This is a genomic window from Pontibacter litorisediminis, from assembly GCF_029360645.1.
Classification (GTDB): Bacteria; Bacteroidota; Bacteroidia; order Cytophagales; family Hymenobacteraceae; genus Pontibacter; species Pontibacter litorisediminis.
Genome location: NZ_JARDUA010000003.1, coordinates 399,197 through 456,867 on the forward strand (window position 1 = coordinate 399,197; position 57,671 = coordinate 456,867).

Consider the following 57,671-nt stretch of genomic DNA (forward strand, 5'->3'; position numbering starts at 1 on the left):
CTACGTGCAGCGCTCCCCCGGCGACCATAAGGGCTACGAATACTCCCGCACCCACAACCCCACCCGCACGCAGCTGCAGAACGCGCTGGCGGCCCTGGAGAACGGGAAGCACGGCCTGGCCTTCTCTTCTGGTATGGCGGCTGTGGATGCCATCATCAAAATGCTGAAGCCTGGCGATGAGGTGATCTCCACCAACGACCTGTACGGCGGCAGCTACCGCATCTTCACCAGGATCTTTCAGAACTACGGCCTCAAGTTCCACTTCACTAACATGCAGCACGTGGAGAACGTGGAGAGGCTCATCAACGAAAACACGAAGATGATTTGGGTGGAGACGCCGACCAACCCGCTGCTCAACATCATCGACATCAAAGCCTATGGCGCGCTGTGCAAAAAGCACAACCTGCTGCTGGTGGCCGATAACACCTTCGCCACGCCCTACCTGCAAACGCCGCTGGACATGGGCGCCGACATCGTGATGCACTCGCTGACCAAGTACATGGGCGGCCACTCGGATGTGGTGATGGGCGCGGTTGTGGTAAACGATGAGGAGCTGCGCGAGCGCCTGGCCTTTATCCAGAACGCTTGCGGCGCCACACCGGGGCCACAAGACTGTTTCCTGGTGCTGCGCGGCCTGAAGACCCTGCACCTGCGCATGGAGCGCCACTGCCAGAACGGCCGCCAGGTGGCCGAGTACCTGAAAGGCCATCCGAAGGTAAGCAAAGTATACTGGCCGGGCTTTGAGGATCACCCGAACCACAAGGTGGCCCAGCAGCAGATGCGCGATTTTGGCGGCATGGTGTCGTTTGAGCTGAAGGGTGATAACGTGGACGACGCTACCCGCGTGCTGGAGAACCTAAGGCTGTTCGCCCTGGCCGAATCGCTGGGCGGCGTGGAGTCGCTGTGCGGCCACCCGGCTACCATGACACACGCCAGCATTCCGCGCGAAGACCGTATGAAGGCAGGCTTGAACGACACGCTGATTCGCCTGAGCGTGGGCGTGGAAGACGCCGAAGACCTGATTGCTGACCTGGAGCAGGCGATTGGGTAGCTTTACTGACAAAAGACGTTAAGACAAAGGACAAAAGATTGTCTTGAAAATAGGCAGCTCGCGAAGCCAGCAAGTGGCCTTTTTTGAGGCATCAGCTTGTCTTGGTGCTACGCGTATATACATCACACATAGAAGCCCATTGTCTTTTGTCCAAAGATTCTTAGTCTAAAAATGGCAGAAGAGCAGATCATACTTTACAGGGAGCGGCAGCGGTTCAGGCAGTTCTGGCTGTGGGTGGTGGTGCTGGGGGTGGCGGCTATCTTCTGGGTAGGTTTTGTGTACCAGGTGCTGCTGGGCGGGCAGTACGGCAACAGGCCGGTGTCGGATGTGCAGCTAAGTATACTTTTCGTGCTGGTGGGGCTGGGGCTGCCATACTTCTTTTACCGCATGTCGCTGACCACAGAAGTAAAGCCAGGAGTGGTGCAGGTGCGCTTCTGGCCGTTCCACGTAAAGCCCCGGAAAATTCCGCTGCACCTGGTACGCGACTATGAGCGGGTAACCTACAACCCCATCGGCGACTACGGCGGCTGGGGCATCCGGTGGGGCTTTAAGGGCAAAGCCTACAACATGTCGGGTAACGAGGGCGTGAAACTGTACTTCTACAACCGGGATCCGCTGCTCATCGGCTCGCAGCGTGCAGCAGAGCTTTTCCAGGCCATCACGGAGGCGAAAAGAGGCAAGGTTTAGCCAGCGGTTACGAGCTGCTGGCTAGGCAAATCATACTGTCTGGGGATTGAACGGCTTATTGAAGCACTTACCCTTGTTTGGGCAGCATAAACTGAACCCGGTGTCCGAGTCATACTTCAGCGGCATAAAGAAAAGCGCCGGTAACCACAGTGGCTACCGGCGCTTTTTATATCAGCTTATGAGGCCTGCAACTAGGCTTTGATGCCCAGGATTTTGTAGATCTCAGAGAAGTCTGGTGTTAGGATGATCTCTGTACGACGGTTCTTCGCTTTCGCCTCAGCAGTACGGCCTGCGTCTACTGGCATGTAGTAAGAACGTCCGGCAGGAGTCACTCTGTCAGGAGACAGACCTTTCTCAGTCATCAGACGCGTGATCTCAGTGGCACGCAGCACACTCAGGTCCCAGTTGTCAGTCAGGTACTTCATGCCGCTCATTACAGAAACGTCATCCGTGTGGCCCTCTACCATCACGCCAACTTCCTGGTTCTTCTTCAGCACGTCCACCAGTTGGTCGATAGCTTTCTTGCCACCAGCGTTCACTTTCGTGCTACCAGTTGCAAACAACAGCTTGTCAGACATAGAAACATACACTTTGCCATCTTTAACAGATACGCTCAGGTCGCTTTCGTTAAAGCCTTTCAGGGCAGTGTTCACCTCGTTTCTCAGGTTGTCGAGGATCTTGTTCTGCTCGTTCATGGCACGCTCCATGTCGGCTAGTTTTTGCTCACGCTCTCTCAGAGAGTTAGAGAGCTCATCAACTTTAGCTTTAGATGCTGCCAGCTCACGCTCCTGGGCTTCTTTGCTTGCCTGCAGGTCTTCGTACTTCTTAGAAGATACACAAGATGCCATCATGGTAGAGCACATCACCAGGGCAAGAGACGCTTTAAAGAAATTGGATTTCATGGGTGATAGTTGTTATTTGTTTGGATAATGTTTGAGAATACTTTGCAAATATGGTAAAAGATAAGTCCGCAAGCTAAGAAAACTCTATTAAACCCAACAGTTTATCCTTTGTTTCTGCTCCAAAACGCGATATTCTTTATAATATTGTATAAGAGCTATATTTTTTCCAACATATTTTCTATCAGCTTATGCCTCTGCTAGATACAGCCGGTGCAGGCGGGGCTGCAAAAACCAGATGCCCAGCGGCAAGAGCAGAAAAAGAAAGAACGTGCCCAGGTACTCGCCCAGCTGCACCTCCCGTCGCTGCTCCACGCTCACCAGCGACCGGGCCGCAAAGTATACTACATACAGGTAACAGAACGTGGCAAACAAATGCATGGGCACCAGCAGCGCCAGCATGCCGAACGGCAGTGTGCCTGCGGCCATGCTATCGCGCACCATAGCCAGCGTGTACACAAACAGCAGTGCGTAGAGCAGGATGTAGAGGTTGCCCAGATGAAAGTACAGCGGCGTGATCTTTATACTTTGCGGCATTCGCCTGAAGAGCCAGGAACCGACCCCCCACAGCCATAGCACATACACTGTGGCCGGCAGCGCGTCGAGCAGCATGGTGCCGAAGCGGCCTTCGCGCACCTGCAGGGCATCCAGCAGCCAAAGCAGGCCGTGCTGCAGCAGAAGCGGAAGCACAAAGAGCAGCAGGAAAGCCTGCCAGTGCCGTAGCCGGAGTAAAAACATAAGTATAACCAGATGTAGGTAAGGCTGCAAGATGAGAAATTTGCGCCGGATACACTAAAAAGCGCTATATTTAACTCTGCTTAACCTAAACCTTCACCTTAACCTAACCATGAAAAAGAGTTTATACTTTCTGTGCCTGTTCCTGCTGGCTGGCTTTGTCAGCCTGGCGCAGAGCAAGCCCGACTACAGCAAAATTACCTTGGTGATACACGGTGGCGCCGGCACCATCACCCGCCAGAACATGACACCGGAGAAAGAGAAAGCCTACCGCGAGAAGCTGAACGAGGCCCTGCAGGTGGGCTACGAGGTGCTTAAAAAGGGCGGCACTAGTATGGACGCTGTGGAGGCCACTATCCACGTAATGGAAAACTCGCCGCTGTTTAACGCCGGCAAGGGCGCTGTGTTCACCAACGAGGGCAAGAACGAGCTGGATGCCGCTGTAATGGACGGCAAAACGCTGATGGCAGGCTCCGTGGCCAGTGTCACGACCATCAAAAACCCAATCTCCGCCGCCCGTGCCGTGATGGAGAAATCCGAGCACGTGATGATGATTGGCAGCGGAGCGGAGCAGTTCGCCAAGCTGCAGGGTATCGAGCTGGTGGATCCGTCCTATTTCCACACCGAGACGCGCTACAACCAGCTGCAGAAGATAAAGGACAAGGAGAAGACACAGCTCGACCACGATGGCGGCACCAGCAGCAACGAGAATATTTTTACAGAAGGCAACAAGTTTGGTACGGTAGGCGCTGTGGCGCTGGATGCCTATGGCAACCTGGCGGCAGGCACCTCCACCGGCGGCATGACGAACAAGCGCTACGGCCGCGTGGGCGATGCGCCGATCATCGGAGCCGGCACGTATGCTGATAACAACACCTGTGCGGTGTCGGCCACCGGGCACGGCGAGTACTTTATCCGCTCAGTAGTAGCCCACGACATTGCTGCCCTGATGGAATATAAAGGCTACTCTGTAAAGAAAGCGGCCGATGAGGTAGTGATGAAGAAGCTGGTGGAGCGCGGCGGCGAAGGCGGCGTGATCGCTTTGGACAGAAAAGGCAACATCGCCATGCCGTTCAACTCTGCAGGCATGTACCGCGGCTATATCAAGAACGGCAAGGCCGAAGTGGCGATCTATAAGGACTAAGCAAAGTATAAGGACTAAGTATAAAGCTTAGCAGCAAAGGCCAACGGGAAACCTCGCTGGCCTTTGCTGTTTTTAGCGGTTTGGGCTCTGTAGCCGGGCCCAACCACCCCTGCCCCTCCTTGGCTTTTTCGAGGGCTCCTACCGCCAGGAGGGGAGCTCTGTAGCTGCTTTGGCTAAAGTATAAGTTTCATGTCAACTGGGGTACATCAGCTTTCATGTCAACTGGGGTACATCAGCAAAAGTATAAACCCACCCCAACCCCTCCCAGGAGGGGAATTTCACCTCACCCCAACCATCTCCTAAGAACAGGAGAGGGAGCTCGGTTCATGTTGCATTGCAAGCAGCTATCGAAATGATCCCAGTCCTTGGGTTGAGCGCCTTGTGAGATCCGGTGCCCGAAGGGCAGCGCCTTGGCGCAGGAGGGAACACAGCGCGATGCCCTTATCGAGGGCCCCTACCCCCAGGACGAGGCCTCCCGGCCTGGAGGGAGCCAAAGCCAGAAGTGAAACGATAGGCTTGTGGGGCTGGAGGATCAGCAGTAGCTAACAAGGATAGCTTGTATCAAGCAAAGGGAAGCAGTGGCTAGTAGCGGCACAAGCGGACGCTTGCGCCAGAGAAAGCTTAAAAATATAGGAAGACACGGGTTGCAAACCCGCGGCAGCGGTGAAGTATAACAGATCATAAGTGTAACAGCAGCCATTCAAAGAATCGGCACAGTGATAACCTGCAAGGTGATGCTGGCTGCTAAAAACACAAAAGGCCGGTAAGTAAACTTGCCGGCCTTTTGCTATGTCATACTTTCTGCCTCACGCATGAATCCACTCCCAAGCCAACTGCCGCTGGGTAAAGTCGAAGTACTTTACATCGGCAGAGGTAAAAGGCTTCGCCATGATCGTGAGCCAATCGATCCATTTCTTGTCGCCCACTAAAGCCACCTTGCTAAAATCAGAGGCATGCTTCAGGTCAAACTTTATATCCTCCCAGAGGGCACGCAGCGACATGTCCTCCACCTCCTGCACCTCGGCGTAAACGCGTATCTTACCGTGCTGCTTGATGCGCTCCTGCAGCAGGGGCAGCATGACGTCGTAGTCGCTGCGGTCCACATCGCCCGAGATCCGGAAAGCAACCAAGTCGTCTTTAGATTGTTCGAGTAGCTGTAGCATAGGGATGGGGTTATGTATTCTGCCTTACGGTTTGCAGTATGTTTGAGTTTTGCAAGTGCTACTGCTCCAGTTGGTTAAGTTCTGTCGTGAGCACCTCGTTGGTGGTTTTGGTAGTGCCGTCGGCAAACCGGATCAGGTAGTCCTTGCCCGAGAGGCCGGAGCGGGAGGCAAGCTCCTCCACAAAGCCTTGGGCCGTTTTTATACTTTCCCGATGTTTTTCCCATTTCGACTCCAGGTGTTCGGCAGCTTCGCGGCAGGTGTGCTCGCTTCCGTTCCGGATAAAGGTGGCACCATCCATTTTAGCGATAAACTGTATCAGGCGCTCTACTTTTTTATCTTCGCTAAGCTTTGGGGCGCTGATTTCAGTGGCAGCCGCTGTGGCCGACTGCGCATAGGCGGTATCTGCGGTGGCTAATCCGGTGCAAATGGTAAAACCCAGCAGCACGGAAGCCTTCGTCTTCGATTTCATATTAATTTTATGATTATAGCGTTATTATTAGCATCTTTAATGCACTTAAGTTCAATCTTTAACGTTTAGTGGTCTCAGTCGGGCTGATGCAGCAGCAGGTGCAGCCTTAAGACAGCAACGTAGTTTATGAGAAAAATAATTTCAGCCCTAATTATTTTACTGGTAAGCCAGCAGGCAACATTCGCGCAACGCAACATAGAAACCCGCCTGGGCTATAGTTACAACGACGAATATCAGTTCTCGGATGAATGGCAGTATCTCTCCACCGATATTTACCTGTTTAACGGCAACAAGTTTACCCGTGTGCTGAACGAGCTGGAGACTGGCTCCCGCAAACCAAAGAAAAAGTACGGCAATGTGCTGGAGTACCTCATGATCACGGCGCAGCTGAAGAACATGAAGGTGTTCGGCAATGATGAGATTGTGTACCCGCTCTATAACTTTGCCATAGACCAGGACAAAAACGACTACAAAACCCAGGTAAGCGATCACCAGGAGGTGGTGCGCATCATCGATAAGATGCCCCTGGGCTCAGCCACTAACAACATCGATGCGGCTATCAACGCCAAGGCTATTACCAATGGCCAGAGCGATCAGGTGTTTAACCTGGTTGCCAACCAGCTGATGGCCATCTCCAAGCTTACCACGCCAACCGGTGCGGTGCTGTCGCTGGTGGGGGAGTTTGGTAACCTGCTCAACTCCAGGGCCAGCCGCAAAGAGTATAAGTTCAGCTCCACCATCCGCCTGTACGAGGGCCAGGATTTTGACACCCGCCTGCACTCGGTGCGCATCTACGTGTTTGTGCCGAGCGATGTGAAGAAGGTGGACATCAAGACCGTGAAGCTGACCGACTACCTGCAGAAGAACCCGAACAAGCTGGACCGCCGCCAGCTGGAGGAGATGACCGGCTACAAGGACTACCCCTTTATGGTGGTGGCCAACTATAAATCGCTGTACAAGATGGATGTGCTGACCGGCGACGAGGTGACGCTGGACCTGATTGAGAAGCGCAAGCTGAAGATACAGACTGCCTACGACCAGCAGCTGATCAACGACGAGACTTTCAGGCAGGAGAAGCTGTTCGTGGAGTTCCTGCGCTCTTTCGCCGACATGAAGCAGAACCTGAACACCTACCGCCTGAACTACCGCAACAACAGCGCCGACATTAACGCCAAGAACCTGTTTGGCATCGTGCAGGAGTATAAGCGCCTAAGGGGTATTTTTGATGCCCGCGAGAAGGAGTTTGCCAGGAACAGCACGTACCAGAACATCTTCCGCTCCGAGTACGAGTCTATCCTGACCAATGCGGACCTGTACCTGGAGGCCGACCATAACCTGAAGAACGGCAAGCTGCTGGTGAACACGCTGCGCGAGCTGGAGAACGACCCGAAATCGTGGAACACCCCGGAGAAGCGTGAGGCGGCGCTGGCCAGGCTGTATGCCATAGAGCTACCGAAGAAGGAGGTGCTGTCTGCCTCGGTGGAGGGGGAGGCCATTGTGCGCCTGACGCAGAAGCTGGAGGAGCAGCAGTACAGCGAGGTGTTTCAGAAGGATGTGCAGCGCCTGGGCGCCACCGAGGCCAACGACGAAACCATGGCGCAGCGCAACACCCTGCTGGAGAAGGCCAGCGCCAGCAAGTGCCAGACCTGCCGCGAAAAGGTGCGCGAGGCCATCACCGACTACAACAAACGCTACGACAGCTTTAAGCTGAGGCAGGCCCTGAAAAAAAAGGAGGAGCTGAACCAGAGTGCCGAGGCCACGGTGTTTAAGTTCCTGAAGCGCCAGCTCTGCATTGCGAATAACCTGCAGCTGGCCTCCGCCTCCACCAACGATAGCCTGGACCAGTACATCAGCCGCATGCACGAGAAGAACAACGAGCTGGGCAAGTCGATCAAAATGCTGGACTCCCTGAACAAGCGGGAGCTAACGGAGGAGCGCCTGGACAAGGTGCAGGAGTATAACGCGCGCCTGCAGCACCAGATACAGGAAGTGGAGAAGGATTTTGAGGTGATCTATACCTTGGACAAGAGCCTGTGTAACTGCGAAGACGCCAGCTAACGGCAAATAGCCTGCTATAACTCTCTGCTGGGGCCTTGCGTTCTGTAGGAGTATGGGAGAGTTTTTCGATCTGATCTTCGGGCTGCAGGAAGAAACGTTAACCTGGTGGCAAATGTCGGCAAGGGCGGTGGGGGTTTTCTTTGCTGCCCTGCTTATTATCCGCATCGGAAACCACCGCATCTTTGGCAAAAACTCTGCCTTCGATATTGTGCTGGGCATCATCTACGGCTCCATCCTGAGCCGTGCCATCACCGGCAATGCCCCTTTCTGGCCTACCTTAGCTGCCGCCTTTGTCCTCGTGATGCTGCATAAGCTGCTGGGGTCCTTCGCTTTCCATTCCCATTTCCGCATGAGTACCTTCCTAAAAGGCTCTGCCAAGATGCTTGTAAAGGACGGCGAGATGCTGTGTGAGGCCATGGAAGAAAGCAGCGTAACTAAAAATGACCTGATGGAGGCCGTCCGGAGCGCTGGTAGCCATGCTGGGGTGGACCGCATAAGGTATGCCTATTTGGAGCGGAGCGGAGAGATCAGCATCATACTTAAAAATGAGGATGAGGAGTAAACAGTAGCTTGCCAGAAGTTGTTGTAGAAAGTAGCGAATGTGGTAAAAGCTGCTTTTATTTGCATTAACCAAAACGGGATGAACTGCATGAGACCTGGCACAATCTGGCTGATAGGGATACTGCTGCTGTTAAGTATGGGCAGCCATGGCCAGGATGTGAAGTTGAAGGAGGTGGTGGTTCGGCCGAACCTGCGCAAGGAGGTGCTGGGCACCAGGCAGAAGAAAGCCGATTACGGCCATGGCGGCAGCAAAGAGTACCCGCACTACCAAACGGCCTTCCACATACCCGCTAACGGGCGGCAGGGCTTTATTGACAGGGTGGGCGTGTACATCTACCACAAGCGCACCTTCCCCGACCTGTTCAGCGGGCCAAACAGCCTGCAGCTATACTTGTACGCGGTTGATTCTACCGGTGCGCCGGGTAAGCCGCTGTTGCCGTACCCCATCACCATACGGCCCAAAAACAATACCTACTGGCACTGGATCGATATATCAGAGTATAACTTGGCGCTGCCGCAAGAAGGCGTTTTTGCTGCCGTGGGCTGGCCGCAAGCCAGCCGCTACGACAGCGGCCCCTATGTAGGCATGACAAACGAGTGCGACACTTGCTGGTTTTATGTGTACCGGTTTATGACAGATGAGCCTATCTGGATCAAGGTTGACCAGACAAAGGATACAGGGGATAGGAAAGAGGAGGCATTTAAGCAGAACCTGATGGTGCGGCTGGAGGTGTCGGTGAAATAGAGCAGCAAAATAAAAAGCCCCTCCTGTGCAGGAGGGGCTTTTCTATACTTTATAAGATTACGTTTGCTTACGCCATCTGGGCATCCAGCTTCTGAGAAAGCACGTTTTTAGGCACTGCGCCTACTTGCTTGTCTACCACCTCGCCGTTTTTGAACACCAGCAGGGTAGGGATGCTGCGGATACCGAACTTGGCAGAAGTTTGTGGGTTTGCGTCCACGTCTACCTTGCCGATCACGGCTTTGCCTTCGTACTCACCAGCCAGTTCCTCTACGATCGGGCCTACCATGCGGCACGGTCCGCACCACTCTGCCCAAAAGTCTACCAGCACTGGTTTATCTGAATTGATGATCTCATCAAAATTCGCGTCTGTGATTTCTATCGCCTTGTTAGCCATAATTTTATCGTTTTGTTGTGTTTATTTCAATGGTTAAATATAGTAACAATAACAGGTTTGGCAAATTCAGCACCAAACTTCCGCCGCCTGACAAGCTGTCGGGTTTAACAGTAGCAAGAACAGTAAGCGCCCGCTTTTGTTTTACTTACGACAGACAGCACCATTGGATACTGTTACGTTTGTATAAACAAATGTTGTAAATAAAAGTTTCAGATGCAAGTTTGGGTACTTGGAAGTGTGGGAAAGGCGATTTTTAAGGCTGAGTTGCTAAAAATATTAGCTTTATATATATGTTTTGCTAATTTTGTTCGTAAAGCAACTATATGGAAGCTACAACTACACTTAAAATACACTACACACCTGATCTGTACGACCTCGCCTACGATACAGAAGGGATGCTGCTACTTTTCGGCACTGCCGTACGGGCCGGGTTCCCAAGCCCTGCCGCCGACTACTCAGCCGACCCCATAGACCTGAACAAGTATATCTCGGAGAACCCGACGGCCACGTTTCTGGTGCGGGTGGAGGGTGACTCCATGATAGGCGCTCACATAGAACCGGGTGATTTGGCCGTGATCGACCGCTCCGTGAAGGCCGTTACTGGCAAGATTGTGTTGGCCTTTGTGGACGGGGAATTCACGATCAAGCGGCTCATTCAGAAGAAGGACGGCGCATACCTGCAGCCCGAGAACCCCAACTATAAAGCCATGAAAGTAGACAGGCCGGAGGGCGGACAGATATGGGGCGTAGTGGTGGGGGTAGTTAAAAAGTTTAAGTAAGCCATGACCTCCCTGTTTGCCCTAGTAGATTGCAATAACTTTTATGCGAGCTGTGAGCGCGTGTTTAACCCTGCCCTGGATGGAAAGCCAGTGGTGGTGCTCTCCAACAACGACGGGTGCATCATCGCCCTTAGCAACGAGGCTAAGGCGCTGGGCATAAAAATGGGCACGCCCTACTTTCAGGCACGGCCCCAACTGGAGCAGTGCGGTGTAGCAGTGTTCAGCTCCAACTATGAACTGTACGGCGACATGTCGCGGAGGGTGGTGGAGACGCTGCAGCAGTTTACGCCTAACCTGGAGGTATACTCCATCGACGAAAGCTTCCTGGACTTAGGCGACTTCTACAAAACCGACATCCAAAGCTACGCCCGAAGTATAAAAAACACCGTGGGGCAGTGGACGGGCATTCCCGTAGCCGTGGGGGTTGCGGCCACCAAAACGCTGGCCAAGGTGGCGAACCGCATCTCCAAAAAATCGGAAAAGGCACAAGGGGTGCTGGTGCTAACAGACGAGCGCCACATAGAGGCCGCGTTGAAGCGGACAGAAGTAGGCGATGTGTGGGGCATTGGCCGGCGCTACGCCACTAAACTGGCTAGCCTGGGGGTGTACACCGCCTGGGACCTGCGCAACGTAACCGATGCCTTTGCCAAAAAGCACCTGACCGTAGTGGGCTTGCGCACGGTAAAAGAGCTGCGTGGCGAGCCCTGTATGGAGTTGGAGCACATGCCGCCGCCTAAGCAGAACATCTGCACCTCACGCAGCTTCGGGGAAACCCTGACCGAACTGGCAGACCTGGAGGAGGCCCTGTCCACACACACGGTCCGGTGCGCCACCAAGCTGCGCAGGCAAAAGTCATGCGCCGGCGTGATGACGGTTTTCCTGATGACGAACCGCTTTACGGAGCAGCACTACTACTATAGCCGGACCATCAAGCTCGACAGCCCCACCAACAGCGAGCTCGAGTTGCTCCGCAACGCCGTAAAAGCCCTGCAGCAGCTTTACCGCCCGGGCCTGCAGTATAAAAAAGCGGGCGTTATACTTTCTGATATCGTGCCGGCCAGCCAGGTACAGCTCTCGTTGCTCGGCAGCCACAACGTGGAGCGTGACACCAGGCTGATGCACGTGCTCGACAACCTGCGCGAAAAGTATGGCACCAAGCTGGTAAAGTACGCCGTGCAGGGCAGCGGCAAAAAGTGGCAGCTAAAAGAGGAGCATATTTCGGCATGCTATACCACGGATATAGGCAAGTTGCTTAAGGTCGGGTAAAAGTAAATTGGGGAGGAAAGGCCAAAATTAGTCTAGCAGCGCTACCTGTAGCAGGCCATTATCTCAGCATAGTTACCGGCGGAGCTATACCTGTAGTGTTCCGGTTCGTTCACCCACTCCGCCCGCACCGGATTCTGGTGCAGGTAATTTAGCTTTTGATCGATAAAAGCATTGGATGTTAGTTCCTTCGCCTCATTGCCATCCTGCCATACTTTGTAGTGGCGTACTTTAGGATTTAGTTTGGCGTTAAACTCAAAGCGGTGCAGCAGCCATTGCCTGCGGCTCTCGGGCTCTTCCTGTATGGTAGTCACTATTTTACGACTAGTGAACTGCTTAAAATCACGGAGAATGTCTGAGAGGTTTTTATCTTCGGCTGTGGAGGCAATGAGGTGGAGGTGGTTGCTCATTAATACCCCTGCATGAAGTCGCAGGCCTTTTTTCTCCTGACAGAATTTTAAGGCATCCACAATGATGTGTTTGTAAACAGGGCGGGTAAAAACATCCACCCAGTCCACCACCGTCATCGTCAGAAAGTATAAACCGCCGGGTATGATTCTGTTTTTCAGCCCCATGCCGGTTTTATACTTTGTTTAAGTGTTTGCTGTTTCGGATTAAGAAATCCGAAACTATACCTGAAGCGGATTTCCTAGTCCGCATTACTCGGTATGGGGATGAGGAAACCCCCAGCAGAAGGCTTTCGGACTAGGAAGTCCGAAAGAGCAAAGAGAGCAATGAGTAAAAACAAAAAGAGGCATACTATCATAGCATGCCTCTTTTATACTTTATGGAAACGGGAAGATTCATCTCCAAATCTTCTCATCTCCCAATCTTCAAATCTATCAGATCAACTTACACTCTCCCAGCCCCATGTCCTTGATTGAAGTTAGGAACAGCTTTGGGTCAATTCTATACTTGCGGGAGTAAGTTGGCAAGGCCAGTTTCTCCTCCGGCACATGTAGCGTGATTTCCAGGCGTTTCTGGCCGGTGCTAGCCATAATGGCGCTCTCCAGCGCCTCAGCCAGGTTTGGCGTAAAATGCTGCAGGTTGATGTTAAGCTGCACGCCCTGCGCCATCTTGTCCATCACGTCGCCCAGCAGCTGGATGTTCTGCGGCTTCAGCTCCCACTGGTCCTCGGATTTGTAACGCAGCTGCACCTTACCCCGGATGAACAAGTATAAGCCCATCTTCAGGTAAGGCGAGAACTTCACGTAATCCTCCCCGAACAGCGCCATCTGCATCGACGTGTCATAATCCTCAATGGTGAACAGGGCAAACGGGTTACCGTTCTTGGCCGTGCGGATCACCACATCCGTTACCATGCCAGCCACGTTTACATCACGGTTTTTATACTCTTCTATTCTATTTAGCGGACAAGTACAGTAAGAGTCGATCTCCAGCTTAAACTGATCGAGCGGGTGGCCCGACATATAGAAGCCCACCACTTCTTTCTCACGGCGAAGCATCTCAGCTTGTGTCCACACGGGCACCTCAGGTATCTTTGGGAGTGGGGCAGCCACAGCCGCACTACCGCCAAACAACGACTGCTGCGCCGCCTGCTGCTCTGCCTGGTAACTGTTGCCATAGCGCACCGCTTTCTCCAGCACACTCATACTTTCGCCTTCCGGTATCTCGATCAGCTGGGCGCGGTGGTATAGTTCCCAGGAGTCGAAGCAGCCGGCTAGGGCCATACTTTCAAACGTCTTCTTGTTCACGGCGCGCAGGTTAATGCGCTTGGCAAAGTCGAAGATGTCCTGGTACAGGCCATTTTCACGCTCTGAAATGATCGCTTCCACGGCAGCTTCACCGGTACCTTTTATCGCACCTAAGCCGAAACGGATCTGGCCCTGCTCGTTCACGTTGAACTTCAGCAACGATTCGTTCACGTCCGGCCCCAGTACGTCAACACCTTGTTTGCGGGCTTCCTCAATAAAGAACGTCACCTTCTTGATGTCGTTCATGTTGTTGGTTAGCACGGCGGCCATGTACTCGGCAGGGTAGTGGGCCTTCAGGTAACCTGTCTGATAAGCTACTACAGAGTAGGCGGCGGAGTGGGAGCGGTTGAAGCCGTACTGGGCGAACTTCTCCATCACGTCGAACACCTCGGAGGCCTTCTTGGCCGGGATTTTGTGGATCTCGGCGGCTCCGGCAATGAATTTCTCACGCTCCTCGGCCATCTTCTTCATGTCCTTCTTACCCATGGCGCGGCGCAGCAAGTCGGCGCCACCCAGCGAGTAGCCGGCCAGGATCTGGGCTGTCTGCATGATCTGCTCCTGGTACACCATGATGCCGTAGGAGTAGTTCAGGATCGGCTCCAGCAGTTCGTGTGGATATTCCACCTCCTCTTTACCATGCTTGCGGTTAATGAAGTTCGGGATGAACTGCATCGGGCCCGGGCGGTAAAGGGCGTTCATGGCGATCAGGTCTTCAATGTTGGTGGGCTGCAGGTCCTTGAGGTACATGCGCATGCCCTCCGACTCGAACTGGAACGTGCCAATGGTGTCGCCGCGCTGATAAAGCTGGTACGTCTTCTCGTCATCAATGGGAATCTCGTCTATATCGATTTCAACGCCATGGTTCTTCTTGATGAGTTCCAGGGCGTCTTTGATGATGGTCAGGGTTTTCAGGCCCAGGAAGTCCATCTTCAGCATGCCCGCGCTCTCAATCACCTTCCCGTCGAACTGCGTCACGAGCAGGTCGGCGTCTTTGGAGGTAGAAACCGGGATGTAGTTGGTGATGTCGTCGGGGGCGATAATCACACCCGCGGCGTGGATACCGGTGTTACGCACCGAGCCTTCCAACTTTTCAGCCAGCTTCAGTACAGCGGCACGATGGTCGTCCCCTTCGCGTATAGCGGCCAGGTCCAGGTTCTCCATAAAGGCCTTGGCCAGCGTGGTGCCCGGGGTGTCCGGCACCATCTTCGCCAGTTCATTGGCCTCGGCAAGCGGCAGAGAAGTAGAGCGCGCCACGTCTTTAATGGACGATTTGGCCGCCATGGTGCCGAAGGTGATGATCTGGGCCACCTGCGTCTTGCCATACTTGTCCACCACGTAGTCGATCACGCGCTGGCGGTTCACGTCGTCAAAGTCAATATCAATATCGGGCATGGATACACGCTCCGGATTCAGGAATCGCTCAAACAGCAGGTTATACTTGATCGGATCGATGTTGGTGATACCGATGCAGTAAGCCACCGCCGAACCAGCCGCAGATCCACGGCCCGGACCAACGAAAACGCCCATGTCGCGGCCACGGTTGATGAAATCCTGCACAATGAGGAAGTAACCGGCAAAACCCATGGTCTCAATGATCCGAAGTTCGTAGTCCAGTCGCTCTTCTACTTCAGGCGTGATCTCGGTATAGCGCTTTTTGGCGCCCTCGTAAGTGAGGTGGCGCAGGAAAGCATCCGGACCGGCGTGCTCCGCCGGAATCGGGAAGTTGGGCAGCAGGATATCGCGCTTCAGTTTCGGCGGCGTGATCTTGTCTACAATCTCGTTGGTGTTGTCCACGGCCTCCGGCACATCCCTGAACAGCTCGTTCATCTCGGCCTGCGACTTGAAGTAGAACTGGTCGTTGGGGAAGCCGAAGCGTGTTTTGGGGCCCGCCTCGTCGATGCGTTGCAGCATCTGGCGCACGCTGGCGTTGTTGCTATACTTCTGGCGCACGTTCTCCACGGTATCGTAAATCACCTTCTGGTCGTCCGTCAGGAAGCGGTAATATTTTGTGGTGAAGTCACCCACCGGCGTGCTCTGGTCCTCGCCGGTGTTCACGCAGAGCAGGATGTCGTGTGCGTTCCAGTCCTCCTGGTCCACATAATGCGAGTCGTTGGTGCAGATCACCTTCACGTTATACTTTGCAGCAAACTTGAGCAGCACCTGGTTTACGTCCTCCTGGCTCTTGCCGGTGCCGTCGATGTTCATCAGGCCATGGCGCTGCAGCTCCACGTAATAATCCTCCCCAAACACGTCCAGCCACCATTTAAAGATTTCCTCGGCCTCTTCCTCGGTTTTCCAAAGGATGGCCTGCGGCACCTCGGCACCAATGCAGCAGCTGGTGGCAATCAGGCCTTTGCTATACTTGAGCAGCAGCTCCTTGTCGATGCGTGGCCATTTGCTGTACATGCCCTCAATGTAGGACATGGAGCAGAGCTTGGCCAGGTTCTGGTAGCCTTCCTGGTCTTTGGCCAGCAGCAACTGGTGGTGGCGCACATCCTTTACCTCCTTGCTGAAGGTTTTCTGATGGCGGTCCGTTACCAGGTAAAACTCGCAGCCCACGATCGGCTTCACGTTATACTTGTTAGCCTCGTTCACGAAGTTGAAGGCGGCGAACATGTTGCCGTGGTCGGTCATGGCCACGGCGGGCATGCCATCGGCCTGCGCCTTTTTCATGAGCGCGCCAATGCTGGCCTGGCCGTCAAGCAGCGAGTACTGCGTGTGCGTGTGTAAATGCGAAAAAACAGGCATTTAGGAGGAATTATGAATTACGAATGAAGAATTAACAATGACTTTTCTGATAGAGCGCATCTATACTTTTTAGCCATTTTCGGGATGTTAAAATTACGGAAAAACGGGCCATCTCCCAAACCCAAAGCGGCCTTTGCTGTAACAATTATAAGCCAAGATTAGTCCCGCACCTGTAAACAGAATTTCAGGTGAAATCAGGTAAAACAAAGTATAACTCTTAAACTTGAACTTCTCGTACGTATAGGCTTGTGCTGGAGAAAGTGCAGCAGAACATAAACTATGGCAGCAGCAGTAGGAAAATTGAGTGGCATGTTTCGGGCGCTGAAGTCGCGGAACTACAGGTTGTTCTTTGTGGGGCAGGGAATCTCGCTGATCGGTACCTGGATGCAGCAGATTGCCCTGAGCTGGCTGGTGTACCGCCTTACCGACTCAGTGTTCCTGCTGGGCGCCGTTACCTTCTCCAGCCAGATCCCCTCGTTTGTGCTTGGGCCCTTTGCCGGGGTGCTGGCCGATAAGTTTGACCGCCACAAGGTGCTGCTCGTTACGCAGACGCTCTCCATGGTACAGGCCTCCACACTGGCGGCGCTCGTGCTCACTAACACGATAGAAATATGGCATGTGCTGGCGCTAAGTGCGTTTCTGGGGGTTATCAACGGCTTCGACATAGCCACGCGGCAGGCCTTTGTGGTGGAGATGGTGGAGCGGCGCGAGGACCTGAGCAATGCCATTGCCTTAAACTCCTCGCTCTTTAACATGGCGCGCCTGGTGGGGCCTACCATTGCCGGCCTGCTGATCGCGGCGGTGGGAGAGGGCACCTGTATCCTGATCAATGCGGTGAGTTACATCGCCGTGATCGGGTCGCTGCTGTTGATGCGGCTGAGGCCGTTTGAGCGGGTGCGGCAGGAACGCAAGGTGTGGCAATCGCTGAAGGATGGCTTCGAATACGCGTTTGGCTTTCCGCCTATCCGGGCCCTGATCATGATCGTGGCGCTGCTGAGCCTGTTCGGGATGCCGTTTACGGTGCTGCTGCCGGTTTTCGCCCGCGATATTCTGCATGGCGGGGCCAACACACTGGGTTATCTGATGGGGGCTTCTGGCTTTGGTGCCCTGGGCGGGGCGCTGTTCCTGGCGCAGCGGAAATCGGTGGTAGGGCTTGGCAAGGTAATCATCTGCACCATGTCGCTCTTCGGGCTGGCGCTCATAGCCTTTTCCTTTTCTAAAATGCTGCTGCTCTCGCTGGTGCTCATGCTCTTCAGTGGCTTTGGCATGATCGTGACGATGGCCTCGTGCAACACCCTTTTGCAAACGCTGGTGGACGATGACAAGCGTGGCCGCGTGATGAGCCTGTACTCGACGGCCTTCATGGGCATGGCCCCGATCGGCAGCATGCTGGCCGGCTCGGTGGCGGAGCATGTGGGGGTGGGCTATACTTTGGCTGGGTGCGGTTTGCTGTGCACCTTCAGTATTATCCCATTTGCCGTAAACCGGCCAAAGCTCCGCCGCATGGTGCAGCCTATTTACGAGCGCCTCGGCATCGTGCCGGAGATTGCCACCGGGCTGCAGGCCGCCTCCAGCTTAACCTCTGCGCAGGAGGAGCAGTAGGCTGGTTGATAGTTGTTTGTTGCTCGTTATTCGGTTTTGGTGAAGGAAAAAAGAAAAGCTGACCGTAAAGTCAGCTTTTATACTTCTATGCACTTTTATACTTGAATGTAACTGTAATTCCTCAGTGAATAGTCGGCGCTCTCCTCACACTATACTTCTAACAACCAACAACGAATAACCAAAACTACTTCTTCCGTATCTCCAGCTTTTCGCCGGCACTTACCGAGAAATCCGGTTTGTTGTTCCACTCCATGATGTCTTTGATGGTCACATCATATTTGCGCGAGATCTGGTACATGCTTTCGCCGGCAGCTACGGTGTGGTAAACTACGCCTGTGGTTTTGCTGCTGCTTGTGGCAGTGGTAGCTGGCGCAGCAGCGGCCGGTGCGGCAGGAGCCTTCACGCGTAGTTCCTGGCCTAAGCTAAGGGCGCTGCCCTGCAAGCTGTTCCACTGGCGCAACTGGTCTACCGTCACGTTATACTTCCTGGAAATCTGGTAAAGCGTTTCGCCCGCTGCCACAGTATGGTAAGCGTTGCTGGTGCTCAGCAGGGTGGCCGGGGTTTCTGCGGCCTCTTCTGTGAACGGAGAGGCAACCGGCTGCTGCAGCGGCTCCGCGATTAGCAGCTCCTGCCCCAGCTTCAGCGGAGCGTCGCTCAGGCTGTTCCAGGCTACCAGGTCATCTATGCTTACGGCATATGTCCTGGAGATGCCCCAAAGGGTTTCACCCTGTTTCACGATGTGTGTGGTAGCGTTTGCCGTTGGTTGCTGCACCGGAGCAGGGGCCTTGGCTGGCGCTGTCGTTTTAACTGGTGCCGCAGCAGTAGCAGCCGGGGTTTCATTTTCCGCCTTGGCTACTTCAGCCTCCCCGGTTACAAACGGGTCCACTTCTACTTCCGGGGCTGGCTCTAGTTCCGGCTCCTCTTCCGCAAACACTTCTTCTGCCTCTACTGGCTTAGCTTTCTCCGTTTTGGCTGCTCCAGGGTATAGGCTTGGTTTCTCAGTGGCCGGAGCCTGTGTAGATGGAGCCTTAGCTGCGGAAGCCTTCTCTACCACTACTGCTTCCTCCACTGCTTCTTCCTCCGGCACGGTTTCTTCGCGAACAGGAGCTGTGGTTACAGCCGCATCCCTCTCCGGCTGCGATTCTCCCTTCAGTTTACTGATGAGGCGGGTGAAGAAGTTTTCCCGTTGAGGAGCAGGCTCAGATGTGCTGGCTACCGGCTCATACTTTTCTTTTGAGGTGGTGGCCACCTTGGCTTTGTTCAGGTCGCGCACCTCTACCGGGGTGTTGGCAGGGCGGCGTTTCTGAAGCCACAGCACGCGGCCTGGCACCGGCACCTCGTTGCGCTTCATACGGTTTTTAAACAGCAGGTAGCTCAGGCGCATGCCGTAGTGCTGCGAAATCAGCTGCATGGTCTCGCCGGCCTGCACCACGTGGAACTCCGCATCGGCCGTGGTGCGCTTCGGCTCGATGTAGTAAGCAGTGCCTTCCTCAATCTCATCGAAGCTGTGCATGTCGTTATACTTCAGGAACTGGCGGGTGGAGATGCCTGCCTGAAGCGCCAGCTTGTCTTTGGTGTCGCCATCTCGTGCCACCAGTGCGTTCAGGTTGTTACGCTTTACCATGGCGGCAGAGGCTTTGCCGGCGTTGGTCTGGCGCGGTAGGGCAGGGGTGGTCTCTCTGGCAGATGCCACCAGGCTTACATCGCTGCCGTTACGCACCGGCACCATCACGTAGTAGTCCTTATCCGATGGAATGGCGTTGCCCAGCAGCCACTTGTTATACTTCTCCAGCTCGCTGTAATCGGTTTTGGTGGCCAGGGCGATTTCTGAGAGGCTTTGGCCCGGAGTGGCCCGCAGCTCGCGCAGCGATACCGCCGGCGGATTGGCCTTGCCCACAAAGGCGTCGTAGGCCACCTTGTGCGCCAGGAAGGTCAGGATATATTCGTTCGTGTGCTCGGTGATGTGCATCTGCTTGGCACCGTTGTCAGAAGGCTTGGTGTAGGCCTTGGCACCGCTGTAGCCCAGGTAGTACGACAGCAGCGAGTTAAGCCAGTTGTTGTAGTGGTTGTTGCTGCGCAGGAAGTATTTGGCAGCGCCCCGGCTGGCCTCCACAATGTGGCGGCGCTCATCCACGTGGCGGTCTATGCGCAGGTTAAAATCCTGGGCGGCCTCACGCTTAAACTGCCAGTAGCCCACGGCGTTGGAGGTAGACACGGCATCGCCGATCAGGCCGCTTTCCTGCAGGGCCAGGTATTTGTAGTCGTCCGGAACGCCTTCTTCCTTAAACACACGCTCAATAATCGGAAAGTAAGCATCTGCCAGGTCCACCTTCATCTGGAAGTATAGCTGGCTGCGCTGCAAGGCATCTACCTTTTTCTGTATCTCGGCCTGCGCCCTATTGTTGAGCTTCAGGTGGATATCGGCAAAATAGATGTTGTGGGGTACGGTTACCCCTTGCGCCAGTGCCAGCAGGGGCAAGAGCAGGAGTGCAAGAAACGTGGCAAAGGATTTCCTCATGACGAGAGACGCTTAAGTTTGATTAACTGTGATACCGGAGGCTCTACTTTCTGTTGAGTTAACTATAGTTAAATGACTATATGTTAATGTGTTTAAGATAGAATATAGCTAATGCAAAATTAACGGAAAAAGCTTCGTATTCTAAAACGACTTGCCAAGTTCCTGCATTATTTTTTTGAGGAGGAAAAGTGTAGATTTTTCATGCAGCCAGGGGAGGGGGAGGCTAAGCTGCAGAAGTATAGTGCCTTAGGGCAGGGGCGAGAAAAAAGGAGAGGCTTTTGGGTGCCTCTCCTGATAAGATTATTTTTTGCGGGCGATCATCAGGCCGTCGCGCACCGGCAGCAGCAGGTTCTCCACCCGCTCGTCCTGGTGCACGTGCAGGTTAAAATCCATTACGGCCTTGGTGTCCTCGTCCAGCTTTTTACGGTACTTTTCCAGCACCTTGCCGCTCCAGAGCACGTTGTCGGCAATAATGTAGCCGCCTGGGCGCACTTTGTCTATTACCATGTCGTAGTAGCGGGCATAGTTAATTTTGTCGGCATCGATGAACACCAGGTCGAACTCGGCTTCTATCGTCGGCACGATCTCCAGCGCATTGCCAATGTAGAGCTTAATGCTATCGCCGTAGCCCGATTCCTGGAAATAGCCGCGCACGCGCTCCTCCAGTTCCTCGTTTATGTCCACAGTGTGCAGGGTGCCGCCCGGTTGCAGGCCCTCGGCCATGCATAGCGCGGAGTAGCCGGTATAGGTGCCAATCTCTAGGATCTGCTTTGGCTGTATCATTTTAGAGTACATGCTCAGCAAGCGCCCCTGCAGGTGCCCCGACAGCATGCGCGGCCGCATTACGCTCAGGTGTGTCTGGCGGTTTATCTTGTGCAGCAGCTCGCTCTCCGGCGAAGTGTGGTCCTCAGAGTAGCGCAGCAGTTCTTCGTCTATAAATTCCATCGTCTAAATTATTAGTTGATGCTTGTTAGTTGCTTCTGCTTTGGAGTGGCTGCATGATATCAGATGAAACTCAACCATTCAACAATACAGCAATGTAACCATTAATTAGGCACGTAATTCAGGATGCTCAGGTTCTCCTCACGCAGCACATCGTTAGCGATGTCCACCAGGTCGCGGGCTTCTATACTTTTGATCTTGTCGAAGATTTCGTTCAGCGACTCTGCCTTGCCCTGGTCCAGGATACTTTTGCCCAGCATCATCATCAGGCCCATGTTGCTCTCCTCAGCCATGGCCAACTGCCCCATCAGCTGCTCCTTTGCCGTGTGCAGCTGCAGCGATCCGAGCGGCTTCTCGCGCAGCTTCTTCAGCTCTTTCATCACCAGTGAGGTGGTGCGCTTCAGCTGCTTTTTCTCGGTGCCGAAGTAGATGCTCAGCAGGCCGGTATCGATGTAGGTGGCGTAGTTGGAGTCTATGGTATACACCAAGCCGTGCTTTTCGCGCACGGCCAGGTTCAGGCGGGAGTTCATGCCCGGGCCTCCCAGCAGGTTGTTCAGCATGAAGAAGGGGATACGGCGGTCGTCGCCCAGGGCGTAGGCCGGGCAGCCAATCACGCAGTGGGCCTGTGAGATCGGCTTCTCAAAAGTAACGACTTTAGGCGTGTAGCCGGTAAAGGGCACGCGCTCGCGGTGCTTTTTTATACTGGGGATGTCGCTCAGGTACTTCTCCGCCAGCTTCACCACCTTCTCGAAAGGCAGGTTGCTCACCGAGCAGAACACCAGTGCGTCGGTGCTTAGGTTGCGGTCCAGAAAGCCCAGGAAGTCCTGCTTCTGAAAGCCGGAAACGCTCTCTTTGGTGCCCAGGATGTTGTTGCCCAGTGCGTGCCCGTCGAACACCACCGCATCAAACTCATCCACAATGGCCTCCTCCGGCGTATCCAAATACATGGCCATCTCCTCCAGGATTACCCCGCGCTCCTTCTCGATCTCCTTCTCCGGGAAAACAGAGTGGAAGGTAATATCCGTCAGCAGCTCAAAGGACTTCTCGAAGTGCTTGTCCAGCACTGAGCTGTAGAAGCAGATTTTCTCTTTGGTAGTATAGGCATTCAGCTCGCCGCCCACTGTTTCCAGGCGGTTTAGGATGTGGAAAGACTTTCGTTTCTGGGTGCCCTTAAAGGCCATGTGCTCCCAGAAGTGGGCCAGGCCCTGCTCCTGCGGCAGCTCATCGCGGCTGCCGATGTCCATCACGAAGCCGCTGTGGGCTATCTTGGTGTGCAGCACCTGCTTGTGTACAACCCGTATTCCGTTAGGTAAAGTATGAATATGATAATCAGGCATTCAATTCTAAAATTAGCCTGCAAAGGTACGGAAAAAGTACTGGATTTTCCGGAGGAATAGCGGATGTATTGCAGCCGGGGAAAGTATGGTGGCTTCTGCTGTGCCGGGACCAAGTCTTCTGCTGAAGCTTCGCAACGACATCAAGTTGAAGAAGGGATTAATTGTGAAGATGTTCTGTGAAGTTGATAAGAAAATTAAACAATAGACAAATAAGAAAGAGTAACCATTTATGGTTACCTTCTTCTTTTTCTTTCTGCAGTTCCGGGTCCAACCACCCCTTCCCCTCCTTGTCCAAGGAGGGGAACTCTGTTCAATCTCCGTCAGCAGTGGCTACCGAAATGATACCCAGTCTTCGGGTTGAGCGCCTTCTAGATTTCCGGTTTCGCTTCAGCGAAATTGCGACGTCAGGAGCAAAGGAAATGTAGACAGCGCGATGCCCGAGGACGAGCCCTCTCGGGCTTGAGAGCACCAAAGCCAGAGGTGAAACAAATTGGTTGTAAAGCCGTGGATGAACGGCAGCTAACAAGGATAGCTAGGTTAAAGCTACTGGAAGCAGGAGCAACAGGGAAAGCACGAGCTACAAGCTCGCGCTAGCGGGGGCTACAAACTCAGTTCAGGCAGCGGGAGCAGAGACTAAGAGAGGCACAAGCGAACGCTTGCGCCAGAGAAAGCTTAAAAGTATAGCAGACGCAAGTATGGCTTCCTAAGCCAGTCGAGTCAGAGACTCAACATCATAACAAGACACAAGTCTGGAGACTTGCGCGATGCAGAGTATTGCTACACATAGCTCAGAAGCTATTTCGTCTTCTCCCGTCCCCCCACATTAATCACAAAGCCAACGGCAAAAACAGAGTAAGCAGCCGTCAGCGTATCGCGGTTTTTCAGGCCGATGGAGGTGCCGCTGGTGTACTGCAGCTGCACCGACGGGTTGAGGGTGAGGCGCGTGTAGAAGATCGGCTCCAGGAAAATATTATCCTCCAACTGGCCCGGCACATTGTTTACCTTATAGTCGTGCATATCCACATAGCTGGCGCGCAGGGCGGTGCCGTAGTTTAGTGGGAACTCCCGGTTCAGCAACCGCAGCGATTTCTTGCGCTTGGAGGTGAAGTTTACCTGCACAAAGTATTTGCTGAAATTGGCGTCATGGCGCTCATAAGTCATCTCGCCGGTTTCTTTGTCCTCCTCTTTTTCGGTGCGCTCGGAACTGCCGCCCCCAAAACCGCCATAGATCTCCAGGATGCGGTTGTTCTCGGGGCCAAACGTGGTGAAGTAACCGCCGGCAGCCTCCAGCAGGTTATGCCTGTAGTCGCGTTTGCGGCGCTCGCTGCTCAGCATAGAGCCGTTCAGCAGCACGCCAAAGTGGTCTGACACGGCGTAGGCGGTGTTAAAGGTGATATTGCCCTTGGGCGTGACGTGGCCGCCGGCGCTGAGCTCACCTTTCTGGGTAAACATCGGCACATTGGGCACATTGGGCATGTAAGCGGAGGTGCCGCAGCCGGCCAGCAGCAGGGGCAGAGCCAGCAAGGCCGCAAGCTGTTTTATACTTTTATAAAAGGGGAGAGCGGTAAAGGGTGTATTCATAAAATGATATTCAGCACTACAAAGTTTGCCAACTTAAAGAATGCCCGCTGCATTCACAAGCAGGCAACGATAGATTTAGTGAAATATTCAGATTAATGAGTTAAAAGAGGCAGCCGCGTATTGCATTTTTAAGTAAGGCCGCTATCGTGTAGTTTTGTCGGTAGCATGAATAAAGTACTCATCATACAAACGGCTTTCCTGGGGGATGTGGTGCTGGCGACGGCGCTGGTGGAAAAGCTGCATACTTATTACCCGGAGGCGCAGCTCGACTTTCTGCTGCGCAAAGGCAACGAGGGGCTGCTGAAGGACCACCCGCTGCTGCGGCAGGTGCTGGTCTGGAACAAACAGGAAGGCAAGTATAAAAGCCTGATGCGGCTGCTCTCGCAGATCCGCACCGAGAAGTATGACCTGGTGGTGAACGTGCAGCGCTTCGGTGCCACCGGCTTCCTGACCGCTTTTTCAGGAGCCAGAGAAACCGTTGGCTTTGAGAAGAACCCGTTCTCGCGCCTGTTCACCCGCCGCTACGTGCACGATGTACGGTCGGGCACGCACGAGGTGGAGCGCAACAATATGCTCATCCAAAGTATAACCAACGCCATACCCGCCAGACCCAGGCTCTACCCCAGCCAGGTTGATTTCGCCAAGGTGGAGCACTGGAAGCAGGAGCCGTTCATCTGCATGGCCCCTACCTCGGTGTGGTTCACCAAACAGTACCCGCAGGAGCAGTGGGTGCAGCTCATCAACAGCCTCGACCCCAAGTATAAAGTATACTTGCTCGGCTCGCCCGCCGATAAGCAGCACTGCGACGAGATCATCGGCCAAAGTACAAGCCAGCGTGTGGAAAACCTCTGCGGACAGCTGAACCTGCTGCAGTCGGCGGCCCTGATGCGCGATGCCGTGCTCAACTACGTGAACGACTCCGGCCCCATGCACCTGGCCTCCGCCCTGAATGCCCCCACCTGCGCCATCTACTGCTCCACGGTGCCGCGCTTCGGCTTTGGCCCGCTGGCCGACTTTGCCGAGGTGGTGGAGCGCGAGGAGCCGCTGTACTGCCGCCCCTGCGGTTTGCACGGCTACAAGGCCTGCCCGCAGGGCCACTTCAAGTGCGCCCGCGAAATCCGGAATGAGCAGCTGCTGGAGGTGTTAAGCGTTAAAGAGTCGGGGCGTTAAGGAGTGACCTTGACTGTCGATGTCAAAAAAGTCCTCTTTACTACTTTCGCCTGCTTTTTACTAGCAGCAAGTGCCTTCACACTAGATTCTAAAGATCAGGCTACGCTTTACAGCCCCTTCCTTTTCACCACGGTTACTATCTTAACCGCTCTCGACCGGTTAAGAGTAAACAAATTAAAAGCAGTAGGGTTAGGGTTGATGCTGACCTTGCCTGTATTTTTCGTTTCGGTGTTAGCTGGAGTCGGCCTTACACAAATCTTAAGGCATGCCCACGCTGGGCTGGTTGTAAGCTCGGCCATGTCGGCAGGGCTTATGTTCCTGGTTAGCAGCTTATACTTCAGCATAGAGCGCTTTAAAACCGGTTTGGCGATCACGGCAGTGCTGGGGTTCTCTGTGCCGTTTGTGATTCAGCTGGTTGAGCTGTGCCTGCCCGGCACGAAGTCACCGGCAGGGTTCGTCGAAGATCCGGGGCTGTTCTTCATCTGCTGGCAGACGTTTGTGGGGTTGGGAATAAGTATAGGCGTTTGGGGAAGAGCAGGACAGGGGAAGCATACTTCAGCATGAGGCTCTGTTCCAGTCCCCCCGCATACTATACTTGCCCCACCTGCAGTTTTACACTATATTAGAAGTATAAATATCAGGCTAAACCTACAAAATAAAACTTCATGAAATACGAGCCTATCGGGCAGGAGCTGTTTATTAACCACCGCCACAACTTTTGTAAGCAGCTCAAGCCTGCGTCTATCGCCATCTTCCACTCCAACGACACCATGCCCACCAATGCCGACGGCACCATGCCTTTCCGGCAGAGCAGCGACCTGTTCTACCTAACCGGCGTGGACCAGGAGGAAAGTATACTGCTGCTCTTCCCGGACTGCAAGGACGAGCGCCTGCAGGAGGTGCTGTTTGTGCGCGAGACAAACGACCACATCCTGACCTGGGAAGGCTACAAACTAACCAAAGAGCAGGCGCGGGAGGTATCGGGCATCCAAACCATTTACTGGACGCACCAGTTTGAGCAGGTGCTGCACACGCTCGTTTTCGAGGCCAGGCGCCTGTACCTGAACACCAACGAGCACCTGCGCGCCGTGGTGGAGGTGGAGACGCGCGATGCCCGCTTCATCAAAAAGCTAAAGGAACAGTTCCCGCTGCACAAGTATGAGCGCAGCGCCCCCATCATGCACCACTTGCGGGCCATAAAATCGCAGCGGGAGGTGGAACTGATACAGCAGGCCTGCGATATCACCGACAAGGCTTTCCGAAGGCTGCTGGGCTTTATAAAGCCGGGCGTGATGGAGTATGAGGTTGAGGCGGAGATATACCATGAGTTCCTGCGCAACCGCTCCAAGGGGCCGGCTTACGAGCCTATCATTGCCTCCGGCGGGAACGCCTGCATCCTGCACTACACCGACAACAGCCGCGAGTGCAAGGACGGCGACCTGGTGCTGATGGACTTTGGGGCGGAGTATGCCAACTACGCTGCCGACCTGACGCGCACGGTGCCGGTAAACGGCAAGTTCACCAAGCGCCAGCGCGAAGTGTACGAGGCCGTGCTGACGGTGATGAAAACCGCCACGCGCATGCTGGTGCCCGGCAACACCCTAGACCAGTACCACAAATTTGTGGGCACCGTGATGGAGAACGAGCTGATAAAGCTTGGCCTGCTGAGCGAGAGCGACGTGCGCAACCAGGACCCGGACAGGCCACTGTACAAAAAGTACTTCATGCACGGCACCTCGCACCACCTGGGGCTGGATGTGCACGACGTGGGCAATAAGTTCCGTCCGTTTGAAGAGGGCATGGTGTTTACCTGCGAGCCGGGCATCTACATCCGGGAAGAAGGCATTGGCATAAGGCTGGAGAACGATATCCTGGTTACCCATAACGGGCCGAAAGACCTGATGCAGCACATCCCCATTGAAGCGGATGCTATAGAGCGACTGATGCAGGAAGGATAACAAAACAGGATTCACCTATAGTATAAGGGCTGTCGGAATATGCTGACAGCCTTTTTTATTGTACTTACTTTAAAATATGAGCCCTTGCATCAAAAAAAATTGAAGAATAAAACCTTGCACTGTGGTTTCAGTTTGAAGTATAGAACGCATACCGGCCAAACCACCCTGGCCAAAACGGGTGCAATTTGGGCGGTGGTACACAGTGGTTTATGTTCAACCCAAACAAAAGTGCCTATGGTAGAACGTTACCAATCCCTGAAGAAGCATGTTGGCGGGCTGTACCCGGCCTATGATGGCGGGTGCAAAATTTTAGGCACAAAACAAACTCGTTACGAAACATGCACGTATTGTCATATCAACATATACTTTGTAGAATCATGCAAACACATTTATCAAAAATTAAGATGCTAGCTTTCGCGCTCGTGTTCCTGCTTGTGGCAGGACCCAGTGTATTCGCGCAAAGCTCTGACCAAAGAACAAATCTGCAGATATACGGAAGTGCCTTACAATACAAAGGCGACTTAGAAGACCAGTTCTTTGAAAGTAACAGGCTGGAGTGGGGCGGCGGACTTAACCTGAATCGCTACCTAAGCCCTTCGTTTGATGCAGGCCTGCACCTGACGTACGGAGGCGTTGAGTCTAAAATGTCTGACATGGACAGGTTCGACTCCCAGCTGGGTACTGTAATGCTGGCTGTTCGCCTTAAGATGTATGGCAACATCCTGCCAGAAGATGCCTTTATCGGCCCATACCTGCAAGTTGGTGGTGGTGGTGCCTGGGGTAAAATAGATGCCATTTCTGGCGGTATGGTGTCCCCTGCTGACGATGATAAGTTCTTCTCAGGCGCGTTAAAAGGCGGTGCCGGTATCCGTCTCCGTTTTTCTGATGCCGTTAGCGCTTTCATCGAGACCAATTACATGATCATTGGCCAGGATAAGATTGACGGAGTGGATGTGGGCGATAACGACCGCTTCCTGATGCACAACGTAGGCCTTGGCTTTAACCTGGGCAAGGCAAAAGACACGGACGGTGATGGCGTGCCTGACAGACGCGACGACTGCCCTGACACCCCAACCGGCGTGCAGGTAGACAAGAAAGGTTGCCCAATAGACTCTGACGGCGACGGTGTGCCTGATTACCAGGACGAGTGCCCTTCTGAGGCTGGTGTGGCTAACCTGAACGGATGCCCTGACCGCGACGGCGACGGTATTGCTGACAAGAATGACCAGTGCCCTGATGAGGCCGGTACTGCCGCTACAAACGGTTGCCCTGACTCTGACAATGACGGCATAGCCGATGCCCAGGACAAGTGCCCTGACACTCCTGCCGGCGTGCAAGTTGGCCCAGACGGTTGCCCAGTAGACTCTGACGGCGACGGTGTTCCGGATAACGAAGATGCTTGCCCTAACTCAGCCGGTACTGCCGAAACCAAAGGATGCCCTGAGCTGGATGAGGCTACGAAGAAACTGATCGAAGAGAAAGTACGCTTCGAGTTCGACAGAGCCCGTGTGCAGGATAGCTACAAGCAGCTGCTGGACAGCATCACTGTATCGCTGCAGAAATACCCAGACCACGTGCTGCTGATCAAAGGCCACGCTGACTACATCGGTTCTGAGGAGTACAACCAGGCGCTGTCTGAGCGCAGAGCCGAGGCTGTGAAAGAATACCTGATCCAGCAGGGTGTGCAGAACCCAGACCGACTGGTGACGAAAGGCTATGGCGAGACGCAGCCACTTGTAAAAGTGAACGAGCGCCTGTCCAGACGCAGAACGGAGAAGGAGCGCGCCCAGAACAGAAGGGTAGGCTTTGAGATGAACACACCAGATATGCAGATAAACCTGGATTAACATATCTGAAGTATAAAACAAAAGCGCCGCAGGCATATGCCTGCGGCGCTTTTGTTTTATACTTCAACGTGTAAAGGATGCTTAGGCCGGAAAAACCATAAGAAAGACCCTCGCCCGCCTCCGGCGTGTGTGCGTTATCTGGTGGTGCCCCGCCTCTTATACTTTCAAAGCTAGCTCTACCCTTTATGGCGCGAGCGTCCACGCTAGTGACTGGCTATGGTTGGGCCAGAGGTTCAGTAAGGTTATAAATCCGACCTTGTAATGGGGCTCGGGTTACAAACCCACGCCAGCAAATGACATGAAACGCATGTATACCTTGCACCTGCCGAGGGCAAGCGAGGGGGAGGAGGAAGTATAAAGTATAAACGCCCGCTCGTACAGAAAGAGCGGGCGTTTATACTTGGGGTAGTTTATACTTGGGGTATTTTATACTTTCTTATCCTTTTTGGGCCAGCAGGTACAGCACCGCCATGCGTATGGCCACGCCATTTTCCACCTGGTTCAGGATAATGGAGTGGTGCGAGTCGGCGGCATCGGAGCTGAGCTCCACGCCGCGGTTTATCGGGCCCGGGTGCATCAGCACGATCTCTTTGTTCAGGTTATCGAGCATTTTCTTGTCGATGCCATAGTATAACGTGTATTCGCGCAAGGACGGGAAGTATTTCATCTGCTGGCGCTCCAGCTGGATGCGCAGCACGTTGGCCACATCACACCACTCCAGCGCCTTCCGTACGTTGGTCTCCACCTTCACGCCCAATTGCTGGATATACTTTGGCAGCAGCGTAATCGGGCCGCACACCATCACCTCGGCGCCCTGCTTTTGCAGCGCGAAGATGTTGGACAGCGCCACCCGCGAGTGCAGGATATCGCCGATGATCACCACCTTTTTACCGGCCACTTCGCCCAAGCGCTCCCGGATAGAGAAAGAATCGAGCAGGGCCTGCGTGGGGTGCTCGTGGGTGCCGTCGCCGGCGTTTACGATGTTGGCCGGGATGTGGCGGCTCAAAAAGTGCGGTGCGCCAGGGCTGGAGTGGCGCATCACGATCATGTCCACCTTCATGGCCAGGATGTTGTTTACCGTGTCGAGCAGGGTTTCGCCTTTCTTTACCGAGCTGCTGCTGCTGCTGAAGTTGATCACATCGGCTGAGAGGCGCTTCTCGGCCAGCTCAAAAGAGAGGCGCGTGCGCGTGGAGTTCTCGAAGAAAACGTTGGCGATGGTGATGTCGCGCAGCGAAGGCACTTTCTTGATCGGCCTGTTCAGTACATCTTTAAAATTATCGGCAGTCTCAAAAATGAGCTGGATGTCTTGGGGGGTGATGTCTTTGATACCTAACAGGTGCCGGACGCTGAGCTCTTGCATGTATGGAGAATTTTATTCGTCGGTTTTGGTAATAAGCCAGATGGCGTCTTCCTCGGCCTGCTCACCTTTCCATTCTACCAGCACCCGCTGGCTCAGCAGCGAGTTTACCTTACGGCCCACATACGTTGGCTGTATGGGCAGGTGGCGGGTATAAAGGCGGTCTATAAGCACCAGCAGCTCCACGTTGGCGGGGCGGCCATAGGCAATCATGGCATCCAGGGCGGCACGCACCGAGCGGCCCGTGTAGAGCACATCATCCACCAGGATCACGTTTTTCCCCTCCACCAAAAAATCTATTTTAGTGGCGTTGGCCGTAATGGGCGTGTCGCGGCGGCGGAAGTCGTCGCGGTGGAAGGTGGTGTCCAGGAGGCCGGTGGGCACCTGCTTGCCCAGGATGCTGGCCAGGGTGCTTTGGATGCGCCGCGCCACGAACTTGCCGCGGGGCTGCAGGCCCAGGATCACAGAGTCAGAAAAGTCGCCATGGTTCTCGATCAGCTGGTGGCACAGGCGCAGCACCATGATGTCGAGCAGTTGGTGGTTTACGATGAGTCTTTTCTGCATAGCCGGGATAATTAAACGCAAATATAGAAAGGATTGGGAGAGTTATAAAGTTAGAAAGTTAAAGAGTTAAAAAGTTAGAGCCTGAGAGAATGCTGAAGAAGGGCATGCCCGGATCATGCCTGTTTTTCTCTCACGGGCATTCCTTTATGCGGAGAATCCTGATTAGGACAACCAATAACGCTAAAACGTGATCTTGTTGATGTAGAACACCTGCCGGAAATCGCCCCCTTTTGGTTTGATGCGCTGAAAGCCGAAGGAGGCCATGCTCTTGCCATACCACCGGATAAGGCCGGGGTACTCGGTGCTTTGGATCTTTTCGCTGTCTGCGTAGGGGAGCAGCTCTACCTCCGTCGTCTCGTCTGCGTAGCGGTCCTCATCCATTAGCTGGTACACAATTTTGCTGTCCTCGGGGTAAGCCATCAGCACCCGTCCATCGGGGAGGTACTGCACCTCCACCACATGGGTCAGTTGGTACGTGGTGATGCCCATTAAGGGCATGGCGTTGTCCCAAAGCAGCTGCCCCTGCTTGTCGAAGCCCAGGGCTATGGCATGGGTGCGCTTAAAGCCGTCTTCCTCCCTGTTTGGCCTAAGGCTGACATGGTCCAGGCCGATGTTGCTGCTGCGCGCGTTGCTGTACTCCGGGTAGTAGGCCTCGGCCGCCAACACATAGCCGGTGGGTGTCACGATAAGGTCGTGCAGGAGCAGGCGGTAATTAAAACTCGGGCCGCGGCCGGCATTAATACGGTTTTCCTCGCGGCGGCGGGTACGCTCCTCACGGCGGGGCTTCATAAACTTCAGGAAGTTGCGGAGCTGGAGAATGTTGTAGAAGTTGCCATCTACTACCCTTGAGGCCAGCGGCGTGGCAAAAAAACCTTGCGCGAAGCGTAGGTCGCGGGTGCCGTAGGTGCCGATCAGTAGCTTTTGGGTGCTGTCGCCGGGTGTAACCTCTGCGTTTAACAGGCTCTTGTTTTCCTGTTGAAGTATAAAGTAGTTGCTCAGCAGCTTGCCGTTGGCATCGAAGCTCTTGACCTGCAGCCGCGACACACGCCCGTTCGACTCAGAGATCACCACATCCACCCGGTTGTGCTCATGGTCGGCCAGCAGGTCTGAAAAAGTGGAGTGCTCGCCATAAGGGGAGGGCAGGGATGTGCTCTCACCGGTTTTCGTGTTTAGGTGCAGCAGCAGGGGCTTGCCGTCTTTCCGGTTGCGCCCGATCAGGAAATAGTTTCCCTGGAGCACGGCGTACTCGTAAATAATGTCGAGTTGGTCAAGCGTGTATTCCTTGTGCCAGGTATCGCCTGTCTGGTGGTTCAGGCGCACAAAGGTATAATCGCGCTGGTTATCGGCGCCAAACAACAGGTACGTGTAGGGGCCGGTGGTATAGTAGCGGATGTAGTCGTTGTCGGGTGCAATATTCACGGTGTCGGCCCATACTTCCTCCAGTTGGCTGTTGTACTTGGTGAAATGGAACGAGGCCTCCGTCTCCCAGCCATTGCTGGTTTTGTGGTACAGCAGCAGGCTGCTGTCAGGTAAGGCGATTACCTCTACATCCACCTCCTCAGCCTTCAAAGGGAGCTCCAGGCGCACAGGCTGTGTCGGTGCCTCCTGTGCCAGCAGGGGCACCGCAAGTACAAACGATAGCAGCAGGGCAAGCAGGTGGCGGAGGTGTGGCATAGGATCAGGGCGTTAGTGCTATCCGGTGAAGGAATAATATAAAAATAGCAGCTTATTACATTTTACTGTAAAAAGCTGCTATTCGTTGTCCTAGGGTGTGGCTTCTGTAACCTAGTTGCCCAGCGCCAGCAGCACGTCAAATTCCTCCGCCTTGAGCGGCATTACCGAGAGGCGCGACTGGCGCAGCAGTGCTATATCCTGCAGGCGCTCGTCCTGCTTTATCTGCTCCAGTGTTACCGGCTCCTTAAAGTCGCGGAAAGGCACCAGGTCTACCACCACCCACTTGCCCTTGTCGTCTGCGGCGGTTGGGTCCGGGTAAGCGGCTTTATCTACCTTGGCGATGCCCACCACGGCTTTTTCGGACACGCTGTGGTAGAACAGCACCAGGTCGCCGGGCTGCATCTGCTGCATGTTGTTGCGGGCCTGGTAATTGCGCACGCCGTCCCACATGGTGCGGCCTTCTTTTACCAAGTCGGCCCAGGAATAAGTTTCAGGTTCTGATTTTACTAACCAGTGTTGCATTAGTGTAAGGGTGAATGAAGTTAAAAAGTTAGAGAGTTTGGGAGTTGTAGAGGCGCACTACCTTGCGTCTTTAGAAGTTATCGGGAAGCCTGCGTGGTAGCCGCCTTCTGCTGCCGTGCCCGCCAGAACATCAACAGCTCATTGATGACGACGACGAACAGCGCACCATGCACCAGGCCCACCCAGTAGGTACTAGAGAGATCCAGAAGTGTAAGTATGGCAGAAAGTATCAGGAGAAAGCCCCTGATCAGCCCACGGCTGTTGTTAGATAGGTTTTCGTATGTTTTCATAATCGGCTAAAAGTATGATATAAAGAGACAGGCTAGTTCTTTTTGACCGTGATCTTGTGCCTCTGGCGCTGCTGCTGGTAACGCAGGACATCATCGGCGAGCAGGGTCAGCAGCATGCCGCTGAGCAGGCCGCCCCAGAAAGTATCCAGCACACCGGCCAGCACAAGTATAAAAACCAGCGCCTGCAGCCCAATCTTCAGCTGCATCTTATGGTTACTGGCCAGGCTGTGGTAGCGCTTGAAGGCCCTGCTAAACAAACTTGCCGCTTTAGGGAGGCTATCTGCCGTTCGCCGTAGAAAGCGCCGTGCTTCCCACTCAAACTGCACCAGCAGCACGCCCAGCACCACCCCGCCGAAAAAGCTAATGAACAGGTCGGCTACCGTAAGCACCATGAACAGGAGCAGCAGCAGCATAGCTGTTCTGGTCCGGGTGGATCTGGAAAGCTTGTCGTAGTTGAGCATTACCTTTGAGTTAGAATGTTCTTCTTAAGTATAAATCCCAGAGCTATAAGGGCAGTAACTCCTGCGGCCACCAACCTGTACAGGAAGCCGGTCCGGAAGGGTGAAGAGGTGCCGGTAAGCACAGAGGCCAACGTGAAAGCGGCTGCAAACGCGAAAAAGAGCAGGGCTGTACTCCGTTTCTGATCCAGGGCTACTGGTATACTTTGCAGGCCAGTTGGTGAGCTGTGCTTGGGTGAGTAGTCTATGGCTATACTTCTGTTGGGCGATTAACGTTCGGTGTTTATTCCATCCGCCTTACCTTCAGCAAACCATCCTTCAGCGAAACGATCTGCATGCGGTACTCGGTGGGCGGTGCGCTGCCATCGGCCATGCGGATCTGCACCAGGTCGTTCTGCAGCTGCTCCCACTCCCCCTGCTCTTCCTGCAGGCCATCGGTAGGGGCAATCTCGAAGCGCTTGAACACGCCCCCCGGCTCTATGCTGAAACCGGTGCGGCCCCGCGACGGCGGAAAATCATAGGTGTTGGGGCGGTATACCCACAGGCCCTCCTCGTCTTCCTCAAAAGAGTGCAGCCATACTTTCCCGGCCAGTTGTGCGGCTACTTTATCGTTTCGCTTGCAGGTAACGGCCATCAACAGCAGGCACAACAGGCAAAGCACGGACGTATATCTCATAAGTATAAATCAGGTTTATATGCTAAGATAGGGAATAAAGGCGGTATATGTAAGTATAAACATACAACTATTATGTACCCTGGTAGCTAACGGCAAGGGCAGATGATTATTACGAAAGAAAGCACGCAGTGGGTAGGCCGACTCCAGAAAGGACTATGGTTCGGGCGCTTTTCCTATCTTTGTAGCACACCGAAAAGACACACAGGCTTTGGAAAACAAGAAGATCATAAAACAGTTTAAGCTGGCGGCCGAGCTCATGGAGCTGCACGACGAGAATCCGTTCAAGATTCGCTCGTACACCAATGCGGTGGGCGCGCTGGAGCTGGTGGAGGAGCCCTTGGAGCAGATGACGCAGGCGCAGCTGGAAAGCATACAGGGCGTGGGCAAGGGCATCGCATCCAAAATCGTGGAGATAAACGAGAAAGGCTCTTTCGATGAGCTGGACCAGATGCTGGAGGTAACGCCAAACGGAGTGGTGGAGATGCTGCGCATCAAAGGCATCGGTCCGAAAAAAGTGCGCAACCTCTGGAAAGAGCTGGGGGCCGAAACCGTGGAGGAACTGCTGGAGGCCTGCGAGCAGGACCGTGTGAGCAAGCTGAAGGGCTTTGGCGCCAAAACGCAGGAGAACATAAAGCAGGCGCTGCTCTTTACCCAGCAGAACCGCGGCAAGCTGTTGTATGCCGAGGCCGAGCTGGTGGCGGAGCAGCTGCTGCAACATATAAAAGATGCCGTGCCAGAGGCGCAGGTAGAGCTGGTGGGGGAGATGCGCCGCCGTATGGAAATTATCACCGCGCTGCAGTTTATACTTGCCACCGACGCCCCGGCGCAGGCACATGAGGCACTGCAAGGTATAGCGGAGCTGCAGGAAGACCAGAAAAACTCCGGCCCCTTTGCCTGGCGCGGCGCACTGACCGAGAGCGGCATGCCGGTAGAGGTAAGGCTGGTGCCTGCGGAGCGCTTTGCCAACGAGCTGCTGCTAACGTCTTCGAGCGTGGAGCACCTGGCGCAGCTGTTTACGGGCAGCACTAACCTGCTGACGGTGGTGCGCGAGCAGGGCTATGCCTCAGAGGCGGATATCTATAAATCGGCGGGCATGGCTTATGTGGAGCCGGAGCTGCGCGAGGGCACCAACGAGCTGGAGCTGGCGCTGCAAAACAAACTGCCCCAGCTGCTGGAGCTCTCCGACCTGAAGGGCATCCTGCACAACCACAGCACCTACTCCGATGGCGCCCATACCCTGGAGCAGATGGCCACCTACTGCCGCGACATGGGCTACCAGTACCTGGGCATCTCGGACCACAGCAAGACGGCGGCCTACGCCGGTGGCCTGCGCGAGGGCGATGTGCTGCGGCAGCAAAAGGAGATTGACGAGCTGAACAAGAAACTGGCCCCTTTTAAGATCTTTAAAGGCATTGAGTCGGATATCCTGGGCGATGGCTCGCTGGACTACGACGCGGACATCCTCAAGACGTTTGACTTCATTGTGGCCAGCATCCACAGCACCCTGAACATGGACGAGCAAAAGGCCACCGCGCGCCTGATTACGGCTATCGAGAACCCTTACACCACCATGCTGGGCCACCCCACCGGTCGTCTGCTGCTGCGCCGCGAGGGCTACCCGATCAATCACAAAATGGTGATCGACGCCTGCGCCGCCAACAACGTCATCATCGAGATAAACTCCAACCCGTGGCGTTTAGATTTAGATTGGCGCTATGTGCAGTATGCTATGGAGAAGGGCGTGATGCTAAGTATAAACCCCGACGCCCACCACACCAATGGCTACGACGACATGAAGTATGGCGTGCTGGTTGGCCGGAAAGGCGGGCTCACCAAAGAGATGACCTTCAACGCCAAGCCGCTGGAGGAAGTAGAGACGTACTTTAAGGAGCGGAAGGAGAAGATAAAGTAAGCGGGTAAAGTATAAAGTCGAGCCAAAGTATAAAATGCCAAAGATTCTCATACTTCGTTTTTCCTCTATCGGCGATATTGTGCTGACCACGCCCGTCATTCGTTGCATCAAGCAGCAGGTGCCGGGGGCGGAGGTGCATTACGTTACCAAAAAGGCCTTCCAAAGTATACTGGCCCATAACCCGTACGTGGACAAGGTGCATGTGCTGGGGGAGAAACTGAGCGACCTGGTACAGGAGCTGAAGACGGAGAACTTTGATTACGTGGTGGACCTGCACAACAACCTGCGCACCCGCGTCATCAAGGCGCGGTTGGGCAAGCCAAGCCGCAGCTTCAACAAGCTCAACTACGAGAAGTGGCTGATGGTGAACTTTAAGTTAAACCGCCTGCCCGACGTACACATTGTGCAACGCTACCTGGATGCCGCTGCCGCCCTTGGCGTAAAAGACGATGGCCAAGGGTTGGACTACTTTATACCTGCCCAGGATGAAGTGGAGATTAACACCTTGCCCCAAGGTTTCCGGAACGGCTACGTGGCCTTTGCCATCGGCGCGCAGCACTACACCAAGCGCCTGCCCACTAAGCGCATCATCGAGCTGTGCGAGCGCCTGCAGCAGCCGGTTATACTGCTGGGCGGCAAGGAAGACGCCGCTACCGGTGAGGAAATCGCCGCTCATTTTTCAGACCAATCACCAAACAACAAACAACAAACAACGATCTACAACGCCTGCGGCAAGTATAACCTAAGCGGATCGGCCTCGCTGGTGCGGCAGGCAACGCAGGTGGTAAGCCACGACACGGGTCTGATGCACATTGCAGCGGCTTTCCAGAAGGAGATTATCAGCGTTTGGGGCAATACCATTCCGGAGTTTGGCATGTACCCCTTCCGCACCAAGTATAAAGTACTGGAAGTGCATGGCCTCAGCTGCCGCCCCTGCTCCAAAATCGGCTACAGCAAGTGCCCCAAAGGTCATTTTAAATGCATGCGGGATATCCCGTTTGAGGATCTGGAAGTATGAAAGCGGAGGTGATGAACACGGTTTGTACCTGCATCGTTGCTTTTGTCCTTTCACAGGGCTGTGGAGAGGCAAAGCAAAGTATAGGTGAGCCCGATGTGGTGGAGACAGGAGGTGCCGTTAAGGCGGCAGAAACTGTAGCAGAGGATCAAACAACTGATGTGCTGCCCGGTTGGGCTGAAGAGGTGTTTCTGGCGCAGAGCCTGAACCAGAAGTATAGCTTAGGTGCCTGGATGCAACCCAATATTCTTACGGGAGATTTTGATGGGGACAAACAGGAGGATGTGGCTTTCCTGATTGTAAACCGTGCTACGGACGAGAAAGGGTTGATGATCCTGTATCATGATAAAGGAAACAACTATAGCGTTTTTGGGGCCGGTACTGAGTTTGAGGACATGCGAAACATGGACTGGATCGAAATTTTTGAAAGAGTAGATGCAGGGCAGACGGTGGCTCCAACACTGGTAGATGAAGAAACAGGCGATATACTTGGTGAAGACCTGGAGAACGCAGTTTTATTAAAGTCGGATGCTATTTTTGTGCATTTGGCTGAAGCATGTGGGGGAGGTATTATTTACAAAAAAGAGAACGGCTACGGCTGGATTAACATTGAATGATAGAACTATGCCTAAATATAACTTAACCTGGGATATAACTGACGCAAAGCTACTGGAGGCGCTGCTTTTAGCATCCGGCGAAGAAGGCGGGGCCCCACTGCCCGAGGTGCTGCTGATGGCCGATGCCGTGGATGGCACCGTGCTGACCCACGCCGAAGTAGAACAAGGGCTGGAGAAGCTGATGTCGGTAGGGTATGTGACGATAAAGAAGAACAAGCTTCTGCTAGCCCCAGCCTTTCTGAAGGACTATGAAAGTATAGACGGCGCCGAAGACGAGCAGCAGGCGCTGGGGCAGTTACTGCAGACCAAGGAGCTGCACGCTGAGAACTTCGATGAGCCTAAGATCCTGATCAAGAAGTATAAACTCAAGAAACAGTACCAGGCTTACCTGGAGCAGTTTGGAGGGGAGTAAAAGAATTGGAAGTTTGGTAATGAGAAGATTCGAAGACCAGTGATAAACAGAACAGCCGCTGATGTATGAAATTCAGCGGCTGTTCTGTTATTTAAACTAGAGCATCTTCACATCTCCACACTAAGAAATTTTCTCAAACCCTAAGTAGGAGTGCAGCACCTTTGGCATGTTGATGCCGTCTGGCGTCTGGTTGTTCTCCAGAATGGCGGCCACGATACGTGGCAGGGCCAGGGCACTGCCGTTTAACGTGTGCAGCAGCTGCGTTTTACCGCTTTCAGTTTTGTAGCGCAGCTTCAGGCGGTTGGCTTGGTACGTCTCAAAATTTGAGGCAGAGCTCACCTCCAGCCAGCGGCCCTGGGCGGCAGAGTATACTTCCATGTCATAGGTAAGGGCAGAGGTAAAGCCCATGTCGCCGCCGCACAGGCGCAGCACGCGGTAAGGCAGCTCCAGTTTCTGCAACAGCCCCTGTATGTAGCTGCTCATCTCCTCCAGCGCCTCATACGAATTCTCCGGAAGCGTAATCTGCACAATCTCCACCTTGTCGAACTGGTGCAGGCGGTTCAGTCCGCGCACATCGGCGCCCCACGAGCCAGCCTCCCGGCGGAAACACGGGGTATGGCCGGTGTTCTTGATCGGCAACCGGTCCACCGGAACAATTTCGTCGCGGTACATGTTCGTGATGGGAACCTCTGCTGTTGGGATCAGGTACAGGTTATCTGCCGTGGCATGATACATCTGGCCGTCCTTGTCGGGCAGCTGGCCCGTGCCGTAGCCAGAAGCCTCGTTCACCACAATCGGTGGCTGCACCTCCATGTATCCGGCTTTGATGGCCTCGTCTAAAAAGAAGTTGATGAGCGCGCGCTGCAGGCGGGCGCCCTGCTTTTTATAAAACGGGAAACCGGCTCCGGATACCTTGTTGCCCAGCTCAAAATCAATGATGTCGTATTTCTGGATCAGCTCCCAGTGTGGTTGCGCCCCTTCGTGCAGCTGTGGAATCTGCCCGTGCTCCAGCACCACCTCGTTGTCCTCGGCGCTTTTGCCAAACGGCACGCTCTCGTGCGGCAGGTTCGGCAGTTTGTACAAGGCTTTCTGGATCTCGTCTTCCAGGGAGGAGAGCTGCTCAGCTAAGGCTTTGGTTTGTTGCTTCAGCTCGGAAGTTTCGGCTTTGGCGGTCTCGGCCTTCTCGCGCTCCCCGTTCTTCATCAGCATGCCAATTTCCTTCGAGAGGGAGTTGGCGCGGCTCTGAAGGGTGTCGTGCTCGTTCTGGACCTGGCGTCGCTGCTGATCGAGCTCCAGCAGAGCGGCTACCTCCTCGGCAGCGTTTTTGTAGTTTTTCTTGTTCAGCCCGGCAATCACCTGCTCGGTCTGCTCTCTTAAAACTGTTAGCTGTAGCATAATAAAGTATAATGTATGAACGCAAAAATAGAGCTTTTAAACTATTTAGCGGCTTTTACGAAATCTTTTAAACAAAAATTGAAACTTTTTATCTAAAACAACCCGTAATATTTGTTAATTAAAAGGCATTGCAATAACATTGCGGTACATTTGAAGAAGGCCCTTTTTCCCGTGCCTTTCTGACTCTTTCGCAACCTATTCTTTTTTCCTGATTTAAACGAAAATCTCTCGCTTTGTTCGCTCACCGCGAAACCTGGCAAGTTAAGTTAACTACCATACCATTATTTATGTACAAAATTGAAGAATTGAAAGATAGGCTTCTTTCAGAGCTCAAGGAAATTGCTGAGCAGCTGGGTGTTAAGAACTTTAAGAAACTCAGTAAGCAAGATCTCATTTATAAGATACTCGACCAACAAGCCATTACCCCTCCTGAAACTGTCTCCAAAAAATCCAATTCTGTGTCTCAAAATGAATCTGCAGGTAGTGCAGAAACAGCTGATGTTGAAGTTGCTGTAGTAGAAGAAGCAGCTCCGGAAGCACCTGCCAGGCCAGAAAGGCGCCAGCGCATGCAGGCCGCTCCCCGCAGCGAAGAAAAAGCGCAGGTGGCTGTGCCTGCCGAGGCCCCGGCCAAAGACCATGGCTCACAGAATCATCGTGAACGCGTTCGTCGCGACAACCGCAGCGAAAACAAAGAAGAGAACCGTGCCGATAACCGCGACAACCGTGGTGCCGATAGCCGCGAAAGCCGCAGCAACGATAACAGGGGAGAGAGGGAGCCGCGCAACGACAACCGCGGAAACGACAACAGAGACAACCGTGGCGATAACCGCAGCAACGACCGCAGTGATAACACGCGTCGTAGCAACCAGCAGCAGAACGCCGCCAATACCAATAATTTTAAAGAGTTCGACGGCATTATCCTGAACGAAGGGGTGCTGGAGCTGATGCAGGATGGCTACGGCTTCCTGCGCTCTACTCACTATAATTACTTAGCCTCTCCGGACGATATCTATGTTTCGCCTTCGCAGATCAAACTTTTCGGTTTGAAAACCGGCGACACGGTGAAAGGCCAGATCCGCCCACCGAAGGAAGGCGAGAAATACTTTGCCCTACTGAAAGTAGAAACAGTAAACGGACGCACCACCGAGGAGATTCGCGACCGTATCCCGTTCCAGCACCTGACGCCGCTCTTCCCGGAGGAACGTTTGAAACTGACAACCCGCCCAAGCCAGCTGTCAACCCGTATCCTGGATTTGTTTGCCCCAATCGGTAAAGGCCAGCGTGGCATGATCGTGGCGCAGCCGAAAACAGGTAAAACCGTGCTGCTAAAGGAAATCGCCAACGCTATTTCGGAAAACCACCCGGAAGTATACCTGATGATCCTGCTGATTGACGAGCGCCCTGAAGAAGTAACCGACATGGCCCGCAGCGTAAAAGCGGAGGTGATTGCCTCTACCTTTGATGAGCAGGCGGAGCGCCATGTGAAGGTTTCCAGCATTGTGCTGGATAAAGCCAAGCGCATGGTAGAGTGCGGCCACGATGTGGTTATCCTGCTGGATTCCATCACACGTCTGGCCCGTGCCTATAACACAGTAGTGCCTTCTTCCGGTAAAATCCTGTCGGGTGGTGTGGATGCCAACGCGCTGCACAAGCCGAAGCGCTTCTTTGGTGCGGCCCGTAACGTAGAAAACGGCGGCTCACTGACTATCATCGCCACAGCCCTGATTGATACAGGGTCTAAGATGGACGAGGTAATCTTCGAGGAGTTTAAAGGTACCGGTAACATGGAACTGCAACTGGACCGCAAGTTGGCCAACCGCAGAGTATACCCAGCTATCGATGTTCCGGCCTCCGGCACACGCCGCGAGGACCTGCTGATGGACCGCGACGAGCTGAACCGTATCTGGATCCTACGCAAGTTCATGTCCGACATGAACTCAATCGAGGCGATGGAGTTCCTGAAAGACAGAATGAAGGGCACCAAGAGCAACGAGGAGTTCCTGATCTCAATGAACGGGTAGAGAGAAGAGTTAGCTTAACTTATACAGACAGCCTGCCAGACTTCGTGTTTGGCAGGCTGTTTTTTGTTTTATACTTTTCTGTGTTTGGGTCTCCACCCTGCATTATGTGCTTTTGCACCTTTGCTGCTTGCCAACATGCCACACTTGCGGGAGAAACTAACAATGTAATGTGTCGTCATAAGAAGGCAAAGGCTGGCTCTGATCAAAACAAATGACATAGCTTTGCCTGTATTCTACACAAACTTTAACCGGCCCTCCTGCATAATATGACAATACACTCAGGAGCCGAGGCAGGCGTCTTTTTCATACTTGTACAAATGTACTTCCTGCCAATGCTTTAGCTCTGCTCCGGTAGCTACTCCTGGAGGTAATAACATCAGGCAACAGTACTTAAAAGCCTTGGCACGCTAATATATCTGTAAGCTTTCTAGCCATAAAGTCTTATCTCCTTCATAGTAGAAGGATAATCCTTGTTTAAATAAAAATATTTTTTAAAAGAAAATTAATATAATTGTTAGCTTTTGTTATATTGACTGTTGTTATAGAAGACACACGGCATTTTACCACTTAGGCTACCGCACGCACAACACCACACTGTAAGTAGAAAGCAAAGCGTACTCCGCAACTTATATCAAATAACGCTTGTATATATATAAATTTATTTAGTAATTAAGTAGTCAATCACTATGCCTATGTAACAACACTACTTCATCCCCTCACTTCTTTTACTGGTCCCTCCAAGCCCAGTATATGCAAGGCATATGCAGGTTATGGCGCTATTGTGTTTAGCGGCTACGTTGGCTGGCTAGTACCTTCAATAGAGTATGATTACCCTAATCTCAAACTATATTATATATGAAACAGAGATACTCTAGTACATGGTGGCTCCCAAAGTGCAACCATGAGCGCATTTTATCACGGGAAAAAGGGCTTGCTTCGGTACTCGCGGTGGCTTGCCTGCTGCACAGCCCTCTCCGGGCTGAGTCAGCACCTCCCTCCTTTTATTATCCGGTAGATAAACCCGGGGCTATGAAAGAGCTTATACAGCAAGGGACAGAAGTAAAAGGCAGAATAACGGGTGAAGAAGGGGAGGGAATTCCGGGCGCCACTGTGGTGGTAAAAGGCACCACAGTAGGAACTGCTACTGATGTTAATGGCAACTTTACCATTAGTGTGCCATCAGGGAGCAACACCCTCGTTGTATCCTTTATAGGCTATAAAACACAGGAGGTGCCGATCAATAACCGGTCGAGCATAAATGTGTCGCTGCAATCGGATGCGCAGGCCTTGCAGGAGGTAGTGGTGACAGGCTATGCGGTGCAGGAGAAGAAAGACCTGACAGGTGCCGTGGCTGTGGTAGACGTGTCCGAGATGACCAAACAGCCGGAGCCCACCGTTACAAGTATGCTGCAGGGTAGAGCAGCCGGTGTAACCGTCCTCAGCTCGGGCCAACCTGGTGAGTCGCAACAAGTTAGAATTCGTGGTTTTAACACCTTTGGCAACAACACGCCGCTCTACGTGGTGGACGGGGTGCCAACCCAGAACATCGGTGACCTGAATCCGAACGATGTAGAAACGATGCAAGTGCTGAAAGATGCCGGATCTGCCTCTATCTATGGTTCCCGCGCTGCCAACGGTGTGGTCATCATCACCACCAAAAGAGGCAAGGACAAGGTGAAAGTAACCTACGACGGCTATTATGGCACACAACGCCCGCCAGAAGGCAACCATTGGAACCTAGCTAACCCGCAGGAGATGGCAGACCTGAAGTGGATGGTATATAAAAACAGTCCGAACCCAGAGAACCCTACCCCAATAGATCCTTTGTATGGCACCTATACTCCCAGCAGTTCACCTAGGCTGCCTGATTACCTGGTGGCAGGTAATCTGACGGGCTTGATGGAAGGTGACCCGGCTGTAGACCCATCGCTTTATTCCGTAAATCCTTTCTATACCGGAGGAAGTTCAGAATTAAGCTCTTTCTATCGTATCGTGAAGGCTAATAAGGAGGGGACTGACTGGTTTGACGAGATATTCAACCCTGCTTCCATCACCAGCCACAACGTGGGCGTGAGTGGCGGTGGCGATATGGGCAGCTTTTATTTTGGCGCCAATTACTTTAACCAGGAAGGCACCTTAAAGAACACCTACTATAAGCGATACACTGTAAGGGCCAACAGCACCTACAACCTTTCTGAGAAGGTACGCATCGGAGAAAACCTCTCTTACTCCATTATTAACAACAGAATGGTTGGCGGAGGCGAAAACATGATCAACATGGCTTACCGCCAGCAGACCATCATCCCGGTGTATGACATCATGGGTAACTTTGCTGGTTCCTTTGGCAGTGGCCTGGGTAACGCCAGAAACCCGGTGGCACAGCTCGACAGAATTAAAAATAACAGAGCCTTGAGCAGCCGCCTGTTTGGTAATGCGTTCGCAGAGGCGGACCTGTTGCAGCACTTTACATTGCGCACCAGCTTTGGCGGCGAGATGTATAATACCAACAGCCGTGCCTTTACCTTTCCGGAGTATGAGAACGCGGAGAACAACTCGTTTAGCCAGTTCGACCAAAATGCAAACAGTGGCTATAACTGGACCTGGACCAACACCCTGACCTATAAGCAGAACTTCAATGATGTGCACAACATAACTGTGGTGGTTGGTACTGAAGCCTACAATAACTACTGGGAATTTGTTAACGGAACAGCCAGGGGATACTTCTCCTTCGACCCGAACTACACAACCCTCTCCACAGGAACAACGGCACGTAACAGCTTTAGCGGAAGGGGCGAAGATGCGCTGTACTCCCTGATAGGACGTTTGGATTACAACCTGATGGATAAGTATCTGTTTGGGTTCGTGATCCGCCGCGACGGGTCATCCAGGTTTGGAGCCGACACACGCTATGGCACCTTTCCGGCAGCTAGTGCCGGCTGGCGCCTCTCACAGGAGAGCTTTATGCAGGGCATCAGCTGGATTAACGACCTGAAGATACGTGGCGGTTATGGCGTGATGGGTAACCAATTGAACGTAGCCTCTGAGAACGCTTTCTTCCTGTATGGCGCTGATCCTAACCTGACATACTATGATATAGATGGCACCAATAAGACCACAGTAGAAGGCTTCCGACAGTCGCGCATTGGTTACCCAGGTGCAAAGTGGGAAACCAACATCAACAGCAACATTGGTTTCGATGCGACCTTATTCAACGGCAAAATAGACATAACAGCAGACTACTATCGCAAGGTAATCGACGACCTGCTGTTTGACCCGGAGCTCCCGGCTACTTCTGGAGCAGCGATAAGGCCGTTTGTGAACATTGCCAAGATGAAGAACAGCGGCCTGGACCTGGCAATCACAGGTCATATTAACGCAACCTCCGACCTTAGCTTCGATATCACCGGAACCTTAACGACTTACAACAACGAAATTCTGAAAGTATCCAATGGTTCAGCTTATTTTGATCGTGAGTCTCGTCGCTTTAACGGTAGCTACATTATCCGTAACCGTGTAGGGGATGCCATGAGCTCCTTCTACGGCTACCAGATAGAGGGTTTCTGGGACGATGAGGCCGAGATTAACGCTGCCAACGAAGCGGCGCAGGCTGCCACCGACGATGCAAATGCTGTTTACCAGTCGGACGTAGCGGTTGGGCGCTTCCGCTATGCAGATACCAATGGCGACGGTATCATCACCCCGGATGACAAAACCATTCTTGGTAACCCGAACCCGGACTTTACCTACGGCCTGAACATTGGTGCCAACTATAAGAACTTTGACTTTAGCATGTTCCTGTATGGCTCGCAGGGCAACGAAATATGGAACCAGGTAAAGTGGTGGACTGATTTCTACCCGAACTTTGGGGGAGCTAAGAGCAAAACCGCCGTGCATGACTCCTGGACGCCTGAGAACCGCAACGCCACTGCCCCTATCCAGGAACGAGAAGGATCTTTTAGCTCCGCCAACGTTCCTAACTCCTACTTTGTGGAGGATGGTTCTTACCTGAGAGCCAAGAACGTGCAGTTAGGCTATACTTTACCAAAGAGCATCCTGGAAAACTACGGCATCGGAAGCCTGAGAGTGTACCTGCAGGCTACTAACCTGTTTACCATCACAAACTACTCTGGAATAGATCCAGAGATATCGGGCAGCACAGTTGCTTTTGGTATAGACGAAGGTAACTACCCTAACGTGCGCCAGTACCTGGTTGGCCTGAACCTGTCCTTCTAGTTTTAAGACTTTAAAATTCGAAAAGTATGAAAAGATATAAACTGTTACTGTTAGCCGCTGTCTGTGTTGGCTCTTTGCAGCTAACAACCTCGTGCAGTGAGGACTTCCTTGAAAAACCAGCCATTGGCGGCTTAAGCGAAGACATTATTGCCAATCAGGCGGGTGTCGAGAAGCTGCTGATCGGTACCTATGCTGCCCTGGATGGACAGGGCAATGGTGCCGCAATTGCCGGGGGCGGCCAATGGGAGGCAGCGCCTACCAACTGGATTTACGGAAGTGTGGCCGGCGGTGAGGCGCACAAAGGCAGCGATGGCGCAGACCAACCTGCTATTAACTCTATCGCCACCTTTATCTCGGATCCTAGCAACGGCTTCTTCAACACCAAATGGAAAGCTTTATACGAGGGTATCTCTCGTGCTAATTCCACGCTCAAGCTGTTGGCGCAAGCCAAGGATATCTCTGACGCAGACAGGCAGAGGATTGAGGGTGAGGCGCGTTTCCTGCGCGGGCACTTTTACTTTGAGTTGAAGAAGATGTTCAACATGGTGCCTTGGATAGACGAAACGACAACTGACTTTATCCAGCCAAACGACCAGGACATCTGGCCAAAGATTGTAGCTGACTTTCAGTTTGCCATGGATAACCTGCCAAACACGCAGGCGCAGGTTGGCAGGGCCAACAAATGGGCAGCGGCGGCATACCTTGGCAAAGCGTATCTATACCAGCACAAGTATGCAGAAGCCAAAAACATGTTTGATCAAGTTATCAACCAGGGCGTTACGACCAATGGACTGAAGTATGGCCTGGTTGATAAGTTTAAGGACAACTTCGACGCCGCGACAGAAAATAACAAGGAGTCAGTGTTTGCCATACAAATGGTGGCTTACGACGGGACCGGTACTATTTCAAACGCCAACCAGGGCGAAATGCTGAACTATCCGTACAACAGCCCATTCCGCTGCTGCGGTTTTTTCCAGCCCACCCTTGACCTGGCAAACTCTTACCGCACCAACAGCCAGGGCCTTCCTTATCTGGACAACTACAATGCACAGCCATTGAAGAACGATCAGGGGGTTTCGTCTGGTGCAAATTTCACACCGGACACACAACCTGTAGACCCACGCCTGGACTGGACTGTTGGACGCCGTGATATTCCGTTCCTAGATTGGGGTTACCACCCTGGCCAGGCTTGGATTCGGGAGCAGAACACTGCCGGACCATACTCATCTAAAAAGCACATTTACTGGCAGGCTACTGCAGACACCTACTCAGACCAAAGCTCCTGGGCACCGGGCTCAGCCATTAACGTAGTGCTGATCCGCTATGCAGATGTGCTGTTGATGGCAGCCGAAGCAGAGGCCCAGTTAGGCAACCTGGCTCAGGCACAGGAGTACGTGAATATGGTGCGCGCCAGAGCCGCCCTGCCAGTCAACAAAGTGTATGAGTACAAAGATCCGGCAAACCCCACAGCCGGCTTTACCAACGAGGAAGCAGCCAATTACAACGTGGCGCCTTACCCGGACGGTTACTTTGCAGGCCTAGGCAAAGAACAGGCGCTGGAGGCAATATACTTCGAGCGCAAACTAGAACTGGCCCTGGAAGGCCACCGCTTCTTCGACCTAGTGCGTTGGGGTAAGGCCGCAGAGGAGCTAAACGCCTTCTTCAGCTACGAAGGTGCAATTTTGCCAGATGTAGCTGGAGGAAGTTTCGTTACAGGAAAAAATGAGTACTTCCCAATCCCGCAAATACAGATAGACCTGCAAACGGTAAACGGGAAATCTACTCTTACTCAAAATCCTGGGTATTAGACGAGTCTATCTTATACTTCTAGTCCTGTTATAGCATAACATGACGTATAAACAGAAAACCACCTGCAGACCTGCAGGTGGTTTTCTGTTTATACGTCTTATACTTCTTTTCGGGGGAGGTACCTATACTTACAGATTCCCTTTCCTCAGCTCGCTCACGGCATGGTCTACGGCGCGGGCCGTCAGGGCCATGTAAGTGAGCGATGGGTTCTGCGTTCCGGTGGAGTTCATGCAGGCCCCATCGGTGACGAACACATTCTTACAAGCGTGCAGCTGGTTATACTTGTTCAGGAGCGAGGTCTTCGGGTCGTGGCCCATCCTGACGCCGCCCATTTCATGAATATCCAGCCCTGGCGCCTGTTTGCTGTCATTGGCGTGGATGTTCTTGCAGCCGGCCTTATCCAGCATTTCTGCGCCCTGCACCAAAAAGTCCTTCAGGGACTTTTCATCGTTGTCATCGTACCCAACTGATACCTGCAGCAAAGGGACTCCCCAGGCGTCTTTCTCGCTGGTGCTCAGGCTAACGTAGTTGCTTTCCTTCGGAATGGTCTCCCCTTGCATCATCATATAGATACCCCAGTTTCCGGGCTCCGACAGCGCATCTTTATAAGCCGCCCCAATCTGCTCGCCGTTCGGGCCGGCGCCTGCTCTGCCCCTGCCGGCGCTGTAGAACACCATGTACCCCCGCAGGAAATCGGTTTCCTGCTTGTGCACGTTTCTAAAGTTCGGCATCATGACCGCACAAGGGCGGCGGCCGTAGTAGTAGCTGTCTTCATAACCTTCCATACTTGCCGAGAGCGAACCGCGGTAGTTGTGGAAGGCCACATACTTGCCTAAAAGGCCGCTATCATTCCCCAGGCCACTCGGGAACCGGGAAGAGGTGGAGTTCAGCAGGATGAGGTTGGTATTCAGCGCAGCCGCGTTCACAAAAATAATGCTGGCAAAGTACTCCTTCACTTCCTTGGTGTGCGCGTCCACCACGCGTACCCCTGTGGCCTTGCCTTTTTTCTCATCATAAAGTATAGAATGTACTACCGAATCAGGACGAAGGGTGAGGTTGCCGGTCTTGGCAGCCCAGGGCAGGGTAGAGGAGTTAGAGGAGAAGTAACCACCATAAGGGCAGCCGCGCTGGCACAGTGTTCTGGCCTGGCACTGCCCACGTCCCTGCTGGTGGTGGATTTCCTGAGGCTTGGTTAAGTGGGCGCAACGGCCAATCATTACATGGCGGTCCTGGTAAGTCTCTACGATTCGCTTGCGGATGGCTTTCTCAACCACGTTCATCTCCCAGGGCGGGAGGAACTCACCATCTGGCAAAGTATCCACCCCATCTTTGTTGCCACTGATCCCGACAAAGCGCTCCACATGGCTGTACCAGGGAGCAATGTCATCGTAGCGGATGGGCCAGTCTACGGCAAAGCCGTCACGGGCGGGCCCTTCAAAATCATACTTGCTCCAGCGTTGGGTCTGCCTGGCCCACAAAAGCGACTTGCCGCCCACCTGGTAACCACGAATCCAGTCGAAGGGCTTTTCCTGTACGTAGGGGTGTTCCTTGTCCTTTACAAAAAAATGAGTGGCATCTTCCCGGAAGGCATAGCACCTGGAGGCGATGGGGTTTTCTTCCAGGTGCTCCAGCGACAGGCGGCCACGGTGCGGGAAGTCCCAAGGCGCTTTGGTTGCTGTGGGATAATCCTTCAGGTGCTCCACATTTCTTCCCCGCTCCAGCACCAAGGTTTTCAACCCTTTGTCACATAGCTCTTTAGCAGCCCAGCCGCCACTAATCCCAGACCCGATCACGATGGCATCATAGGTATGGCCAGCGAATTTGGAAGTGTTAATATTTGCCATCTTGCTTATCTAAATGTCGTTAAATCTTATAAGCAACTGAAGGCCGGCGGGTACCGGCCTTCAGTAAGCTGAAAACTATACTTGCCCTGTTACAAAACCTTCTGGTCCTTGCTCAAGTCTTTGATGCGGATGTTGCGGAACCAAACGGTGGAGCCGTGCCCCAGGAAGCCAATGTAGCCTTTTGCTCGCTTCAGCCCTGGATGCTCTTTTCCATCCAGCGTTCCGTTTTTGCTGGCCTGTGCAATATCGCCCTCCAGAATGGTCGTGCCATTCAAGGTTACCTTCACCTTCGGTCCTTTCAGGATCACCTCCTGATAGTTCCATTCCCCAACTGGCTTCAGCGCTCCTCGCTTGGCTGTAAGCACGCCGTACACGGAACCGTGGTACTGGTAGTCTTCCAGGTCTCTGTAAATGGCGGCGTCATTGTCCAGAATCTGCAACTCCATTCCTTCGTAGGCAGCATCGCCCTCGAGCGGTGTACGCACGCCAAGGCCATTGTTAGCCCCAGGAGTTAGCTTAAACTCGAATCGGAAAACAAAGTCACCGTACTCCTGCTTGGTATAAAGGTTGCCACCGCTTCCGAACTTGGGCTCGCGCACCACCAGCACCCCATCCTCTATGGTATAGTCGGTGGTGTTGCCCTGCCAGTTGTGCATGTTGGTACCGTCAAACAGTACTTTAAAGCCTTCCTTCCTCTCGGCTGCGCTCAGTTCAAACGGCTTGGGGCCTGGGATCTCGCGGATGTAAATATCGCGGTACGCTATCCTGGAGCCGTGTGCCTGCAGTTCTATCTGCTCCTCAGGGAAAATTGGCAGGTCGCGATTCCAGAAGTTCTCCAGTATCACATTGTCCGTTACCAGTTCTCCGTTCAGGTATACCGTCACCCGGTCGCCCTGCATCAGGATGCGGAAGTTGTTCCACTCGCCAAGCGGGTTGTCGGCTACCTTCAGCGGCTTGCTTGGATGTACTTTGTTGTTGTACAGGCCGCCTGAGCCTACCTGTGCGCCTACATCCACCCGGGAAGTGTCCCAGATCTGCACCTGTGGTGTGCCCCGCAGGTAAATGCCGGCATCGCCTTCCTTGTGGCCGTCATCGAAGATTTTCCAATCCACGAACATCTCAATGTCGCCATATTGCTTAACGGTGGCAATGTTATCGCCCTTGCCGGTGAAGATGAGTTCGCCGTTTTCCACCAGCCAGCTTTTGCGCATCTGCTCATCGGCCTGCTGCTGCTTTTGGGCCAGGGTCTTCTTGTCCATTTTTGCCCGCGCAATAGGATTTTCCACCAGGCCTTTCCAGCCGGTCAGGTCTTTGCCGTTAAACAGCGGCACAAAGCCCTCTCCTTGCGGCATCTCCGCCAGGAACTTGCGCATCGACTCTTTCTGGTATTCACTGTCCGGCCCCTGCAGCACCTGCATTGTCTTGTTCAGGTACTCCCGCACCACGTCTCCCTGAAAATCCGTGCTGGACAAAGCGATGTTCATGACCGCATGCGCCGCCTGTTGCTGCAAAGCGGGCTCATCCAGGTACTTTCCGGCAAATACCAGCGCTGGGAAGGTTCTGTTCCTGCCTACTTGCGAGAGGATAAGCTGCTTCTGCTCGGTGGTTTGGGCTACCTCCATGGCCTTACGAAGCAGCAGCACCTTCTGCGGCGCCGGATACTTGGATAGGCTCACGGTGCGGATATACCCTTTCAGTGCCTGGTCCAGGTAGGTTGTATTGCCTGCGCTGATACGATACAATTCATTGGCCGCACTTACATCCGACCATTGCGATAGCGCTGCCAAGGCAGCCTTTTTTGTAGTTGCATCTCCGTTTTGGAAAGCCTGCGCAACGGCCTGAAGCGCCTGGTCTCCGCCTATACTTGCCAGTATGTTAAAGTAAGCAGATCGCTTTTCTGCAGGCGCCTCGTTCATCTTCTGCAGCACCAGTTTTGCCTTTTCGGCCTGGTTTTCATAGTCCCCTACGGCGGCCACAACGGCTTTTTGCACCGCCTCCAGTTCTTCCGGCCGTGATGTCTCGTTCAGCAGGTTAAATAACTGCGGCAGGTTCTCTTTGCTGGCGATGTTGGCAAGGGCCTCCAGTGCAGCCATGCGCACGGCAGCATCTTTATGCTTGGCGTAAGGCAGCACCTCCTGGAATCTTTTGTTCTCCCCGCGGGCACCCAGTACCGCTAACAGCTCTGCCTGCGCCACTGCCGGCATTTTCGGCAAGGCCTGTGAGACTTTATCCGTCATGCCATCGCCTTTCATGATCAAAAGAGCGTTTCTAACGGCAATGGCTTCTTGTTCACCACCTTTGCGCATGGCTTTCAATAGGGAGGGCAAGGCTTCTTCCTGCCCCAGCTTACCGGCTGCACCTATGGCGGCGAGCCTTACCTGCTCCTCTTTGCTCTTCAATGCTTTTTGCACTGCCGGCAGGGCGCCCTTCGCACCGTTATTGCCCAGCATGGTGATGATCTCGGCCTGTACGGCGGCATCGGCTTTCTTTTGCTTGTTTACCCACAGCGAGGTGTTGTCTGCTGTCAGGTATGGCCCGGCAAACTTCAGGGCGGCAGCGCGGTATTCTTTATTCGCATCGCCTGCTGCGTTTACCAGAAGCGGCATACTTTGTTCTTTCTGAATGTCGCTCAAAAGTTTCAGGGCTGCCGTGCGCGTGTGCACCTGCTCATCCGTAGCAGTTTTACCTAAGATCGATTGGGCAATGCGCAGGGCCTGCTCCGGCTGCCCCTTTTCTGCCAGGCGCTTGGCATACAGCAGGTAGGCGGCAACGGCGTTATCTTTGTCAAATTTGTAGTTATCCTCTTCCGCCGCTTTGGCCAGAGCGGCCTCGGCAGCCGGATCTGCGATGTTGGCCAGGGCATAGAGGGCCAGCTTGCGCAGCTTTTCATCCTGGCTGCTGGCCAGGGGCGTTAAGGCTGGCACAGCTGCGGCATGGCGGGTATCGCCTAAGGCCTCTACCAGTGCCAACTGGCAATCGCCCTGCGCATTTTGCAGGCCCTGCAGGAGCGCCTGGCTGGCGCCGGGGCTGTTTATACTTGTCAGGGTTCTGGCGGCAGGACCGCAGAGGCGCCCATCGCCCAGGTAACCTTGCAGGCAAGCAACGGTTTCATTGTCTCCAACCATTTGTAGCTGCCTGATCAAGAAGGCCTTGTTCTCCTCATGCCCGGCGCTCTGAAGGGCCTTGCAATAGGCATTGGCACTCATTTTCCTCCAATCCTCTCGCTCCGACTCCATAACGTAAGTGGAGAAACCGCCCAAGGCGTATTCTATACTTGTATTATCTCCTTTGCCAGGTGCCGACAACATGCCGGCCATTTGCAGGATCCCTTCCTCGCCCATGGCAGCAATTCCTGCCATACTTGCCTCCAGGTGCTTTTCGTCTCTTGCCGGCAGCTCTGCCAGCAAGTCAGCGATCTTCGTTGATAGGGTCCGTTGATCGTTTTTGCGTTGCCCCATAACGCCGTTGCTTAAAATTAGCAAGGCGAGGAGCACGAATGATATCTTTCTCATGATGTTAGCGCAGTATAATTCTAACCAATAAAAGAGTGCTATTAAGTTCTAAGAAAAGCAGTTACACCAGTGTCCAGTCGGAGCGCATTGGTTGGTAAACCAAGCGATTGGCGCCCTCGTCGTTGATGAACTCCTGTTTTACGGGGTCGAACTTGAGGGAGCGCCCCAGGCGCAGGGCGGCCAGCCCCATGTTGACAAGCGTGCAGGAGCGGTGGCCATTTTCCTCATTCAGCGCGAACTTCTGGCGGTTCTTCACGGCCTGCACAAAGTCCGTTACCTGAGGCTCGGGATCAGGGAAGGCGGCTAACTTCCTTCTCAGGTCAGGAATATCGGAGCGGAAGCCCGGGTAGAGCTTGCCCTTAGGGCCCTCGATGTAAGGGATGTTTTCCTCCTTGCCCTCCCCATCCAGAATGATCTGGCAACCATCTTCATAAGTATAGGTAATCCTGCGCCAGGTACCTACGGCATCGGCGTGTTGCTGCGGCGCGTCAATCTCCACGGAGACCGGGCTGGTGTTGTCTTTGCCCAGGAAGTACTGGATAGGGTCCAGGTAATGCTGCCCCATGTCGCCGAGGCCGCCGCCATCGTAGTCCCAGTAGCCACGGAAGGTGCCGTGTACGCGGTGCGGGTTGTAGGGCTTGTAGGGGGCAGGGCCAAGCCACATGTTGTAATCCAACTCCTGTGGCACAGGCGTCGGCTCCAGGTTGGTCTGGCCCACCCAATAAAATTTCCAGTCATAGCCGGTGCCGCGGCCGACGGTCACTTTCAGAGGCCACCCGAGCAGGCCGCTATCCACCAGTTTCTTGATGGGCTTCACTTCAGTCCCCATGCCGTAGAAGACATCATCAAACCTGAACCAGGTGTTGAGGCGGAAAATGCGCCCATGCTGCTGCACGGCCTCCACCACGCGCTTGCCCTCGCCAATGGTCCTGGTCATTGGCTTTTCGCACCAGATGTCCTTGCCTGCGCGGGCCGCATCCGCAGCCATAATGCCGTGCCAATGCGGCGGGGTGGCGATATGCACAATATCCACCTCCGGCATCTGGATCAATTCCCTGTAATCGGTAAAGGTTTTCACGCCCTTGCCCAGCATGTCCACCGCTTTCTTCAGGTGATTCTGGTCTACGTCACAGACGGCCACTACCCTTGTATCGGCGTAAGGGAAGTGGTTACGGCCCATGGCCCCCACCCCGATTACGCCTTTTGTTAGCTGGTCGCTAGGGGGGACATAGCCTTTCCCACCCAACACAAAGCGCGGCACAATGGTAAAGGAGGCTAATGCAAAGGCAGACTTCTTTAGAAAGTCCCGTCTTGAGTTCTCTTTGTCTGGTTTCATGAAACATGGAGATTTTATACAACTTTTATTTTTATAGTGATATGGCTGCGATGGGCCATTTAAAAACAAACAGTAAGCGTAAAATCCGAAACCAATATTTGCCTGGCACGGTGGGCCGCGGCACTTCGGAGGTAAGGTAGCCTTTGCCGCTGCTCAGGCAAATAACCTAGCAGTAGCTTTTGCCACAGCTTCATATGGGGTTAGGAAAACGAGGTGTGGGCTGGTCTTCCCTTATTTTGATTAGATTTAGTGCAAGGTCGTACTTGTGCTCCAGCTAGGTATCTGATCCGCTGGCTTTTATCCTAACAATATAGAAGTTTAGACATTACGAGTAAAGCTCTTTGCCTTTTAAAATTGTATTTATCTCAATTTTAAAAGGCACAACCCCAAAAATGTTCTGTTTTTAAGCCAGTGCCTTTGCATTCAAACTACTGTTGTGCTGCTGGCATGTATAAAAAACTGTTTACTGTGTTTTAGATTTTGTAGCTATGGAAGGGAGGAGGACTTTTAAATGCCTGTGGGGTCGATAGACATAGCAGGGGTAGGCGCATGAACAGGTGAGCCCAAGCCAGGAGCCAAGCCTTGCCGGTGCCGAACGGGCGGCGCGACTAGGCCTGCACAAAAGGGCAATTTGATACCTGTATGGCAACAGAGGGCTACCACCAAAAACTATAATCTGGCCCTGACTGCAGGTAATAGGTATAGGTGGTAACGAAGCCAAAAACGATATGGGCAAAGATAAGCGAGGTGAGGTAGCTGCGGAGGGTGATGAGGGGCGGGCGCGGGTGCATCATGAAAAAAAAGTACCATACCACCATGGCTACGAGCCCATGTGCCAAGCCAAACAGCAAGCCCCAGGAAGCGGTAGGCACGCCTACCCCGGAATTCCAGAGTGCCAGGTATATTACGGCAAAGAAGACTCCGGCAGCGTAATGAGCCAGCGTTCCGGCTACTTTTGTACCGGTCAGTTCCGAGAGGCTGCCATCATCATGGGTGCGGTTCAGGAGCATGGTGCCGAGGAGACGCACGACCTTCATCACGCGGTGTGTTGCAAAGGAAAGCAGGTACAGGAAGGCAGTCATGGCGGCGGTACCGGCTATTCCTGCTATAACGGCATCTAGAAACTTCATGGCTTTGGGTTCTGTCGCTATACGCTAGTACGAAAGCAGGCTTAACTCGGCCATATCCTTACCATCATCATCAGCATGAACGCCGCGCTAATGCAAACAGAGGACACCTTGTTCATATGCATGGTGTTCTCAAAGTTCACAGCACTGGGGTCTTGCTGCGCCCGCACTACCCAGCCGGTGAAGAAGTATAACACAGGGGCGGTGCAGAGCAGAAATATGAAAATATTGTGTACCTGGCCTGAAGTAAAGTATAGCCACAACAGCAGGCCTGTACCAGCTAACAGACTAACAGCGGCAAACAAATAAGTGCCGTTTATGCCTAAAAGCAGGCTAAGGGTGCGGTCGCCGCGGCGGCTGTCCTCCTCATGCTGGTAAATTTGGGTGAGGGGGTAGGAGCCGCATAGGAAAAGTGTGCTCACCAAGGCAAACCACACGTTCGGCTCCTGCAACACCTGCTGCAGCGGCAGGCCAACGCCTACCTGCACCATGGCATAGGTAAAGGCTCCCTGAAAGAAGGTGACTACAAAAGTGCTCAGGATCGGGTATTTTTTCAAGCGGATGCCCTCGTAGCTGTACGCTTTGGAGATGAACAGGTACAGCGCCACAAAGCTGGCAAAGAGCGGCGACAGCAGCAAACCGAACAGTATGGCCAGCACATCGAACAGCAGGACCAGGTGCATGAGTTGCCGGTTAGGCTTGGGCGGATTCTTCAGCCCCCCAATGCTGCCTTCGTCGCGGTCGTAGTAGGAGTTGTAGCCGTTGCTGGCAGGATACACCAGTACATGCAGCACCAGAAACACCACCAGTGCCCGCCACCCGTTTAGCTGCGGCAGGGTGCTTAGCGCAAACCAGAAAATCGGCATCAGGTACACCGAAAATGGGATGCGCATCAGCGTAAGGGCGGTGCGATAGCTATGCATGGCTGTTGTTCGTTAATTGCTACACTTACTCATTCACTCAACTACTCATTCAAAATTGGTCTGGATACCCGATCAGGTAGATCACATGCTTCCCCGGGCCTGCGCCTGCACGACCTGCGCGCCAGGTATAGTTGGCCGCCTGTACCTCAGACGCCAGGCGTTGCAGTTGCTCCGGTGTGTAAATGCGCAGCAGCGATACGGTGCCATCCCACAGTATACCCAAGGGGATTAGTGGTAGGATGTACGTAAAAAACAGCCTGCTGAGCCGGAACGGGCGAATGAAAGGCGTGACCACAAGTATAACAATGGGGAAGAGCAGCCACAGCACCAGCAGCTCCAGCCAGCTTTTCTTAGCACCCTCAAAAATGCCAATGGCAGCTCCCTTATCGGCAGCGTCCTGAAGTATGGCTTTGGCCAGGCGTGGCGGAAAATGATGGAACGAGGAGAAAATGGTGCGCACGCCCGTTATACTTGCGGGCACAGCCGTGGCATCTACAGGCGCAGGTATAAAACGGATGCTGCCGCCGGAATTCTGCTGCAGGTACGCATAGGCGCCAAGGTTCGGGTAGAGGTCGGAGAGGGTGACACGTACGGAGCTGCCCATGCGC

The 57,671-nt window shown here is 53.6% G+C and carries 45 protein-coding genes (2 of these 45 running past the window's edge); 20 read left to right on the forward strand and 25 right to left on the reverse strand.

Annotation, left to right across the window (positions count from 1 at the left end; all coding sequences use genetic code 11):
* Both PXG97_RS11705 and PXG97_RS11710 read left to right on the forward strand, forming a co-directional pair.
* On the forward strand, positions 1-1,051 hold the 3' portion of the coding sequence (locus PXG97_RS11705) for a cystathionine gamma-synthase (RefSeq protein WP_276497931.1). 89 nt of this gene lie to the left of the window's left edge; the window shows 1,051 of its 1,140 coding nt (coding positions 90-1,140); the start codon falls outside the window, past its left edge; its stop codon occupies positions 1,049-1,051.
* A gap of 171 nt (positions 1,052-1,222) precedes the next feature.
* Positions 1,223-1,738: a DUF6141 family protein gene (locus PXG97_RS11710; RefSeq protein ID WP_276497932.1), complete on the forward strand. Its 516-nt coding sequence runs from the start codon at positions 1,223-1,225 to the stop codon at positions 1,736-1,738.
* Between the two features lie 191 nt (positions 1,739-1,929).
* Here the strand turns inward: PXG97_RS11710 and PXG97_RS11715 are convergent, their stop codons facing one another.
* Complete coding sequence (locus PXG97_RS11715) at positions 1,930-2,640, reverse strand: OmpA/MotB family protein (RefSeq protein ID WP_276497933.1); 711 nt, start codon at positions 2,638-2,640, stop codon at positions 1,930-1,932.
* A gap of 186 nt (positions 2,641-2,826) precedes the next feature.
* Entirely contained in the window at positions 2,827-3,375 is a 549-nt protein-coding gene (locus tag PXG97_RS11720) for a hypothetical protein (protein ID WP_276497934.1), read from the reverse strand.
* 109 nt (positions 3,376-3,484) lie between these two features.
* Between PXG97_RS11720 and PXG97_RS11725 the strand changes: the two genes are divergently transcribed.
* The gene (locus tag PXG97_RS11725; protein WP_276497935.1) at positions 3,485-4,516 is read left to right on the forward strand and encodes an isoaspartyl peptidase/L-asparaginase family protein; all 1,032 of its coding nucleotides are present in this window, start codon (positions 3,485-3,487) and stop codon (positions 4,514-4,516) included.
* A gap of 806 nt (positions 4,517-5,322) precedes the next feature.
* Here PXG97_RS11725 and PXG97_RS11730 read toward each other — a convergent pair.
* Positions 5,323-5,679: a SpoIIAA family protein gene (locus tag PXG97_RS11730; RefSeq protein ID WP_276497936.1), complete on the reverse strand. Its 357-nt coding sequence runs from the start codon at positions 5,677-5,679 to the stop codon at positions 5,323-5,325.
* Positions 5,680-5,737: 58 nt separating this feature from the next.
* Entirely contained in the window at positions 5,738-6,148 is a 411-nt protein-coding gene (locus PXG97_RS11735; RefSeq protein ID WP_276497937.1) for a DUF5329 family protein, read from the reverse strand.
* Positions 6,149-6,274: 126 nt separating this feature from the next.
* Here PXG97_RS11735 and PXG97_RS11740 point away from each other — a divergent pair, with 126 nt between their 5' ends.
* The 3 genes from PXG97_RS11740 (at position 6,275) to PXG97_RS11750 (ending at position 9,512) form a co-directional block, all read left to right on the forward strand.
* Positions 6,275-8,206 (forward strand): hypothetical protein, encoded by a 1,932-nt coding sequence (locus tag PXG97_RS11740; RefSeq protein ID WP_276497938.1) that lies wholly within the window; start codon positions 6,275-6,277, stop codon positions 8,204-8,206.
* A 52-nt stretch (positions 8,207-8,258) separates the two neighbouring features.
* Complete coding sequence (locus PXG97_RS11745; RefSeq protein ID WP_276497939.1) at positions 8,259-8,768, forward strand: DUF421 domain-containing protein; 510 nt, start codon at positions 8,259-8,261, stop codon at positions 8,766-8,768.
* A gap of 87 nt (positions 8,769-8,855) precedes the next feature.
* Positions 8,856-9,512: a hypothetical protein gene (locus tag PXG97_RS11750; RefSeq protein ID WP_276497940.1), complete on the forward strand. Its 657-nt coding sequence runs from the start codon at positions 8,856-8,858 to the stop codon at positions 9,510-9,512.
* Between the two features lie 67 nt (positions 9,513-9,579).
* Here the strand turns inward: PXG97_RS11750 and trxA are convergent, their stop codons facing one another.
* Positions 9,580-9,906, reverse strand: coding sequence for a thioredoxin (gene trxA, locus PXG97_RS11755; protein WP_114783039.1), 327 nt, complete (start codon positions 9,904-9,906; stop codon positions 9,580-9,582).
* 323 nt (positions 9,907-10,229) lie between these two features.
* On the opposite strand from trxA, the gene PXG97_RS11760 reads away from it, so the two are divergent.
* Positions 10,230-10,685 (forward strand): LexA family protein, encoded by a 456-nt coding sequence (locus PXG97_RS11760; RefSeq protein WP_276497941.1) that lies wholly within the window; start codon positions 10,230-10,232, stop codon positions 10,683-10,685.
* 3 nt (positions 10,686-10,688) lie between these two features.
* Positions 10,689-11,951 carry a Y-family DNA polymerase gene (locus tag PXG97_RS11765; protein ID WP_276497942.1) on the forward strand — a complete coding sequence of 421 codons (1,263 nt, stop codon included), beginning with the start codon at positions 10,689-10,691 and terminating at the stop codon, positions 11,949-11,951.
* 41 nt (positions 11,952-11,992) lie between these two features.
* Here PXG97_RS11765 and PXG97_RS11770 read toward each other — a convergent pair whose 3' ends face one another.
* A complete protein-coding gene (locus PXG97_RS11770) occupies positions 11,993-12,523 on the reverse strand; it encodes an REP-associated tyrosine transposase (protein WP_276497943.1) in 531 nt (176 codons plus the stop codon).
* A gap of 267 nt (positions 12,524-12,790) precedes the next feature.
* Positions 12,791-16,411, reverse strand: coding sequence for a DNA polymerase III subunit alpha (dnaE, locus tag PXG97_RS11775; RefSeq protein ID WP_276497944.1), 3,621 nt, complete (start codon positions 16,409-16,411; stop codon positions 12,791-12,793).
* A 279-nt stretch (positions 16,412-16,690) separates the two neighbouring features.
* On the opposite strand from dnaE, the gene PXG97_RS11780 reads away from it, so the two are divergent.
* Positions 16,691-18,013, forward strand: coding sequence for an MFS transporter (locus PXG97_RS11780; RefSeq protein ID WP_276497945.1), 1,323 nt, complete (start codon positions 16,691-16,693; stop codon positions 18,011-18,013).
* A 184-nt stretch (positions 18,014-18,197) separates the two neighbouring features.
* Here PXG97_RS11780 and PXG97_RS11785 read toward each other — a convergent pair whose 3' ends face one another.
* From PXG97_RS11785 to PXG97_RS11800, 4 genes are all read right to left on the reverse strand, one after another.
* Complete coding sequence (locus PXG97_RS11785) at positions 18,198-20,531, reverse strand: LysM peptidoglycan-binding domain-containing protein (protein WP_276497946.1); 2,334 nt, start codon at positions 20,529-20,531, stop codon at positions 18,198-18,200.
* A gap of 300 nt (positions 20,532-20,831) precedes the next feature.
* Positions 20,832-21,476 carry an O-methyltransferase gene (locus PXG97_RS11790; protein ID WP_276497947.1) on the reverse strand — a complete coding sequence of 215 codons (645 nt, stop codon included), beginning with the start codon at positions 21,474-21,476 and terminating at the stop codon, positions 20,832-20,834.
* Positions 21,477-21,577: 101 nt separating this feature from the next.
* Positions 21,578-22,810: a M16 family metallopeptidase gene (locus PXG97_RS11795; protein WP_276497948.1), complete on the reverse strand. Its 1,233-nt coding sequence runs from the start codon at positions 22,808-22,810 to the stop codon at positions 21,578-21,580.
* Between the two features lie 795 nt (positions 22,811-23,605).
* Entirely contained in the window at positions 23,606-24,391 is a 786-nt protein-coding gene (locus PXG97_RS11800) for a hypothetical protein (RefSeq protein WP_276497949.1), read from the reverse strand.
* A 165-nt stretch (positions 24,392-24,556) separates the two neighbouring features.
* On the opposite strand from PXG97_RS11800, the gene PXG97_RS11805 reads away from it, so the two are divergent.
* The 4 genes from PXG97_RS11805 (at position 24,557) to PXG97_RS11820 (ending at position 29,366) form a co-directional block, all read left to right on the forward strand.
* Positions 24,557-25,561, forward strand: a complete 1,005-nt coding sequence (locus tag PXG97_RS11805; protein WP_276497950.1) for a glycosyltransferase family 9 protein — start codon at positions 24,557-24,559, stop codon at positions 25,559-25,561.
* 3 nt (positions 25,562-25,564) lie between these two features.
* Positions 25,565-26,125: a hypothetical protein gene (locus tag PXG97_RS11810; protein WP_276497951.1), complete on the forward strand. Its 561-nt coding sequence runs from the start codon at positions 25,565-25,567 to the stop codon at positions 26,123-26,125.
* A gap of 101 nt (positions 26,126-26,226) precedes the next feature.
* The gene (locus PXG97_RS11815) at positions 26,227-27,519 is read left to right on the forward strand and encodes an aminopeptidase P N-terminal domain-containing protein (RefSeq protein ID WP_276497952.1); all 1,293 of its coding nucleotides are present in this window, start codon (positions 26,227-26,229) and stop codon (positions 27,517-27,519) included.
* 377 nt (positions 27,520-27,896) lie between these two features.
* Positions 27,897-29,366, forward strand: a complete 1,470-nt coding sequence (locus PXG97_RS11820) for an OmpA family protein (RefSeq protein ID WP_276497953.1) — start codon at positions 27,897-27,899, stop codon at positions 29,364-29,366.
* A 436-nt stretch (positions 29,367-29,802) separates the two neighbouring features.
* Here PXG97_RS11820 and PXG97_RS11825 read toward each other — a convergent pair whose 3' ends face one another.
* From PXG97_RS11825 to PXG97_RS11855, 7 genes are all read right to left on the reverse strand, one after another.
* Complete coding sequence (locus PXG97_RS11825) at positions 29,803-30,726, reverse strand: aspartate carbamoyltransferase catalytic subunit (protein WP_276497954.1); 924 nt, start codon at positions 30,724-30,726, stop codon at positions 29,803-29,805.
* Positions 30,727-30,738: 12 nt separating this feature from the next.
* Positions 30,739-31,287, reverse strand: coding sequence for a bifunctional pyr operon transcriptional regulator/uracil phosphoribosyltransferase PyrR (gene pyrR / locus PXG97_RS11830; protein ID WP_276497955.1), 549 nt, complete (start codon positions 31,285-31,287; stop codon positions 30,739-30,741).
* 180 nt (positions 31,288-31,467) lie between these two features.
* The gene (locus PXG97_RS11835) at positions 31,468-32,961 is read right to left on the reverse strand and encodes a hypothetical protein (protein ID WP_276497956.1); all 1,494 of its coding nucleotides are present in this window, start codon (positions 32,959-32,961) and stop codon (positions 31,468-31,470) included.
* A gap of 111 nt (positions 32,962-33,072) precedes the next feature.
* The gene (locus PXG97_RS11840; protein ID WP_276497957.1) at positions 33,073-33,483 is read right to left on the reverse strand and encodes an EVE domain-containing protein; all 411 of its coding nucleotides are present in this window, start codon (positions 33,481-33,483) and stop codon (positions 33,073-33,075) included.
* A gap of 77 nt (positions 33,484-33,560) precedes the next feature.
* Positions 33,561-33,773: a hypothetical protein gene (locus PXG97_RS11845; RefSeq protein WP_276497958.1), complete on the reverse strand. Its 213-nt coding sequence runs from the start codon at positions 33,771-33,773 to the stop codon at positions 33,561-33,563.
* 32 nt (positions 33,774-33,805) lie between these two features.
* Positions 33,806-34,234 (reverse strand): hypothetical protein, encoded by a 429-nt coding sequence (locus PXG97_RS11850; RefSeq protein WP_276497959.1) that lies wholly within the window; start codon positions 34,232-34,234, stop codon positions 33,806-33,808.
* A gap of 280 nt (positions 34,235-34,514) precedes the next feature.
* Positions 34,515-34,907, reverse strand: a complete 393-nt coding sequence (locus PXG97_RS11855; protein ID WP_276497960.1) for a hypothetical protein — start codon at positions 34,905-34,907, stop codon at positions 34,515-34,517.
* Between the two features lie 208 nt (positions 34,908-35,115).
* Between PXG97_RS11855 and polX the strand changes: the two genes are divergently transcribed.
* From polX to PXG97_RS11875, 4 genes are read left to right on the forward strand one after another with little or no spacing between them, the layout of a single operon-like run.
* Positions 35,116-36,819: a DNA polymerase/3'-5' exonuclease PolX gene (gene polX / locus PXG97_RS11860; protein ID WP_276497961.1), complete on the forward strand. Its 1,704-nt coding sequence runs from the start codon at positions 35,116-35,118 to the stop codon at positions 36,817-36,819.
* 34 nt (positions 36,820-36,853) lie between these two features.
* Positions 36,854-37,837 (forward strand): glycosyltransferase family 9 protein, encoded by a 984-nt coding sequence (locus PXG97_RS11865; protein WP_276497962.1) that lies wholly within the window; start codon positions 36,854-36,856, stop codon positions 37,835-37,837.
* Complete coding sequence (locus PXG97_RS11870) at positions 37,834-38,451, forward strand: hypothetical protein (protein WP_276497963.1); 618 nt, start codon at positions 37,834-37,836, stop codon at positions 38,449-38,451. Before PXG97_RS11865 ends, PXG97_RS11870 begins: the two co-directional genes overlap by 4 nt.
* Before the next feature lie 7 nt (positions 38,452-38,458).
* The gene (locus PXG97_RS11875) at positions 38,459-38,863 is read left to right on the forward strand and encodes a hypothetical protein (protein WP_276497964.1); all 405 of its coding nucleotides are present in this window, start codon (positions 38,459-38,461) and stop codon (positions 38,861-38,863) included.
* A gap of 120 nt (positions 38,864-38,983) precedes the next feature.
* Here the strand turns inward: PXG97_RS11875 and serS are convergent, their stop codons facing one another.
* Positions 38,984-40,258, reverse strand: coding sequence for a serine--tRNA ligase (gene serS / locus PXG97_RS11880; RefSeq protein WP_276497965.1), 1,275 nt, complete (start codon positions 40,256-40,258; stop codon positions 38,984-38,986).
* A gap of 287 nt (positions 40,259-40,545) precedes the next feature.
* On the opposite strand from serS, the gene rho reads away from it, so the two are divergent.
* The 3 genes from rho (at position 40,546) to PXG97_RS11895 (ending at position 48,320) form a co-directional block, all read left to right on the forward strand.
* Entirely contained in the window at positions 40,546-42,279 is a 1,734-nt protein-coding gene (rho, locus tag PXG97_RS11885; RefSeq protein WP_276497966.1) for a transcription termination factor Rho, read from the forward strand.
* A gap of 1,029 nt (positions 42,280-43,308) precedes the next feature.
* On the forward strand, positions 43,309-46,512 hold the full coding sequence (locus PXG97_RS11890; RefSeq protein WP_276497967.1) for a SusC/RagA family TonB-linked outer membrane protein: 3,204 nt from the start codon (positions 43,309-43,311) through the stop codon (positions 46,510-46,512).
* Positions 46,513-46,538: 26 nt separating this feature from the next.
* Positions 46,539-48,320 (forward strand): RagB/SusD family nutrient uptake outer membrane protein, encoded by a 1,782-nt coding sequence (locus PXG97_RS11895; protein WP_276497968.1) that lies wholly within the window; start codon positions 46,539-46,541, stop codon positions 48,318-48,320.
* A 129-nt stretch (positions 48,321-48,449) separates the two neighbouring features.
* Here the strand turns inward: PXG97_RS11895 and PXG97_RS11900 are convergent, their stop codons facing one another.
* The 6 genes from PXG97_RS11900 to PXG97_RS11925 form a co-directional block, all read right to left on the reverse strand.
* Positions 48,450-50,165 (reverse strand): GMC oxidoreductase, encoded by a 1,716-nt coding sequence (locus PXG97_RS11900; RefSeq protein WP_276497969.1) that lies wholly within the window; start codon positions 50,163-50,165, stop codon positions 48,450-48,452.
* Positions 50,166-50,254: 89 nt separating this feature from the next.
* On the reverse strand, positions 50,255-53,677 hold the full coding sequence (locus PXG97_RS11905; RefSeq protein WP_276497970.1) for a DUF1080 domain-containing protein: 3,423 nt from the start codon (positions 53,675-53,677) through the stop codon (positions 50,255-50,257).
* A 61-nt stretch (positions 53,678-53,738) separates the two neighbouring features.
* Positions 53,739-55,013, reverse strand: a complete 1,275-nt coding sequence (locus PXG97_RS11910) for a Gfo/Idh/MocA family oxidoreductase (protein ID WP_276497971.1) — start codon at positions 55,011-55,013, stop codon at positions 53,739-53,741.
* A gap of 656 nt (positions 55,014-55,669) precedes the next feature.
* On the reverse strand, positions 55,670-56,143 hold the full coding sequence (locus PXG97_RS11915; protein ID WP_276497972.1) for a hypothetical protein: 474 nt from the start codon (positions 56,141-56,143) through the stop codon (positions 55,670-55,672).
* Between the two features lie 41 nt (positions 56,144-56,184).
* Positions 56,185-57,063: a UbiA family prenyltransferase gene (locus tag PXG97_RS11920; RefSeq protein WP_276497973.1), complete on the reverse strand. Its 879-nt coding sequence runs from the start codon at positions 57,061-57,063 to the stop codon at positions 56,185-56,187.
* Between the two features lie 49 nt (positions 57,064-57,112).
* Positions 57,113-57,671, reverse strand: the 3' portion of a protein-coding gene (locus PXG97_RS11925) for a class I SAM-dependent methyltransferase (RefSeq protein ID WP_276497974.1). Its footprint extends 230 nt past the window's final position; the window shows 559 of its 789 coding nt (coding positions 231-789); its start codon lies off the right edge, out of view — the gene reads right to left on this strand; it ends in the stop codon at positions 57,113-57,115.

What these genes read in the sequence shown, in the direction of transcription:
- rho (WP_276497966.1), top strand. Translation starts at nt 40,546, where the DNA reads ATGTACAAAATTGAAGAATTGAAAGATAGGCTTCTTTCAGAGCTCAAG.
- PXG97_RS11745 (WP_276497939.1), top strand. Translation starts at nt 8,259, where the DNA reads ATGGGAGAGTTTTTCGATCTGATCTTCGGGCTGCAGGAAGAAACGTTA.
- PXG97_RS11815 (WP_276497952.1), top strand. Translation starts at nt 26,227, where the DNA reads ATGAAATACGAGCCTATCGGGCAGGAGCTGTTTATTAACCACCGCCAC.
- PXG97_RS11845 (WP_276497958.1), bottom strand. Translation starts at nt 33,773, where the DNA reads ATGAAAACATACGAAAACCTATCTAACAACAGCCGTGGGCTGATCAGG.
- PXG97_RS11905 (WP_276497970.1), bottom strand. Translation starts at nt 53,677, where the DNA reads ATGAGAAAGATATCATTCGTGCTCCTCGCCTTGCTAATTTTAAGCAAC.
- PXG97_RS11790 (WP_276497947.1), bottom strand. Translation starts at nt 21,476, where the DNA reads ATGGAATTTATAGACGAAGAACTGCTGCGCTACTCTGAGGACCACACT.
- PXG97_RS11835 (WP_276497956.1), bottom strand. Translation starts at nt 32,961, where the DNA reads ATGCCACACCTCCGCCACCTGCTTGCCCTGCTGCTATCGTTTGTACTT.
- PXG97_RS11795 (WP_276497948.1), bottom strand. Translation starts at nt 22,810, where the DNA reads ATGCCTGATTATCATATTCATACTTTACCTAACGGAATACGGGTTGTA.
- PXG97_RS11895 (WP_276497968.1), top strand. Translation starts at nt 46,539, where the DNA reads ATGAAAAGATATAAACTGTTACTGTTAGCCGCTGTCTGTGTTGGCTCT.
- PXG97_RS11740 (WP_276497938.1), top strand. Translation starts at nt 6,275, where the DNA reads ATGAGAAAAATAATTTCAGCCCTAATTATTTTACTGGTAAGCCAGCAG.
- PXG97_RS11855 (WP_276497960.1), bottom strand. Translation starts at nt 34,907, where the DNA reads ATGAGATATACGTCCGTGCTTTGCCTGTTGTGCCTGCTGTTGATGGCC.
- dnaE (WP_276497944.1), bottom strand. Translation starts at nt 16,411, where the DNA reads ATGCCTGTTTTTTCGCATTTACACACGCACACGCAGTACTCGCTGCTT.
- PXG97_RS11910 (WP_276497971.1), bottom strand. Translation starts at nt 55,013, where the DNA reads ATGAAACCAGACAAAGAGAACTCAAGACGGGACTTTCTAAAGAAGTCT.
- PXG97_RS11865 (WP_276497962.1), top strand. Translation starts at nt 36,854, where the DNA reads ATGCCAAAGATTCTCATACTTCGTTTTTCCTCTATCGGCGATATTGTG.
- PXG97_RS11720 (WP_276497934.1), bottom strand. Translation starts at nt 3,375, where the DNA reads ATGTTTTTACTCCGGCTACGGCACTGGCAGGCTTTCCTGCTGCTCTTT.
- trxA (WP_114783039.1), bottom strand. Translation starts at nt 9,906, where the DNA reads ATGGCTAACAAGGCGATAGAAATCACAGACGCGAATTTTGATGAGATC.
- PXG97_RS11725 (WP_276497935.1), top strand. Translation starts at nt 3,485, where the DNA reads ATGAAAAAGAGTTTATACTTTCTGTGCCTGTTCCTGCTGGCTGGCTTT.
- PXG97_RS11715 (WP_276497933.1), bottom strand. Translation starts at nt 2,640, where the DNA reads ATGAAATCCAATTTCTTTAAAGCGTCTCTTGCCCTGGTGATGTGCTCT.
- PXG97_RS11850 (WP_276497959.1), bottom strand. Translation starts at nt 34,234, where the DNA reads ATGCTCAACTACGACAAGCTTTCCAGATCCACCCGGACCAGAACAGCT.
- PXG97_RS11760 (WP_276497941.1), top strand. Translation starts at nt 10,230, where the DNA reads ATGGAAGCTACAACTACACTTAAAATACACTACACACCTGATCTGTAC.
- PXG97_RS11710 (WP_276497932.1), top strand. Translation starts at nt 1,223, where the DNA reads ATGGCAGAAGAGCAGATCATACTTTACAGGGAGCGGCAGCGGTTCAGG.
- PXG97_RS11900 (WP_276497969.1), bottom strand. Translation starts at nt 50,165, where the DNA reads ATGGCAAATATTAACACTTCCAAATTCGCTGGCCATACCTATGATGCC.
- PXG97_RS11825 (WP_276497954.1), bottom strand. Translation starts at nt 30,726, where the DNA reads ATGCAAGAGCTCAGCGTCCGGCACCTGTTAGGTATCAAAGACATCACC.
- PXG97_RS11750 (WP_276497940.1), top strand. Translation starts at nt 8,856, where the DNA reads ATGAGACCTGGCACAATCTGGCTGATAGGGATACTGCTGCTGTTAAGT.
- PXG97_RS11920 (WP_276497973.1), bottom strand. Translation starts at nt 57,063, where the DNA reads ATGCATAGCTATCGCACCGCCCTTACGCTGATGCGCATCCCATTTTCG.
- PXG97_RS11840 (WP_276497957.1), bottom strand. Translation starts at nt 33,483, where the DNA reads ATGCAACACTGGTTAGTAAAATCAGAACCTGAAACTTATTCCTGGGCC.
- PXG97_RS11770 (WP_276497943.1), bottom strand. Translation starts at nt 12,523, where the DNA reads ATGGGGCTGAAAAACAGAATCATACCCGGCGGTTTATACTTTCTGACG.
- PXG97_RS11875 (WP_276497964.1), top strand. Translation starts at nt 38,459, where the DNA reads ATGCCTAAATATAACTTAACCTGGGATATAACTGACGCAAAGCTACTG.
- PXG97_RS11870 (WP_276497963.1), top strand. Translation starts at nt 37,834, where the DNA reads ATGAAAGCGGAGGTGATGAACACGGTTTGTACCTGCATCGTTGCTTTT.
- serS (WP_276497965.1), bottom strand. Translation starts at nt 40,258, where the DNA reads ATGCTACAGCTAACAGTTTTAAGAGAGCAGACCGAGCAGGTGATTGCC.
- PXG97_RS11730 (WP_276497936.1), bottom strand. Translation starts at nt 5,679, where the DNA reads ATGCTACAGCTACTCGAACAATCTAAAGACGACTTGGTTGCTTTCCGG.
- PXG97_RS11890 (WP_276497967.1), top strand. Translation starts at nt 43,309, where the DNA reads ATGAAAGAGCTTATACAGCAAGGGACAGAAGTAAAAGGCAGAATAACG.
- PXG97_RS11735 (WP_276497937.1), bottom strand. Translation starts at nt 6,148, where the DNA reads ATGAAATCGAAGACGAAGGCTTCCGTGCTGCTGGGTTTTACCATTTGC.
- PXG97_RS11820 (WP_276497953.1), top strand. Translation starts at nt 27,897, where the DNA reads ATGCAAACACATTTATCAAAAATTAAGATGCTAGCTTTCGCGCTCGTG.
- PXG97_RS11780 (WP_276497945.1), top strand. Translation starts at nt 16,691, where the DNA reads ATGGCAGCAGCAGTAGGAAAATTGAGTGGCATGTTTCGGGCGCTGAAG.
- PXG97_RS11800 (WP_276497949.1), bottom strand. Translation starts at nt 24,391, where the DNA reads ATGAATACACCCTTTACCGCTCTCCCCTTTTATAAAAGTATAAAACAG.
- PXG97_RS11765 (WP_276497942.1), top strand. Translation starts at nt 10,689, where the DNA reads ATGACCTCCCTGTTTGCCCTAGTAGATTGCAATAACTTTTATGCGAGC.
- pyrR (WP_276497955.1), bottom strand. Translation starts at nt 31,287, where the DNA reads ATGCAGAAAAGACTCATCGTAAACCACCAACTGCTCGACATCATGGTG.
- PXG97_RS11785 (WP_276497946.1), bottom strand. Translation starts at nt 20,531, where the DNA reads ATGAGGAAATCCTTTGCCACGTTTCTTGCACTCCTGCTCTTGCCCCTG.
- PXG97_RS11915 (WP_276497972.1), bottom strand. Translation starts at nt 56,143, where the DNA reads ATGAAGTTTCTAGATGCCGTTATAGCAGGAATAGCCGGTACCGCCGCC.
- PXG97_RS11805 (WP_276497950.1), top strand. Translation starts at nt 24,557, where the DNA reads ATGAATAAAGTACTCATCATACAAACGGCTTTCCTGGGGGATGTGGTG.